We start from the raw sequence: 57,671 nt of genomic DNA, 5'->3' as shown, positions 1-57,671 counted from the left end.
CTGTCATTCGTGAAGTGCATGTCGATGCGATTTTGAATCATTTCGATTACCTCGATGATGGCCCTTTATTCATTCCTGCTAATACCGTCAACACATTTCATGAATCATTTAATTGGGAGTATGGCGACATTTCAGTGGTCTCTATTTTCCCGCACATGCATAAGATCGGGAAATCATTTAAAGTATGGGCGCTCGATGCAAATGCAGACACCACAAGATTTATCAATATTCCCAACTGGAGTTTTCACTGGCAGGGATTTTACAACTATCAAAAGCCGGTGCACATTACCAATAATTCCATTTTGCAGGCAGAAGCCAGTTACGACAATACTGTAAATAATCCGGATAATCCGAGCAACCCACCGCAGGATGTAGAAGCAGGAGAACATACAACAGATGAAATGATGCTTGCCTTTTTCACATGGCTTCCATATGAACCCGGAGATGAAAATATTATTCTCGACAGTTCTCTCGTCAGCAGTGCACCACAGATTGATCCATTACAAACAGAAGTGATCGTGTATCCAAATCCTGTAAGCGATCAATTGCATGTATATGTTGATCTTCCCGAATCGCAGCAACTACAATTTGATTTGTACACTTCGTCAGGTGCATTGGTGAAACAGTGGAAACAATTTGTTTCAGGCAATGATCCGCTTATTGAAAATTCCTTATCAGGAATTGCTCCGGGAATGTATGTGTTAAAACTTACAATGAAAGAGGAAGTGCGGTTTGCAAAAGTGATGAAGCAATAACATTATAAATCAATTAAAATTAAAAGGACGCCTTATAAGAGGCGTCCTTTTAATTTAATTGAATTCACTTTCGGTTTATAATTGAAGGCATCAGTTGAGATACAATTAAAGATGCGAATCCTTTTACATGCTCATCGAATCAGCGTTACATTTCCCTTTCTTGTTTCAGAATTTCCGTCGAGGTAGGTGGCGCTGATCAGGTAAACATAAGTACCCATCTCTTCAGGTACTCCTTTATAGTCCCCTTTCCAGCCTTCAGTAACATCATTTGTGAAAAACAACATTTGTCCCCATCGGTTAAATACTTTACAACTAAAGGTGACGATGTTCGTGTTATACACCAGGAACTGATCATTAAGTCCGTCGCCATTCGGAGTAAAAGCATTCGGAATGCCCAATGTGTTGGGTGCAGAATCTACAAACACGGAGTCTATTGTTTTGCATCCGTTGGAGTCAGTAATTTCTACTACATACCAACCCGAACTAAGCGCTATGGCAGTTGATGAATCCTGCATGGCATCATCGCTCCACGCATAACTGTAAGGCTCTGTTCCTCCATATGGAGTTGCTGTTGCAGTGCCGTCATGCGCCTGGTAAAATGTTTCAGGAGTCGAACTCATTTCCACAGCAATGGCAGGAGGTTCATTAATAGTTACAAAAGTACTGTCAACACAACCGTTTGCATCAGTAATGATCACGGTATAAGTACCCGGTGGAAGACCGGTTGCAGTATCTGTGGTTTGAACAGGAGTTGAATTCCATTGGTATGAATAAGGTGAAAGCCCACTATCGGCTATAGCAAATGCAAAACCATCATCCGCAGTATTGCAAGTGATATCAATACCGATAGCATCAGCCAATACAGGTGGAAAAACATTCACCAAAGTTGTATCCGTTTTATCACAGTTAAAACTAGTGATGGCTGTAACGACATAGACAGCATTGGTGTCCGCCGCAATTACAGTAGTCGGATTAGTAGTGCTTCCGCTTCCACCACTTATCGACCAGTTTACGTTGGTGACAGAACTGGTTGCATTTAAAAATACCAAAGCACCCGGGCAAACAGAGGTATCAGGAGGCGCTGTTATTTCAGGCAACGGATGAACAGTTATCGTCTTGGTTCCATTCGACTCTCCACATTCATTCAATGCAAACACAGAAACTTTTACTACACCTGAAGAATCAAAAACGACGGTAATCTCGCTGTTGGATGTATCAATAATTTCTCCCCACGTAGTTGCCCAGTCATAATAAGTTCCAGAATAAAATGTAACGTGATAATTAATTGTATCGCCTTCACAAACACTTGGAGGTCCGACTATGCCCGTTGCAGGAGTTGTAATTAATGTGACATAAACAGTGTCCGCCCAAGGACCATAACACCCATTATTGTACTCACGAACAGTAAACCAATAGGTTCCCGGCGGAAAATTATTTGGGAAGCCGATTATGATTCCCGCGCCTGGCCAGAAAAATGGCGTACCATTATTTAAATTGGGAGAATGCCACTCGTACTGCGATCCAAAATGATAGGGTGAAAAAAGCAATGTGAGATAATCACCGGCACAGATCAATGTATCATCCGCAGTAAGTATAGGAGGAATGGTATCCTCGTAACCAATCTGCAGATGGACTAATGAACCATAATTCTGACTGCTGGGAATAACATCTGTAGCTACAATTCTCATGTAGTATAATCCGTATCCCGGAGGGCCAAGTATAGGAACCAAACTAAGTAAACCCGGAATAGAAAGGGTAAGTGTAGTGCTTGATGTTGCATTTACAGAACCCAATGTTGCAGTGTTCAATATTGCATAGGTAGATGAACTGAGAATTTGTACCTGGAATTGATTGGTTGGTCCGTAAACGGCTCCCGGCAGCCATGTGTTAATATCAATGTTCAACACAGTATCAACTCCAACATTGTCGGTGATGCAAACCGAAATATCCTCCATATTATTCGTAGTAACGTCGCAGTTATGAATACAGAAGGGTCCCCAAATAGAACCTACTGCAACAGGATTAGTTGATCGTACACGAACGTAATAATTGCAACCGGGCGCTGTGGGAGGAACCAAGCCTGAAACGCTTCCGGGAGGAGAACCCAATGCCGGATCATAAGTATTGGGATCAGGCGAAGAACCCAATAACTGTGGTGCGGCAAAACTTCCACTGGCATCAGATAATTCAGCGATGTAATTATTACTTGCATTAAATACACCTGTCGAATAAAATGGCACATCAATCACACTGTGTGTACAAAGGGTATCAGGTCCATATGTTACGGCTGGCTGCAATGTTGTAATCACATTCGGACAGTCTTGTATCTCGAAGCAGATGCTTGCAGTACCCGTAATTTCCGGAGGCGGTGAAACACGATTGATTCGCACTTCATAACAACCGCCCGGTGGAGCAGTAGACGGAATATAAACGCCAACACCTCCACTGGTTTGGCCAGCAAAAACATTAAATACGCCAAGCACGGACGCACTGGAAAAGTTTCCGGTAGCATTAGACATCTCCACTTCATAGGTGCCATCGCACATTGGTTCTGACAATTCAAAAAAGATAATGAGTACACCTCCCTGACAAACCGGATTCGGACTTACGCTGGTGATGTTAATGGTGACAGGATTATTAACGTCATCGTAAGTTCCTACCGCTTTAATATCATCTACACAAAAAGATACGGATTGAACAGCACCGGAATTATTCACCCATCTGAAAGCAAACCGGATATCAACCTGGTTATTAAAAGCCGGATCAGTTACCACTTCATATTTCCAAAGCGAGGTGTTGTTGTATTGTGGCTGTCCGGTTTGTATCCACGATGATCCTCCATCCAAACTATAGTAAAGCTGCCCATAGTCATTGGCATTTCCTTCACACAAATAAAAAAAGGTAAAGGTTACATCCGTTAAACTAAGCGTACAAAAGCTGGTGCTCATTACTGCCATGCGATCCGATGCAGTTGCCGGATCATAATTACCATTTGCAGCAGTGGCTATATTGTTAGCATCATTGATATGCAAATAGTTACTGAAAGGTGCACCCGTAATCGTCCCGCTGACAGTTTGCGTTTCATCAGGCGTATCCGGATAAAGTCCGTTCCCGTTGAAGGAATTGTTGATGATCCATTGATTAGAACCAGAGTTGCTTCCCAATCCGGACGCACTGTTTAAAGTAAATGCAGCAGCACCGCTATTGAAATCTTCGAAATACAGTGGAATCGTTTGCTGTGCCAAACCATTATTTAACAGCAAAATGAAAACCGGTGCTAATAGAAGTGTAATTTTTTTCAGCATAGGCAGGTTTAAAATTTCAATGCAACAATTCCGGAAACAGATGCTCCATTTTGCCGAGTAAATCTAAACATTTTATTCATTACCACAATCGCAGCAAAAAAACAGAAAGCAGTCAAAAGTCCTTTATCAACAAATAGGTCGGAAATGACAACCGTTTTCCTAAAACAATGCTTTTAAACTATTGTGTATTATTCTTTATCAATCTAAAATCACCGGAACGCAAAACATGAACTCAGAGTTGACTATCCGAAATCTGAATACTCCAGCGCAATTATTTTATTCAACAATAACATTCATTGACTTTATCTGATTCTGGTCCGTTTATTTTTTTCTGCTTAACCACTCTTTGTTACTTTTGTGCGCATGATAAAAAATCAATTATTAAATTTTCTACTGATCAGTGGCATTTGCCTTTATTATCCGTTGCATGCCCAAACAATGGTCAGTCCTGCAGCTAAAATCAGTACATCACTCGCGCCGCAATTGCTGACTGACGAACATTTTCAATTTATAGTCGTCATGGATCAACAGGCCGACGTTAGTGCTGTCAAAGATATTCATGGCAAAGAAGCCAAGGCAAAATTCATCTATGAAAAACTCTCCTCTTTTGCAGGTAGTTCTCAAAATGAATTGCGAAAACAACTGGACCTTAATCAGGTTGATTACCACTCTTACTGGATTGTAAATGCAATACTTGTAAAAGGCGATGCTGAACTGGCATTAAAGCTTGCAACACGAACCGATGTTCAAAAAATACTCGCCAATTCATCTATGTCGGCAGGAAAGCCGGTTGCAGCAAATGCAAATGATACACGCGATGTCATTATTCCATGGGGAATTGACAGCATTCACGCTCCTGCTGTCTGGGCGCTTGGCTACAAGGGCGAAGGGGCCGTAGTTGGTGGAGAGGATACCGGTTATGATTGGGAGCATCCCGCCATCAAAAATCAATACCGCGGTTGGAACGGCACTTCAGTTGATCACAATTATAACTGGCACGATGCTATTCATGCAGTTAATGTAAATAATTACGGCAGCAATCCCTGTGGTATTGATCTATCTGCACCCTGTGATGATTATGGTCATGGTACGCATACTATGGGCACGATGGTGGGTGAAGATGGTGATTTAAAAATTGGTGTCGCGCCAAAAGCAAAGTGGATTGGTGAGCGCAACATGGAACGCGGATGGGGCAACTTGTCCGGCTATCTGGAAAGTTTTGAATGGTTTGTTGCTCCCACGGATCTTGCGAATGAAAATCCTGACCCCACCAAAGCTCCGCATGTAATTAATAATTCATGGTATTGTTCAGTAGAAGAAGGTTGCGACCCGACTAATTTTTCTTTGATGGAAGATGTCGTGAACAATGTGAAAGCTTCCGGAATTGTAGTGGTTGCATCCGCAGGAAATGATGGTCCGTATTGCAACACTATTATGTTTCCACCTGCAGTATTTGAAAGCAGTTTCACAATCGGTGCTGTTGATTTCTTATTTAATGCTGCACCATTCAGCAGCAGAGGCAATACTCAGGTTAATAATATTTTTCTAACAAAACCCAACGTGGCTGCACCCGGTGTGGATGTGCTGTCGTGTATTCCCGGAAATCAGTATGCATTTTTCAGCGGAACAAGTATGGCAGGTCCTCATGTAGCTGGCACGGTTGCGTTGATGATTTCGGCGAATCCTGCACTTGCAGGTGAAGTGGATGAAATAGAAAATATATTACAGGAAACGGCACAACCCGCCACAACATTTGACGGATGTGGGAGTGATCAGTCTACTTCGATTCCAAATAATACTTTTGGATTTGGAATTATTGATGCACTCGCTGCTGTTGAGAAATCACTCCTGGCAACCACAGCATTTTCTTTTGAAGAGCATTCAAACATCAGTGTAATGCAACAAACAACCAACGATATCCTGATACGTCTTACTGGTTTACCTTCCGGTGGCATATTTAAGTTGTATACTTTATGGGGAGAAAAATCTGCTGACCGATTGATACCTGATGGAACAACGATCATTCATCTTTCAGGGTTGCAGGATGGAATCTATGCATACAGTGTTTCAGCGGGGAAAGAGGTTGTGTCAGGCAAAATACTAAAGCATGAATAACAAAAATTGCATTCAGACATAACGTTTACATTCAACCTGGATTTTCCAAAAGCAAATCGTCAACGGCAATCAGCTAATTTTTATCAGATAAAATAATACACATGACTTCAAAAGAAAACAGTCTTAACTGGTTTGAGCTATCAGTTGCAGACATGCCGCGCGCAAAAAAATTCTATGAAACAATCTTTGGAATAGAGATGCAAACGGATAACATGATGGGAATGGAAATGTGCTCATTTCCTAATGAACCGGGCAACGGAAAAGCATCGGGAGCCTTGGTAAAAAGCGACATGCATACACCAAGCGGTGATGGTGCCAAAATTTACCTGAATGGGAATCCTGATCTTGCTGATGCCCTGAGCAAGGTGGAAGCTGCAGGAGGAAAGGTAGTTATGCCTAAAACACAAATTTCGCCCGAAATAGGATACATGGCGTTCTTTGCAGATTCAGAAGGAAATGTGGTAGCACTGCATTCGCAGCAATAACTCCGGTCAAATTGCCACATTTGAACGGATAATAGTTGCCGTTTCCTCTAATTTATCCGCAGCTATTTTCAGCTTGGGTTTGCTGAAATTTAAATCATCAATATGCTGAAGTGGAACAAGATGTATATGCGCATGCGGCACTTCCAATCCGATTACTGCAACGCCAATACGTTTACACGGAACTGATTTTTGCACTGCAACTGCCACCTTTTTTGCAAATAGCATGAGTCCTGATAGCTGATCATCATCAATATCAAAAATATAATCTGTTTCTTTTTTCGGCACTACCAATACGTGGCCTATAACCAATGGAAATACATCTAGAAAAGCGATGTATTCATCATTTTCCGCAACAATGAAAGCTGGTATCTCATGATTGATAATCCGGGTGAAAATGCTGGCCATGGGTTATTAAATTTTCAGAGAGAAATTTCCATGATCTGAAATTTCAATTTGCCGGAAGGCACTTCGATCTCTGTCACCTCTCCCACCGACTTTCCTAAAAACCCCTTTCCGATTGGTGAAGAAACTGAGATTTTACCGGTTTTGAAATCCGCTTCCTTCTCCGAAACCAACATATACAAACTGATTTGCTTTGTCTGCAGGTTTTTCACCTTTACTTTTGAAAGCACCATCACTTTTGAAGTGTCCAACTTTGATGTATCCATGATCCTGGCGTTAGAAAGTGCTTCTTCCAGTTTTGAAATTTTCATCTCCAGCATTCCTTGTGCATCCTTCGCAGCATCATATTCTGCATTTTCCGAAAGGTCTCCCTTTTCGCGAGCCTCCTGAATTTGCTTTGCAATTTCAGCTCGTCCCTTGGTCCGCATATGGATTAACTCCTTTTTAAGTTTTTCCAATCCTTCGGCAGTTAGATAGGTAGTTTCAGCCATTTTCTTCGAGTTGTTGTGATGGTTAAAGAAAAAAGAAACGCTTCCTTTGCCAAGAAGCGTTTCTGTTTTTTTATTAGAAGGGCAAACTTACAAATTCATTCTGATACCGATTGAATGGGTACCATCAAATGGGCTGCTGGTTCTGTAGGAATAATCAATGCCAAGTGTAGCACCATTTTGTTTTAATGGCACTTCAAAGGTAACGCCTCCTGCAAAACCTGTAAGAGCCGTTACTCTATTATCAGGATCTGTAAGGCCACCCTGATAGTTATAACCACCACGAACCATGATCATTTCCTTAAATGCATATTCCAAACCTCCACCGAACTGATCCTGGGTAAATGAATGCGATGTGAAGTTAGCTGCCACAGTAAGTCTGTGATTGGGTTTTCCGGAATCACCAAACTTGAAATCATAGGAACCACCGATATTCAATAAGGATGGTAATTCATATCCTTGTGCCCGTTGTTCGACAGTCATTTCATAATCTCCTTCCGGTGACTGGCCTCTGAAGGAAAGGCCGTCTCCACCATATCTCATAGGAGCTCCAACATTTCTTAAAGCGATACCAAATTTCACTTTTGTTGGGTCCGCCTCAGGACCGGTTACATACTGTATTCCTGCATCAAAGGCAACACCAATGGCATTTACATCTGCGAGTGATTCAGAAATTACACGCACCGCAAATCCACCATAAATACTATTTGAAAACACTTTAGAATAAGCAAGTGCTCCATTAAAAAACTGCGGGCTGAAGGTGCCAAGACCTCCTTCCGGTGAAGCAGTGGTAGTGATCGGAATATCTCCAAAATCAATCGTCATGATACTCAATCCCAATACACCGCCTCCTTTGCCAAGTGTTTGTGCAAAGCCCAGTGCATTGAAAGATATGCCCGTTCCTCCCAGCCAATTGGTATGCGCAAACACCAATTCTGTCTTTCTGGTAAATGCAAGTCCCGCAACATTCATGTTAATGGCTTCAATGCCATGAATACATGCAGTATTGAGTCCGTCCCATCCTGAACTTCTTGCCCACGGATTGATCAGTAATTCTGAGGCACCGGCTTCACCCTGGCGATCTTTATTGCCGGCAAATGCACCAAAAGATACCAGCAGCAAAATCAAAACAAACTTTAGAGATTTAATCATTTCTTCCCGTTTAAAAGTTATTAGTACGAATCAAGGTCAGTTGGGCGCAATACACCAAACCATTTCAGTGTTTTTTCACCTATGCCCGGAGCATTTATATGAATAATGTACACCCCGCTTGCTATTGGAATTTGCGCATCGTTCTTCAGGTCCCAGTCGTATGAAGTTACAGAAGCATCATCGCGATTTATCTGCCGTATTCTTGTTCCATCCAGAGCGAAAATGGTGATTGTACATTTCTGCGGCAGGTTCGTTATTTTAACCCTGTTATCAATCTGGCTCACCTCGTAAGTGGAATATGCATAGTATGGATTCGGAACAATGCTGATCGTATCAAGCGCATTTATCGCCGTTGGCAAATCACCTGTTTTCGCTGCAATATTATTAGTATTGAAAGTGTACCTCGGCATACCATTATTCTGTACATCGTCAGTAAAGTACACTTTATAAGGTTTGCTCACCCTGAATTTAAGAGTGGTAGTTGTAGGAATCAGCCCATCTGCCAAACTCTTGAATTGATACCCGATATTCAATAAAGGCATTGAAACCCAACAAACTTTTTTATACACGTTGCGCTTGTCAAGACTTGTACCTGACTGCAGATATTGCTGGAAAGATTTACAACTGTCATACTTCTCACGCGTAACATAGATGTAATGTTTCCCGCCTACCCAAACTTCATTGAAGGTCGGAGAAGTAATATCAGATGTGGGATTCCAGATCATATCTCTTCCATTCTGGCCAGAAAGCCAGGAATCTTCACCAAAGAAAATATTGAGACGTTCTCCGGTTTCCGGATTGATGGCATATCCCGGGAACCATGACCTGCCCTTATCAGTTGCAATCTCGTTTCCATCCTTATCTTTTGAGGGTGCGTCGCGAATATCGAATTTAGCGGCATCACCCTGACTAAGTTGTTCATCTGTTTCCAATTCCACCACCACACATTGTGACCATTTCGATTTATCGTTTGTGAAAACAATGTCAACACTTACAAGACTATCCAATTGATTCAAGGTGGAGTAGTGTGATGCATCGGTCCAAGCCGGTCCTATAGTTTTTTCATCCGTAGCAACTCCGTAAGCTGTCCATGTGCGATTGATCATCTTTTCATAAAATTCACCATCATCGCGGCCAAGATAATCACCAAACGGACTTGCATCAGGTGCATAAGTTCCGGAACGAATCCAATTACCTACACCATCGCCTTCCTGGTCAGGTAGTCCACCAAGCCAGGTCGCCTGCGGATCTTCATAACTAATAGTGGCTGAAAGTAATCCGTTGTTATTTTCCAGTTGTGTCGCTACCGGACCTCCGGGGTTTCTTGCCGTCCTTACAAATACAGAAAGTCCCCAATCAGAAATTACCTGTTCATTTTCAGCATCAATTGTAAAATCACTCGGCACCACCTCTCCTGTTGAAAGGTTAGTCAATGTCCATTTGGTGGAGGTTCCATTCAGGATTCCGGTTGTTCCTGCTGTATCAACCAACGAAAGCTGAAAATCAGCAGATGGTACAACTTTAGGATTAATAACTTTTACGTTAACAGGTCCGGAGGCTCCTACATAAACCTGATGATATGTTTGATTAGTAGAACTGTTCAAAATTTCAGTAACACTTTCTGAAGTGATATCGGTAACAAAAATGCCATTACCTGTTCCTTCCTGTCGTTTCAGTTCCGGTCCATCGCCATACGATGAATTCAATACCAGCCCACTTCCTTCCGGTGTGGTAATGTGTGGTATAGCAGAGTAAATCTTAATGTTTTTCCGGCCGGCAAGGTAAGGTTGCAACTGTTCTTTGGTTGAAATGTTTACCACATTTCCCTCATCGTCAAAAACAGTATCCGCAACCTGGTAATAATTGTGAGCATACGAAACCATACTGAAATAGTAGGTCTTATGATTAATCAACCGTTTATCCCCGGTAGCAAATGCATCGTTCAGAATTTGAAAAGTATGTTGAATTCCAATGTCTGCTCCATCAACCTTTAATGTAGGAACGTTTGCATTATCAGGATTTCCAACATCAAGGCTTGGATCGTAAACTACATTAACAATCTTGGAAATACCATCCTTCACATCGCATTGAAAGATCAACCTTGATTTTGCCGGATCATCATAATCCTGTGCACTCACATTGCCATCTACCAGTTGATATATCTGGTATCCCTGAAAAGTGAAAAACGTATCAGCTGTTCCAAGTGCTGTAATTCTTGAATCAACTTCCTTGAAAGTCTCTATTGACTTCGTTCCGCTCAGTGCCAGAATTAACTCCTTATCCAGTTCTGTGATGGAGACATCCGGTGCCGGAGGACCATCGGTTAGACGGAAACATGCGTCAAATAATGCCTGTGCTTTTTCATCTGCCTGTTTCAGCAATTTAAAAGAAGGACAAGGGTAAGTACCTATCGGAGGCTGCACCCAAACAATGCCCACGACAATATCATTTTTCGCACCGGGCTCAAGGCGGAACGGTCCGGAAGATTGAATAATCCGCCGATCAGCAGACTGATTATTCTCTGTACATTCTGACCAACCTGTAGCATCAGAAGGATCACCGGGAAATACATACTTGGTAGGAACAGAACCTCCATAAGCATCTCCACCATCTGTAAAAGGTGTTCCATCTTTCCAGGTACCGGAAAGATAACCGTAGTAATCACTTGCATTTTCAGGATTGCCTAACTGAGTGAAGTCATTGTTATAATAAAGAAAAGAAGAAAGTCCCAACTCAATTCCATCTTCATCCAAAGGTCCCTGGAAGTAATCTATTCCCAGGAATGGTGGTTGATCACCGTAATCCAGAACACATTGGGATCCTCCATCAACAGAACTGCTGTTGTAAACAATACCCATCCCTGTTTCCAGGTCACAAGCGATATAATCATCAAATGCACATCCCAAATCGGGATCAATCCACTGACCCATAAACACACTGTCAATCGGTGATGTGGCCTTATTGAGCAAACGATATTTATAGAAAGTCATATCGTTCACTTCATCGTTGGTTTTAAATGCAAATGCGAGTGCCTGCACTTCCATACCAATAGCAGTTGCACCTGTTTCAGAATGGATATTTCCTTTATCATTGTAAACCCACCAGATCATTTGATCTGCATAAGTCACTTTGTCTTTTCCACATATAGGGGCATCATCAATAATTGGATAATCACCACCTGTTGGATCATAATAACCGTTTGCATCAACATCCTGGAAAGGCGCCATATTTCTGTTGCCAACCAGCGCATTGTTCGGATTTCCATAGCCCGGCCAATCAATAAGATTCTGAGGAATAAGATTGAAGGGAATATTGCTACCGTATGTTTCATACATCGAGATCAGGGAATCAATTTCTTCAGCATAACACTGGAAATGCTTGTCCCATGCTTTACATGTTGTGGCATCAATAGAAGCGAGTTCATCCAAAGGACCGGGAAAGAAATCATTTCCCGTCTGACGATAGGTTTGCGCAGCCACTTTCAATTGGCCGGTTTCATCAATTCCGCCAATCCATATTGCCCCTGCAAATAAGGAACTTGCATTTTCCGGAGCACCCTCCAGGCTTTTAGGAACTTCATATTTTGCATCGTTATTCAGATCCCACCACATATCGCCACCATTTTGCAGGCGGGCTCTTATGTTATTGATATTGAGATCGACAGCAGATGATGCGGGCACGCAATCTGCCGCGAGCTTTTGTGAGAATCCCAGTTTGCCGGGATTCAGACCTGCTATTTCGCGGGCTGAAACAACACTGCTAATAAACAGCACTGTCATGGCCAGTATCCATAGTTTTTTCATCGGTATCATGGTTTATATCTTAAGTAACTGCGTTAGAAATTGAATTGAAGCCCTAAGTGAATCCTTCGTGGCTGACTGTAATTATTTGGGTTATTAATTTTCAATCCATACAGGTATTCATAACTTTCCGGATCGAGTTGCGTTTGAAGCGCCTGCTGGCCTGTTGCAGAATCAATATAACCATCATCATCCGGATTGCCGGTGTAGGAGTATACCGAAACAATATTCGCTGTATTCAACAAATTCTGAACGAGCAGGTAAACATTGAAGTAATAAGCCTTGTCATCATTGCCGATTTTGAAGTCTTTATCAATCTTGGCATCCAGTTTTATTGACCAGGGTAATCGTGAACCATTCACACTACCCGTAATTGATGAGCTTGTTTGCACACCAAACACCGCATCAGGTGTAGGTGTTGACTGACGAGTATAAGGTGTTCCTGAACCTGCACGGAAAATAAAGTTAAGGCCTGTATTCGCAAGCAATGCAGTACTGTTTTTCCCAACTACAGGTCCATTGTAACTTCTTCCTTCACCATATCTGTAATCCACTGATGCTGTAAACGCATGTCGTTGATCATAGCTGAATGGAATGAGTGAACGAAGGTTTGGTTGGCCTGACCCAACAAGATTAAGTCCCGAAGTAATATCTGATCCTGTACCATCAGCAAACTGTAAAGTATAATTTGCATCAAGCTTGATATTTTTTATCCTTCTCAATTCGTACGTTACCTGCAATGATTTAACAGTTCCAAAATCCGTATTTCCGAAAGTTCTGTATTCAACCGGATAGGCGAACCCAACCTTTTGAACCTGAATCATATCCTTTAATTCCCGATAGGTACCTGAAATGGTGATTGCTGAAATAGCTCCCAGGGCCTGCTTGAAACCAACCTGATAATCAATAGTTCTTTCAGGTTTCAGCGCAGGGTTAGCCATCACATTGTCGGTATTCAACTGAGAGAGATAATAGTACTGAAAAGCATTGGCAATAAGTGCATTGCCGGAAGGCGTTTGAGCCGTAGCTCCCTGAGGCCTTTGAGATAAAACATCATAATGCGCAAAAAACAATGCCTCATCTGATATAGGGAAAGAAAAAGCGATACGTGGCATTACCGTGAATTGCGGAGTATAATCTTCGAAGGACTCTGAAGTAAGTACTAAATTATCAACGTCGGTACTCACAAGATAAGGGGTAATTCCACCTGTAGTTGAAGCCTTGGCAATAACACCAGGATCATTTATTTGTGTACCATCAGCATTATACCAGGTATCACCATCGCGGTAACCAACAATTTGTGAAGGATTCGCGAGATCATTAACGTACACTGCATAATCGTCGCCAATGGAAGCCGGATGATTTCCGAATTCGGTAACTTCAGCAGCAGAGCGTATCGGATATAGAGAATACTTATCTTTCAGCACTTGCTGATTGGCATCAAACCTGTCAACCCTGATACCGACATTAAAAATAAGATCGCGGAAGTTGAACTTGTCCTGCAGGTATGCTGAAGAATAAATGGGTCTGAAAGCAGGAGAAAGGCGTGCGTAATTTCCATTTTCATCTTTCTGATTAAAGAAATCATCGACACTGGGGTTACTGGTCAGCTTGTTTCCAAGGTAATCATAGCCTGTAGTGTACACGAGGTAATTTCCGTTATTCAACAATTCATCAGGACTGAACATTCCAAGATTAAGCTGACTCGGATCCAATGCATCGATATCAATATAATCAAGACCTGATACATCTAATCCAAGTGCTTCTCTCAATGATTTGTCAAAAAAGGACTGATCATCACCAACAAATAACCTGTTGTAATTAACAGTATCAAGGAAAACGCCGAAGTCATCATAAACAGGCAACGGGTTTTTAGTATCAAGAGTGGCAATATGCTGATTGGTTAACTGACGGGCCAAACCCCACAATCCAAGTGGTGAAACAGAATAATTTCTGTCTACCCGTTGTTCATATTCAAAACCAAATTCTAATGCATGACGGCCATTATCTCCTTTTTTCACATTTACAATATCAACAGAAGCATTCAGCGAAAGCCGTAATTGATCCTGATCTCTGGTACCATAACCACCAATGGGATAACCTGTATTTAGGAACATGGAATAGATCGTAAGGGTACTGGTCGGTAATATTCCATTAAGTAAGCCACCACCATTTAATATATCGGTTAAGCTGTTATAATTGCCATCAGGATTATCACCTACAAGATCATAGTACTGAGAAGTGTAATTACTCAATAAGGGTTGCTGCGTTCCCGGTGTAAAATTCACCAGCGTATCCTCGTAGCCAGCCAGCAATGATCCGTAAAGTCCTGAAACGGAATCTGTGCCTAATGTATAAATGGGCTGACGCAACGTTTCAAATTTTCCCACGTAACCATACGAAAATGCATCAAATCCAAGCGTCTTATCTTCATACTTTCTGGTGAACTTGCTGTAATCAGCCTGAATAGAGTAATACGCATTTTGAAAAATGGAAGCTGACTTATTCTCTCCATAACCACCTGACGCAAAACGTTGGGTAAACCTTACATATCCTCTATAAGTATTATCTTTTATAAAGGTATTTCCTTCCTGTGCGTTAACCAGTGAACGTGTATAGGTAAAACTGTAATAGTCCGAAAGATTGAAGTCGCCGCCAACAGTAAGCGTCACAAGTTTACTCAACTGAAAATCCAGCTTACCTGAAAACCGGTAATTATTATCAGCAACATTCTGTTTATACTTAATCGATTCAATATCATCTGAAGTCAGAAATGAAGAGGAAGGAACAAATCCGCTGGCAGTGGGTGAGGGTGTCAAGGGATTCGCCTGCAGATCAGCAAGCACATCATCCTTAACTTTATACATTCCCACCGCTGAAGGATCGGAATCTTTATTGTGTTCATATTCACCCGTAATGAAAAATCCGATTTTGGTGTTAGATGAATCAGTCCCCTTATTCTTAGTAAATAATGGTCCTGACAAATTAAAATTGAGGAGGTTGTATCCGTAACCATCAAGCAATTCAGAAGTTACTACTTCCACCCCTCCGGAATATGACTGTGAAGGGCCGCGTGTTGTAATGTTGATGATACCACCTGTTGCATCGCCATAACGTGCAGGAATACCACCAGTCAAAACTGTAAGTTGTTCAATAGCACTTGCGGGAAGATTAACGGATCCGCCACTTCTTACTGCAATTCCGTCAATATAATATTTGGTAGAGTAATCACGTGCACCACCAATATTAAGAGCATCTTCATCATCCCGTTGAAATACGCCGGCAGTGAGGGATGCATAATTACGGGTATCACGCGTTGCGATATTGGCAATCTCATCTTTGGTAATGGTACTTCCCGTTGTTGTTTTATCAGGCTCTACCAGTTTTTGTGTTGAAACCACGATATCAGGAAGCGTTTCAACACTTGATTCCATTGGTATATCCTGAAAGGTGATCTTATCAGAATTAACGATCACCCCTGTAAATACTTTCGGACGATAGCCAAGGTAAGACACCTTTATATCATACGTACCCGGATTCACAGGTTTAATCGTATAACGACCATTGTCATCCGTTTCTCCAAAAGCCTTTTGCGATCCGTTTAATTCCAGAACGATGTTGGCAAACGGAATTCCTTCTTTTGTTACCTGATCAAAGACTTTCCCCTGTAGTTCACCCGTTTGAGCAAAAATAGTGGTGCTATAAAGTAAAGTCAATACGACGAACGCGTAGATTTTTTTCATGCCGTAAGATTCAAATTAAAAGTTTGGTTCTCAGTGTCAATTCGACAAATATAGTTTTAAAATCAAAATCCGGAATAAAAGTATAACGAATTCTTAACGAAGTATTCATCATTACTATTTGTGACACATGTTTGACATTAACCAAGAGAGGCAATTTTTTTAAGTAACACATCAGCAATTTTCTTTTTCGCTTCATAACTTTTTCCGGCGATGTGCGGAGTGATAATCACTTTTCCTGTATTGAGTAATTCCCTTAGAACGCGTCGCTCTTCTGTAGTGTGTGTTTCAAACTTTTCGTTGTCATATACATCAAGTGCAGCACCCATCATTTTGCTTTCTTTAATTTGATTCAACAGCGCTTCATGTAACACCAACCTGCCGCGTGATGTGTTGATAAAAAAAATCTTCTTCCTGAATTGTTGCAGAAAATGGCGATCAACAAGCCAAAGCGATTCTTGTGTAAGTGGTATATGCAAGCTGACAATTTCTGCTTCTTCAAAAAGCTGTTCCATACTTGCTTCTTCTGCAAATTTATCTGCATAATTTTTAAGGTACTTATCGTATGCAAGCACTCGCATGCTGAATGGGTGCAACTTTCTTGCAAAAGCTTTTCCTGTATTACCATATCCAATAATCCCTATCGTTCTGCCTTCAAGTTCCTGAACACGGTTTTCTTCGACCAGCCACTTTAATTGTTGCACTTCATCATTCGACCTTATTAAGTTATGATAAAATGCCAAAAGAAACGCCATCGCGTGCTCTCCTACTGAATTCGCGTTTCCCTCAGGTGAATTAATGCAGGTAATATTCAGTGCGCGGGCTGTTTCGATGTCAATATTTTCCATCCCCGAACCTGCTCTTGCCACAAATTTTAAATTTGATGCGGACTCGAGTAACTGCTTATTTACAATAATACGTGTAGCAACAATCAACCCTTCATATTCATGAATCTGCTGTTGTACTTCAGATTCTGAAATGCCAGGAAGGTAAGTGCACAGATAGCCAAGCGAAGTAAGACCTGCCATCAATGATTCATCCGACGATTCTGTAACCAGTATTTTTTTTGTTGACACCACAGCAACAGGCTTTTTAATCATTTACCAATTAAATGATTGTTTATCCACAAGTTTCTTAGAGATGAAAAAAATCACTTTATCGTTGCAATACGGTTAGCTAATACAATCCAGTCTGCTACGGATAGCTGTTCTGCCCGCTTATCAAAAACAGGATCTTTAGTAAATGGAACATGGCTGATCATATGTTGCAAACTGTTCCGCAAGGTTTTTCTTCTTTGTCCGAAACCGGATTTAACAAGTTTTCGGAATTGTTCTTCATTATAAATAGCTGGCGCATGATCCTTTTTAATCAGCCTGATAACGCCTGAAGTTACTTTGGGTGGTGGTGTGAAACAATTTGGTGCAACATCAAAAAGATAACTCACAGAATAAAATGCCTGCATCAGCACACTTAGTATTCCATATTCTTTATTACCGCTGTCAGCAACAATTCTTTTTGCCACTTCCTTCTGAAACATTCCCAACACCTGCTGCACCCTTTCTTTATTTTCGAAGACCCTGAATAATATCTGTGAAGATATATTGTATGGAAAATTTCCAATGATATTTATCTGATTACTTCCGGCTTTTGTCAAATCAAACGTGAGAATATCTTCATTGATAAATTTTGCCTGCCACAATGGAAATTGCTTACTCAGCACCGGTATCATGCGCTGATCAAGTTCAACTCCTAGATAGTTGATATCATTTACAGCATACAGATATTTGGTAAGCACACCTTGCCCCGGGCCTACTTCCAGTACTACCTCTTGTGAACCATGATCTAAAAAGGTATGTACAATGTTCCGGGCTACGTCCTCATCTTTCAGAAAATGCTGACCCAATGATTTTTTAGCGTATACCATTAACCGTTTTCACTTTTAAGTGAGGTAAAGCAACGTCAATTTTGTTTAGTTTTGCCAACTCTTGCATATTTCATTATTAAAATCAACAGATGCAAATTTCCCTGATTAATAAAGTTGGCAGAAATAACCACCTTATTTTTATTGCTGATAAAAACACCGATTGGAAAAAGGTAACCTACCTCGAAGATGACATTGACCTCATAAAAAGCCAACTAAAAAAAGATATTAAGCAGATTATTATACCAACTGCTTCCAATGTTTATATGATAATTGTTGCTGAAGAGAAATCATCTCCGGCTCAAACTGCTGAAGCACTTCGAAAAGCCGGTCATAAATTACTTGGAACAATTAATAAACATAAATTAAGCGAGGTCACAATAGTAACCATTTCTGAAATCCGGAAAGCGGCACTTCCATTTGCGGAGGGAATGTCGATGGGCAACTATCAATTTCTTGAATACAAGAAGGAAGCTGACAAAGAAAAAAATGCGCTTTCAAAGATCAATATATATGACAACAGCATTTCCAAATCTGACACAGAAATGCTGCAGACCATAATTGAAGGAATTTACCTTGTTCGTGACCTTGTTAATATGCCGGTGAATTATCTGAATGCCACCGATCTTGCAAACGCCATTGAAAAAACCGGAAAATCCGCAGGCTTCAAGACGGAAATATTTAATAAGGCAAAAATTGTTGCCTTAAAAATGGGAGGATTGCTGGCGGTAAATCTTGGCAGTGTTGATCCGCCAACTTTTACCATCATGGAATACAAGCCAAAGAATGCTGTCAACAAAAAGCCCATTGTGCTGATTGGAAAAGGAGTTGTTTACGATACCGGCGGATTGAGTTTAAAGCCTACCGGGAATTCGATGGATTATATGAAGTGTGATATGGCTGGCGCTGCCACGATGCTGGGCACCATGTATTGTGCAGCAAAATCAAAATTACCATTGCACATTATCGGATTGATTCCTGCTACAGATAACCGCCCCGGTTTTAATGCATTTGCGCCCGGCGATGTAATCACCATGCACAATGGAATGACAGTGGAAATGCTCAATTCAGACGCTGAAGGCAGAATGATTCTGGGTGATGCACTCAGTTTTGCAAGACAATATAAACCGGAGCTTGTTATAGATGCGGCCACACTTACAGGCGCTGCCCATCGCGCAGTGGGCGACCACGCAATTGTATATATGGGTACAGCTGCGGATGATGTTAAGTTACAAATGGAATCCTCTGGCCTGGAAGTTTATGAAAGACTGATTGAATTTCCTCTCTGGGAAGAATATGGTGAAATGCTCAAGAGTGATATTGCTGATATCAAAAATGTAGGTGGTGCACTGGCAGGTGCCATCACCGCAGGCAAATTTCTTGAAAGATTCACTGATTATCCATGGATACATTTGGATATAGCTGGTGTCGCTTATTTCAACGCGTCAATGGGTTATAAAGGGAAAAACGGTTCTGCATTCGGCTTAAGATTACTCTTTAATTTTCTTCAAAAACGAGCTACACATGAGTGAAGGTAAGCGGTACCTGATTGGCATCAGTCAGGGCGATATGAATGGTATTGGACTTGAAGTAATAATTAAGACTTTCCTCGATGCCAGAATGATGGAACGTTGTACCCCTATTTTATATGGCTCTTCCAAAGCTGTTTCCTTTCACAGAAAGGTTCTTAATCTCGGTCAGTTCAATTTTGCACAATCCCGGACTATTGACAAGATTCAATGGAACACTTTTAATATCATTAATTGCTGGGAAGAAGATCCGCCCATTCAACCGGGGCAAAATAATGAGACAGGTGGTAAATACGCATTGCTTTCCCTGCAGGCTGCGGTTAATGATTTGAAAGCGGGAAGAATTGATGCATTGGTAACCGCTCCGGTAAATAAGAAGAATATTCACAGTGAGGCTTTTCCATTTAATGGACAGACCAGTTACCTGGCAGAACAAGCAGGCGTAACAGATCACCTTATGCTATTGTGCAGCGGTAACTTACGTGTTGGATTGGTGAGTGAACATATACCTGTTTCAGAAGTTTCACAACATATTAAGAAGGATGCAATTGTAAAAAAGCTCGAGATACTCAAGCATTCGCTTGTCACTGATTTTGGAATAGATAAACCGAAAATTGCTGTGCTGGGTTTAAATCCACATGCCGGTGATGAAGGATTAATTGGCAATGAAGAGCTAAGTGAAATAAAACCTGCGATTGCTGAAGCTAAAAGCAAAAATATATTTGCTATGGGACCCTACCCTGCTGACGGATTCTTCGGCTCCGGCAACCACACAAAGTTTGATGCGGTTCTCGCTATGTACCACGATCAGGGATTGGTACCGTTTAAAACCCTTTGTTTTGAGAGCGGTGTAAATTTTACCGCAGGACTTCCTTTTGTAAGAACCTCCCCTGATCATGGAACGGGTTTCGACATAGCTGGAAAAAATATTGCGATGGAAGATTCTTTTCGTGAATCAGTATATCTCGCCCTCGATATACTTCGAAAAAGAGATCTGAATAAAGAGCTTACTTCGAATCCATTAAAAAAAGTGGAACTCAAGAAAGAACTGCATTAAAAATTGCATTGGAATTAAAAATCCAGGGTTTGCAGGCAAGTTCAAATCTGTCCTTCGGTACCAAAAGCCCATTTAAGAAATTGAGGCATTGCCTTAGCCCAGGTTTTCTGATTATGGTGCCCTCCTTTGATTTCCACATAGTCAATATCCTTGAATGGCCGATAGCCTTTATTGGTAAGTTCTACGATTAAATCAATAGTATCATCTATTGAATCAATGATTCCATTATTGTTTCGGTCAGCCCGTTCATCCAGTGTTCCGGCCTCAAACCAGAATTTCAAATCAGGCTTGAATTCCCCTTCAGCAACTTGTGCATGTGCAATTCGATCACGGTCATCAAGGTAACCACCCGAATAGGACTTACTCCTCCACCAGAAAGATCCTGAAAAAGCGCCGATCTTTTTAAAAATATCAGGATGATTCCAACCAATATCAAAAGCCGAAAGCCCTCCTAGTGAATATCCTGCAATAGCATTGTCAGTATGAAGTGGATCTACCTTGAATGAACCTGCAATCAGTGGCAATAATTCTTCAATAAGAAAAGTGGTGTACAGAGCCGCTTTGCTACCTCTTTTCCGGTAATCTGCCTGCGCGGCAATTCCATATTCCTGCATCCTGTCGCCGGCATGAATTCCCAACACTATTATATCCCGTATTTCATTGGCACGGGTTAATCGGGTAAGCGTACTTCTTAATCTGACCGCATCACTGTCCTGCCCATCATTTAAAACCAGAATGGGATACCTTCTTCGTGATGAATAGTAGGATGGAGGAATAAAGACATCTACTACCACCTGTCTTTTTAAAAGCGGAGAATAAATATCAGGCAAGCGTTCTACACGATAGGGAGAGAAGATATTTTTTCCTTTTAGCAGCACAACTTCAATTTCAGCGCAAGTATAAAGATTCTTTTAAGGAAAACGGCGGTTCGATTTCCACATTGGGTTAAACAGACGCATGATATTTATCATACCGGACATGATTAAAAGCCTGAAAAGGTCTCATTGGACTTCATTATTATATTCCACCTCAATTACTTACTTTTGCCGTCCATCTTTTAAAATAAGGAGGAAATAGATGGATCCGCTCAGGCAATATGAGATCGCTTTTGTAGGGTTAAAGGAAGGAATTAACACATTTAACTTCCCGATAGGAGCTGATTTTTTTTCGCTTTTTGAAGATTCGCTTGTAAAGGAAGGGAAGCTAGAGGTGAACCTTGAATTTGATAAGGAGCTTTCGTTTTTCCTGTTAAAATTCATGATTAGTGGTTGGGTAAATCTACCGTGCGACCGGTGCTCAGCATTGCTGAAGTTTCCGATAGATGAAGATTACAACATCGTAGTGAAGTTCGATCATCATTCCGATGCTGAAAAAGACGATTCAATGGCGGATATTGTTTACATCAGCCGGTCGGAATCGCACCTGGATGTTTCGCAGTTGATCTACGAATTTATCAACCTCAGCATCCCATTGAACAGAGTAAATTGCGACAATTTAAAAGATGAAAAACCCTGTAACCAGGACATACTTAAAAGACTCATCCCACAAAAAGTAAAAAAGCACCCTGTTAAGGACCCACGGTGGGATAATTTATCAAAAATTAAATTCAACTAAACATGCCAAATCCGAAACGACGCCATTCGAGTACACGCAGAGACAAACGCAGAACCCACGATAAGGCTGAACTTCCTACCATCAGCGTTGATCCAACTACGGGTGCGCACCATCCACGTCACCGCGCCCACTATTATGAAGGCGAGCTCTTCTACAAAGGAAAAAAGATTCTTTCCAAAGGTGAATAAAGGATTTATCGGTAGTCCGATTCGTCAACTAGTTGTTGCCAGGCAAAGGGTAATAATTGGACAGGTTGACCATTGATAATAAAGCTCAGCTACAGCAGATGAAAATAGGAATAGATGCAATGGGAGGTGATTACGCGCCACTCGAATGTATCAAAGGTGCTTTACGTGCGGGTACAGAACTTGGAAGCAGTGTTGAACTGGTACTTTTTGGTGATGAGCCTGTGCTGAAGGGTATTATTTCACAGGAAGGTGGTTCCTCTGAAATGCTCACCATCGTCCATACGCCGGAAGTAATCGGCATGGCTGAGTCTCCTACAAGGGCGCTGACACAAAAACCAAATTCAAGTATCGCGGTTGGATTTCAGTACCTGAAAGAAGGGAAAATCGACGCATTTGCGAGTGCAGGTAACACCGGAGCGATGTTAGTAGGTGCAATGTATTCTGTAAAAACAATTGAGGGTGTCATTCGCCCTGCTATTTCAACATTACTCCCCCATAGCGATGAGCGATTGGGATTTCTGCTCGATGTGGGTGCGAATGCTGATTGTAAACCTGAAATGCTGCTTCAATTCGGCATCATGGGAGCGCTGTATGCCAAGCATCTTTATAAAGTGGCAGACCCAAAAGTGGCATTGCTCAGTATTGGAGAAGAAGCAGGCAAGGGAAATTTGCTGGTGCAGGCTGCATACCCGCTTTTTCAGGACTGTGATAAGATTAATTTTATAGGCAATGTAGAGGGCCGTGATATATTTGGAGATATCGCCGATGTTATAGTAACAGATGGTTTTACCGGTAATATTGTGTTGAAGTTTGGTGAATCCATTTACGATATGATTAAAAAACAAGGAATCAGGGATGCTTACTGGGACCGGTTTAATTATGAAAATTATGGTGGAAGCGCCATTCTTGGTGCTAACGCTCCCGTTGTAGTAGCGCATGGCATTTCGAATGCTACAGCATTTCATAACATGATTCTATTGACGAAAGAAATGATTGAGAGCCGGATTGTGGAAATTTTTAAAGAGTCTTTCATCAATAATCATCAGGTGGAAGATTGAAAATATGGCTTGCTTATCCGGTATAAGATTGCAACAAATACCTCACTAAAATTTCACATCATGGCAAAAATCACTGCTGCCATTACCGGAGTTCAGGGTTACGTTCCTGATTATGTGCTGAACAATGAAGAACTCTCCAAAATGGTGAATACTACGGATGAGTGGATTACCAGCAGAACAGGAATAAAAGAACGAAGGATTTTGAAGGGAGAAGGTAAAGGTACGTCAGTGATGGCTTCTGCCGCCGTGCAGGGGCTTCTGAAAAAAACCAATACGAATCCTGATAGTATTGAATTGCTGATATGTGCAACCACCACACCCGATATGCAATTTCCCGCTACGGCAAATATTATTTGTGACGTTGTTGGATTAAAACATGCATGGGGATTTGATCTGCAGGCGGCGTGCTCAGGGTTTTTATATGCATTGACTACCGCATCGCGAATGATTGAATCCGGTGCTATTAGACGCGCAATAGTTGTAGGCGCCGACAAGATGTCGTCAATTATTGATTACAGTGATCGTACAACGTGCGTGATATTTGGAGATGGTAGCGGAGCTGTTTTATTGGAACCGAACAACTCTGGGCTGGGCATACTTGATTGCATCATGTATTCCGATGGATCTGGACGTGCGCATCTTCATCAAAAGGCAGGAGGTTCAGCCATGCCCGCTTCCAAAGAAACAGTTGATCAACGTTTACATTACGTTTACCAGGAAGGACAGGCAGTTTACAAATTTGCAGTCTCAAGAATGGCGGATGTCGGTTATGAGATAATGACCAAAAACGGATTGACGCCAGATGATATTTCATGGCTTGTGCCACATCAGGCTAATAAAAGAATTATAGATGCTACTGCTTTAAAAATGGGATTGCCGGAAAGCAAAGTTATGATCAACATTCAGAAATATGGCAATACCACAAATGGTACTATACCACTTTGCCTTTGGGAATGGGAAAAAAAACTTCATAAAGGTGATAATCTCGTACTCGCTGCGTTCGGAGGTGGTTTTACGTGGGGAGCGGTCTATTTGAAATGGGCTTATGATTCCAAATAAGAAGTGATTATTTAACGTCATACTATAAGCAGATGGAAGAAATACGAAATACTAAAGACTAAAGACTGAGGAAACTGAATTGATAATTATACACAGCAAATCACTACTCTACTTAACACTCACTACTACTACTACCCGCTACCCACGAAATGGCCACAACACAAGACATAAAAAAAGGATTAACGATTGAATATAAAAACGATTTGTACACTATTGTTGACTTTCAACACGTGAAACCCGGAAAGGGCGGTGCATTTATCCGTACAAAGTTGAAGAGTGTTACCAGCGGAAAAGTTGTTGATCAAACCTGGAATTCAGGAGAAACCATTAATCCTGTTCGAGTAGAGCGCAAGAAATATCAATTTCTTTATAAAGATGACAGTGGATACAACTTCATGGACCAGAATACTTTTGAGCAAGTAACCTTAGATCAGGAAATGGTTACCGGACATGAATTTATCAAGGAAGGTCAGGAAGTTGAAATTTCTTTTCATTCCGAAACAGACAAACCTCTCTCCTGTGAATTGCCTCCTTTTGTAGTACTGGAAATCACGTATTCAGAACCCGGTGTAAAAGGTGATACCGCCAATAATCCGTTGAAGCGGGCAACCGTTGAAACCGGAGCAGAAATTCATGTTCCTCTTTTTGTTGAAACCGGAACCAAAGTAAAAATAGACACCCGTACAGGAGAATATGTGGAAAGAGTTAAATCCTGAATGAATCCCATTTTTAAAATTAAATCAGGCTTGAATCTCAAGTAAAAAAAGTCCCGCTACTTGTTTGCTAACGGGACTTTTTTTGCGAAATGTCTTTTAACGCAAAATCAATGAGCCGGAAGAATAGTCAAAAATGATATTAAATTGACTTAAAGCATCCGGACCGATTACCGCAGAAGCGATTAGATTCGCATCCACCAATATTTTAGGATTTTTCACTGTACGACCCGCGATTTTTATTTGGTCCGGCACCAGCACATTCTTATTACTACTGCTTCCAAAATACTGGCCGGCAGCCTCGCTGGTTACGGCAATTCCTGAAAGAGCCGGATCAAATACAAAGCTGATCGATGCATTATTAAGCGTAGTGGGAATCACATAAAATCCATGATCATCTTTTGAGAGTGGGAGAACTGATGCAGAACCATTTTTATAAAGGGCTTTCACAGACTCCACAGTTTTCGGCACCTCCTGGTTTGAAGGATCAAGGGCCATATATTTATTATAATAATATAACGAAACTCCATAATTCTCTTTTAATGCATTAATATCACCGAGGTATTTATAGGACTCCATCAATTCCTTTTTAAATTTCACAGTATCTGTAATTGCTCTTTCAATTACCTGTAAATAATAAGGAGCCGCTAAACCCTTTGCAGAATCTGGATTATCCAGATTAGTCATCACACGCGCACGCCAGAAATAGCTGATGGGCCATTGTTTATTTATTTCAGACATCGTGGCGAAAGCGGTATCAGCCATTTGGAATTCCTTGGCAAAGTAAGCTGACTTACCTACGTTAAAATAATCCTGCAGCGTGGCATCCCTCTTTGAGGCTGTTACTTTTTTCTGATAAGCATTTGCCGCATCGAGGTATTTTTTTTCCAGAAAATAAATCGCACCGATATCATTATAGAAGGGAAACTTGGTGCTGTCCAGCTCAATGGCTTGCAGGTAGTTCAATATTGCTAAAGAATCCTGACCGGTTTTTGATAGCAACTTCGCGTAATATTCATAGTCAGACGGAAGCACTTTAGCAGTATCAGCTTTCACAAAAAAAGTTCTTATCTGCTCCAGTCCCTTATCATAATTTCCTGATTCATAGTTTGAATATGCCGAAAGGCGGTACATAACAGGAATATCGATCCTCGATCTCAGCGCATCAAGAATTGCTAATGACCCCTGATAGTCCTTGGTCAGAAACAAATACTGTGCATATCGGAATTGAGTGTAGTCATTCTTATCTGCCAGATCAAGATATTTTGCGTAGTCTTCCTTTGCTTTATCAAACTGACCGGTATAGAAATACAACTCTGCCATTTCCCGGTATGCGGGCGGAAAATTCTGATCTGCCTGTAGTCCTTTCTGAAACGAAGCAAGTGATTGGTTATAGTTTCTTGCCAATCGCCAGATTACGCCTGTTCGTATGTATGCTTTAGCCATCGTAGGATTTAATTCTGCAGCCCTTTCATATGCAGAAACAGCCTCTCCACCCTTGCCCATTCCTTCATGCGCCAAACCTAGTTGCCAATAAACATCTGCAGATTTATTGCTAATGGTAATGGCCTTATTCAGCAGGTTAACAGCTTCCTGATAGTTTGGATGTAATCCGCTCGAATAGGCATCTGCCAGGAGCACGTATTGCAAAATATCCTTTGATGAAGTGAGACTTTGTGCGCGATCAAAATTTTCTTTTGCTTTCAATGTATTATTCTGATCAAGAAAGCTTCGGCCTAATCCGACAAAATTGTAAATACTTTTTGGATCAGCAGCAGCTCCTGCACTATACGCTATCCTCGCAGAATCAAGCTGGCCCAGCCAGTTATGTGCCTGGCCCAGGTAATAATAGTTTCTTGCATCAAGCGGATTTTGGCGAATGAGTTGATTAAATATCCGTTTTGCGGTGCCATAATTTTCATAATCAATTGCTTTGATGCCATCTTCCGTGGTTTGCGCTGAAGTAGTAAAAACATACAACAACAAAACTGCAACCGTTACCCTGATTTTCATTTTACTGATTGATTTTAAACTTAAAAAAAACTAAAATTTATCTTTTAACTCAATGATCCTTACCGCCTTGTCTATCGGAAGCAATCCGGAACGTTGTACAATGCGCTGACCTTCATCAGAAGCAACGTATGTTGCAAACCCTGTGCCCAGCCCTGAATGCTTTTCCTGACTGATGATAAACAGTTCACGAAGAAAAGGATATTGCAGCGAATAAAGGAATCGTTTTTCAGGCAAATAATACGTATCCGGTTTTGCTTTTGCTGAAATTGCGACTACTCTGATTTCTGCCGGAAACTTCCCGATCATGGAGTTATCCATTTTGCTCAGCCAGCCAACACCAACCACCCCAATCGATGATGGATTATTTTCCACATAATTTATCACTTCAGGGTTTGATTTCACTGCAAATGCCTGCTTTGTAAGTGGCTGCCCCTCCATCAATTTATCATTGAGAAACCGAATGGTACTTGATTGCTGATTATCAAAAACAAGAGAAATTTTACTTAATGGTGATTTAGCATTGATTTCCTTCCATGAATTAATCTTTCCGCTCATGATGCCTTGTACCTGTTCGTAGGTAAGTTGTGTGTCCACATTAGAAGGATGGATAATAAATGCGACTGCATCAATGGCAATTTTGGTTTCACGTGGCGGTAATCCCATCTTTTCAAAATACAACTTTTCATCCTCATACAAACGCCGCGCAATGACCATCAGGCGTACGTTTTCGTGACCAAAAAACTCAGTAGTCATCTTTAATTCAGGAAGAAACCTCACATCGATTTTTGTATCCTTATAAATTTGAGAGAAGTTAGTTATCTCGTCCTGCAAAAGAGGTGCGAATGATTCATCCGCAACTATTTCAATATGCCCGGAAGATGGATTATCGGATTGTGATGAGGGTTTTTCATGCTTATTCTTGCAGGCAATTGAACCCGAGATTGCAACTATCAATGTGATTGACAACACGAGGCGCCTGCGAAACCAAATGCCAGCCATCCTCATGAATTCATTTTTTTATAGAGTAAGATGCAACGATAGAGAGAGAAAACAATCAGCACGGCGCCTAAAATATTTCTGGCAGTGCCGGAGAAATCAGGAAAAACATCACTGAATATTAAACTGCCTCCCACCCCCATGTAGAAGATGATCATGAACAGGTGGAAGGCAATTAAAACCGGTTTCAAAAAACCTTGGTGATTTAGAATTATTCTGTACCTAACTTAAAGGTAACCGGCAGCTTGAAATATACCTTAACAGCATTTCCATTTTGTTTTCCCGGCTTCCAGGGCGGCATATTCCTGACAACCCGCTCTGCTTCTTCCGCACAACCGCCGCCGATATCACGGACTACCTGCAAGTCAGAAATCCTTCCGCCTTCGTCCACAACAAATTGCAAGACCACTTTGCCCTCAATTCCATTTTCACGGGCAGCGGCAGGATAACGGAGATTCTTTTGCAAATATTTAATCAGCTCCGTTTGGCCTCCGGGAAATTCAGGCATTTGTTCTACATACATAAATATCTCCGGCTTCTTCTCTTCCACCACCTGTGTTTCCTGCGCGCTGAAATCATAAGTTGCATTGGGATCCACTTCAGTTGCAGTAGAAATTTCTGCCTGCTGCAACTCTTCTACCGGTGGTGGAATATCTTCGTCCTTCACTTCTTCATCCGGCTTAATTACAGGTGGGGTGAATTTAATGGTTTTGGGCGGTGGTGGTGGTAAATCAGGAGGTGGAGGCGGTGGTGTATTCTTATCAATAGGAGGCGGTTCAGAAAGTTCCGTGTATTTAATTTCTTTCCTGGGTTCTACTTTTGCTTCAGGTGTAAGCAAAGTAATCAGGTAAGGTGCTATGAAAGCAACAAGATAAATTCCGGTAGAAATAAGCAACGCCATAATAATGTGTTTGCCGTACCGCTTCCTGAGATCATAGGCGCCGTAACTTTTATTCCTTCCTTCAAAAACAAGATCATTTAGATCCGCGGTTAAGATTTTCTGTGCATCCATGTTTTTAGGTTTTTCATCAGTAAGATGCAAAACGTGTCAGCTTTCCACAAAATTATTTTGGAATCATTTCCAATTCTTCCGGAGTAACATCCACAATTGCAAAAGATTTGATCTCTGCAATTTTCATTTCATCGAGTATGTCCACAAGGTTTGTATACTTTGAATTTTTGGTGGGTTTAATCAAAACATACACACCATTTGTCTTCCAGCCATTCTGCCGTTGCAAACTCAAAACTGAATTATAGCTATCAATCAGCAGTTTTCGAATGCCTTTAAAATTTGTTACTTCCACCACAGGATCCTGGTTTCCGAAGTAATAAAAGATTTTATCGTTTTCGCCAAGCAGCAAGGTCATTGCTTCAGATTCGCGAATCTTGGATTCTTCTTCATGCTTGGTTGTGTCAGCTTTATCCGGCATCACCACCTGCATTGCTTTTGGCTTTTGCATGGTAGTGGTAAGAATAAAAAATGTTACCAGCAAAAAGCCCAGATCCACCATCGGAGTCATATCAATCCTGGTAGAAATTTTCTTAGCTCTAACGCCACCTCTCTTTTTCCCTTTGCCTTTATGGACGTCGCCACTTTCGCCTAATTCAGCCATTTTTTTTTATTTTAACTGTGCTGTGGTTGTTGGCATTGCTTCATCGGATGTGATCAACCCAAAACGCAATACTTTTCTGTTTTGCAAAGTCTTTATAACGTTTTCTACTGCGGAATAATTAGACTGAGCATCTCCTTTAATCAGAATTACCGGATTACTGCCGGCGATTCGTGCGTTAATCAACCAAACTCCTAACTCATTTGACAGGTTCATTGTTGAATCGACAGGTATTCCGGGTTGCTGAACCTTTTTCCTGTCTTCAGCTGATAAGTTGAGATAGCCCTGCATAGATCCCATTGGTATTCCAATACTTGATCCGGTTGCAAAAGCATTTTGCTGATCTACGGTAAATGTTATTCCATAGGTCTCTGCCATTTTCTGAATCAGCGACTTACGGCTATTTTGGTTATCAAGATCAAAAAAGATACGTCCATCATTTGCTACAGTAATTGTTACCACTCCCTTTTCCGGAATAGTAGCAGTAGATGTAGACGTTGGAGTGCTCACCGAAACGGGTTCATCAGGACGAAACTGGGTAGTGAGAATGAAAAAGGTTACCAGCAGAAAAGCCATGTCAACCATCGGCGTCATGTCGATAGAGACACTTGTTTTTGGCATTTTTACTTTTGACATCGTACTTACTTAGTTATTTGTGACGTGATGCAAATGTGTTCGTAATGCTGTAACCTGCTTCATCAATGAGATAGGTAAGTGAATCGATTCTGTTGGAGAAATAATTGTATGCAATAATTGCCAGTGCTGAAGTGATAATACCGGTAGCTGTGTTAACAAGGGCTTCAGAAATACCTACAGAAAGTGCTACGGAATCGGCAGCGCCTGATTGTCCCATTGCTGCGAAGGCCCTGATCATACCTAATACAGTTCCAATCAAACCACCCAATGTTCCAAGTGGTGCAATGGTTGCAATGAAGGGAAGATTTTTCTGAAGCATAGGCAATTCAAGTGAGGTAGCTTCTTCAATTTCCTTTTGAATAGCCAACAATTTTTGCTCTTTACTTAGATCGCGGTCGTTCTCCATTTCACTATACATTTTCAAGCCACTCTTAATCACATTGGCTACTGAACCTTTCTGACGATCGCACTCCTTTACAGCATCAGCAATATTATCATTTGCAAGATTGAATTGCACTTTTCTCACAAAATTTGAAAGATTGCCAGACCCATTTGCTTTTGACAGCGTCAATAATCTTTCAATGGTAAATACAACAACCATCAAAAGCATAGTGAGAATTACAGGCACCAGAAATCCTCCTTTGAACATGATGCCCTGAATGTTTCCGGCCTTAGGCGTTTCACGTTCTGCGTCTACAAAATTGGATGGATTACCTAAAATAAACTGGTAAATAACCACAGCAATGACCAAACATGTAATGATCACCAAAACAGGAAAAAGACCGGAAGAACTACCTTTTTTAATCATTGGAAGAGATTTTTGGGTTAGAAGTTTTAATGAAGTGTTAAAAGTGCGATTGCAAAAATAAACTTTCCTTTTACTGAACCAAACTTAAAATTAATTTTAATTGATTTCTTATCAACGCTTTACGAAACAATGACTTAAGCCATCATGATTTTAATGCATCCTTTTGCGCTATACTGTGATAACGACTGTAAAGGAAGTACACCATCAAACCAATTCCGGTCCAACACAGAAATCCAATCCAAGTATATCTGTCCAGACCAAACATCATAGCTCCGCAGGTTACAATACCCAGTATCGGAACCAGGGGAACAAATGGGGTTTTAAAGCTGCGAGGTAAATCCGGTTGTGTTTTCCGAATCACAAGAATTCCCGCACTCACCAATAAAAAGGCTGACAGCGTACCGATACTTGTAAGATCACCCGTGAGTGAGCCTGGAAGAAATGCTGCAAAAAGTCCGGTGAACAGAAAGAAAATCATGTTAGATTTCCATGGCGTATGGAACTTCGGATGAATATCTGAAAATATTTTTGGAACCAATCCATCGCGTGACATTGAGTAGAAAACCCTTGATTGTCCGAGCAACATAACCAGTATTACAGATGAAAATCCTGCCAGAATTGCGACGGTGATAAAAGTTGCAAGCCAACCATAACCATGCATGTATGTTTGAATAGCATAGGTTACTGAAGCTTCTTTTCCCGCATTGCGGAAATCTTCATAAGATGCTACACCGGTGAGAACGTAAGAAAACAAAATGTATAGAAATGTGCAGATACCTAAAGAAAGCAGGATACCAATCGGCATGTCACGTTTCGGATTTTTTGATTCCTGTGCCGCTGTAGAGACCGCATCAAAACCAATAAAAGCAAAAAAGACAGTGCCTGCTCCCGCCAGAATTCCCATGAAGCCACCAAAATTATGTGAAGCCCCGGCTTTATCGATGTATGTTCCGGCAGGTGGAATAAATGGAATGTGATTTTGCGGGTTGATGAAGGACCATCCGAAGAGAATAAATAATAAAACAATGGCCACCTTAATCACTACGATAAAAGCATTAATTGTTGCAGAGTGCTGGGTGCCCCTGATGAGCAGCATGGAAAGAAGACCAAGTATCAGTATTGCCGGCAGATTGATAATGCCATGCATGGAGCCGTCAAGGCTTACTTCCAAGGGGGAATGGCACCATTCAAATGGTATCGTCATATTGAAATGAGCAAGCAGTTTATTCAGGTATTCCGACCATGCAATGGCTACGGTAGCAGCTCCTAATCCATATTCAAGAATCAATTCCCAACCAATAACCCAGGCAATGAATTCGCCGAGTGTAGCATAAGAATAAGTATATGCACTTCCGGCAATTGGAATGCTGGATGCAAATTCCGCATAGCAAAGTCCAGCGAAAAGACATCCGACTGCGGCAAGTACATAAGAAAGTGTTACAGCAGCGCCGGCGTGTTCAGAGGCAGCAGCGGCGGTTCTCACAAAAAGGCCGGCACCAATGATTGCACCAATTCCAAGCAACACGAGGTGCCACATACCTAATGTACGCTTCAGTTTATTGGAAGATCCATCTGCCTGTTCAAGCAGCTTAGCTATTGATTTTGTAACAAATAATTTATTGGCCATAATCTTTTTGATGCAAGTTTTAGAAGCGTATGTTGGATCATTTATAAAGCCACACCAAAATAAGGAACTACACAATTCCATTCATGTAATCCTGCAAAACTTTAGTGGAAGGGCAAAATAGGAATTATTTCAAGACCAAAAAATTATTCTGCACGACAGACAATTTCACTGCATTCATACTACGTATTGATTTGTTACTACCGCTTCAACATCTGATTCAATTATTAAAAAAAAATTATGGTGCAGTTGTAACGCATTTCCTATTAAATAAAACCTGAAGGTAAAAGAAGGTTACAAAATACCGGTAAGCCAGTCAGGCAGCATTCCGACAAGCAGCGTGAGCACAGCCAATAAAACAAGCAGCAATTGCATGACAAAGCTGATATTGATAGTTTCATCGCTTCCCTTTTTCATGAACGATGCAATAACCGGACGGAAGTAATAGTAAATACTGATGAATGAATTAATGACAGCAATTGCAACCATCCATACCCAACCATCTTTGATGGCTGCAGAGAAAATATAAAATTTTGCAAAGAAGCCTGCGGTTGGTGGAATGCCTGCCAACGAAATCATCGCTATTGCGAAGGTGATGGCAAGCATAGGATTTCTTTTCGATAAACCATTAAAGGCATCGGTATCATCACCAGCATTTTTTTCCTGCAGAACAGCAACCACTGTGAAGGCAACCACCGATGCAAGCGTATACGCAATTGCATAAAATAATACTGCTCCATTGGAAATCTCATTGGTTACCATTAATGCAAGCAGCATGTAGCCGGCATGTGAAATACTGGAATAAGCCAGCATTCGTTTTACACTTTTCTGATACAGCGCTATGATATTTCCCACGAACAGTGTAACGATTGCAACAGCCGCAATTAAAAACTGATAAGAAACTAAAGCCGGAGCAAAGCCCCACTGAAATAACCGAAGGAATGCCGCAAAGGCAGCGACTTTACCAACCGTTGCCATGTAACCGGTTACAATAGTTGGTGAGCCCTGATACACATCCGGCGTCCAGAAATGAAACGGAGCAGCTGCTACTTTGAATAACAAACCAATCATCAGCATGATAATACCTGCTACTACAAAAGGCTCAGGAGCTGACTGATGTAAGCCGAGATAATAGGCAATATCGATTACCATAAATGAACCTGTTGCTCCATACAACATCGCAATTCCAAACAATAAAAATCCGGTCGAGAAAGCACCCATCAGAAAATATTTGAGAGATGCTTCATTGGACAGTAAATCTTTTTTTCTCAACCCGGCCAATATGTATAAACTCAGCGATAATATTTCAATTCCAAGAAACAACATTAGTAAACTGGTAAATGAAACCATAACCACTGCACCGGCCAGTGAAAAAAGAATGATGGCATATACTTCCGCATAATGAGCATCCTTTGCATAATTCAGTTGGTGATAGATAATCGAAAGTATAAATGCAGCCAGCAGACAAACGATGGTGAAAGCTATGGCGAAGTTATCCATCCGCATAGCATCAAAAAAAACGACATTACTGTTCCAGCCGGCTCCAGCCAGATAACAGGAGATTGCCAATGCTGATAACGTTACTGTCAGAATCCATGAGCGGTCTTTGAATGTGCTGCCAATCATGGTAATTATTCCGGCTATAGAAAGTGTTATCAAGACATTCATAAGCCGCTGGTGATTACGTTAGGAGCATTAAAAATCTGAAGCAATTGTTGCACAGCCGGTTCGGTTATGTTTAAAAGAATAGCAGGATAAACACCAATAATCAAGATAAGCGCACAAAGCGGAATCAGAATAAAATTTTCCCACGTAAGTGTATCAACCGCGATTATTTTGTGATCCTTCACCTCTCCTAAAAAAACATGTCGATACAACCTGAACATATAAGCGGCACCCAGTATTAATGTAAGCCCTGCAAATGCGGCCATCCATGCATTGTGCTGATAGATTCCCATCAGCAATAAAAACTCACCGATAAATCCATTGGTCAGTGGCAATCCAACACTTCCCAATAAAACAATCATGAAGATGACACCAAATTTTTTCATTTGACCAGCAACTCCTCCCAACTCATCCATCCAGCGAGTACCGTATCTTCTTTCAATAAGGTCGATCATAAAAAACATGGCGACTACATTCACGCCGTGATTAAACATCTGAATCATTGCGCCCTGCAATCCCGAAATGTTGACAGCAAAAACACCAGCCGCAATCAATCCAACGTGGGCTATTGAAGAATAAGCAAGCAATCGTTTCAAATCCTGTTGCCGCCATGCAATCAACGAAGCGTATACGATGCCAATGATACATAGTATCAAAGCGCCATTACCCCAAGCTGCCACACCTTGCGGAACGATCGGTAATACCAGTCTGATCAAACCATAAATTCCCATTTTCAACATAATGCCGGCAAGTAACATGCTACCCGCTGCAGGAGCAACTGTATAAGTGTCCGGCTGCCAGGTATGAAAGGGAAAGATGGGAATCTTGATAGCAAAAGCGAGAAAAAATGCCCAGAAAATCCATGTTTGTTCGGTTGCGGAAAGGCCGAGGTGATAAAAAGATTGAATATCAAAAGTATGATTGCCGGGTGTTTTAAAGTATAAATAAATGATGGCAATCAGCATAAAAAGACTTCCTGCAAGTGTATAAATGAAAAACTTTAAAGTGATGGGAATGCTTTTTTCTCCACCCCAAATGGCACATATAAAATAGACAGGAATTAATGTGAGTTCATAAAACACATAAAAAAGGAAGGCGTCCTTTGCAATAAAAACACCCATCAGTCCCAGTTGCATTGCAAGCATCAATGCAAAAAAAGCTTTCGGACTTTTTATATCTGTCTGTAAAGTGGCAGCAACAATAAATGGATACAACAGGCCGGTGAGTAATACTAAAATCAATGAAATACCGTCGATGCCAATGTTGAAGTGAATACCTAAGGAAGAAATCCAGGGAACATCAAGTGATAGCTGCGCCAAATTGCCTGATGAAAACTGCACCCAGGCGAAAGCAGAAAGAGCAAAACTCAGCAAAGAACCTATTAATGCGATATTCCTGCTGTTATTTGCCGGCAACAGTAAAGTGAAAATTGTAAAAACCAAAGGAAGAATAAGAAGTGCCGCTGCTATCATCAGAATACATTGAGTTTAGCTAAACCAAAAAGCAGCATTAAGATAATACCGGCCACCATTGCAAAAACATAAAATCCGATATTACCCGTTTGAATTTTTCTAAACTGAGATCCCAGGTAGATGGTGAAATTTCCCATGCCATTTACAGTGCCGTCAATTATATTTTTTTCAATTGTATTTGTAAAAAAGTCTCCGATGATACCAAGTGGTTTAACTACAATACTTTCGTACAATTCATCAACATAAAATTTATGGTAAGAAAGTTTATAGAAAAATGGAAGCTTATCTTCATTGACAACCGCAGCTACTTTCTTAACTGCATATCGCTGATAAGCCATCCACATTACCAAGAGTAAAACAATAATTGAAAAAGCAACCAGCAGCCATTCAATCATTGCCGTATCCGGATGTGCCATGATTCGTGTATTCTGATTGAAAACCGGTGAGAGATATTCATGAATCCAATTGTGTTCAGTGAAGATTTCCGGCATTCCTAAAAACCCTCCAAGTGCTGCAAGCACTGCGAGTATAGTTAATGGAAGGGTAATACTTCGTGGAGATTCGTGGAGGTGTTCCTGTTGATGATGTGTTCCCCTGAATTCACCCCAAAAAACAGTGAAGTACAATCTGAACATATAAGCTGCTGTAAGCACAGAAGTGATGGAAAGAATAATAAACAGCGGTAATGAATTAGAGTAAGAGGCTGTTAAGATCGCATCTTTTGAAAAGAACCCGGCAAACGGAGGAATGCCTGAGATGGCAAGTGTTCCAATCAGAAATGTTGCTGATGTGATGGGTAACGCTTTTTTCAAGCCACCCATGCGGCGGATATTTTGCTCACCACTCATGGCATGAATCACACTACCTGCGCCAAGAAAAAGCAGCGCTTTAAAAAATGCATGCGTCATAACATGAAAAACGGCTGTGTCATAAGCAGATGATCCTAATGCGGCGAACATATAGCCCAACTGGCTGACTGTTGAATAGGCAAGCACTTTTTTGATATCACTTTGTGTCAATGCAATTAATGCAGCCATTAGCGCTGTGATCGTACCGACTACTGCAACAACGGCAAGCGAAACAGGGGCAATCGAATACAGAATGTTTGAACGTGCAACCATATAAATACCTGCGGTAACCATCGTTGCCGCATGAATAAGCGCGCTTACCGGCGTGGGACCGGCCATGGCATCGGGCAACCAGGTAAATAATGGTATCTGTGCACTTTTTCCTATGGCACCAATAAAAAGCAGCAAGGTGATGGCCACTATGAGCGAATCATTTGTTGCATATGCTGAAGCGGCAGGAAAAATTTTATCAAAATCACTTGAACCAAATGCAACAAATAACAGAAAGATGCCGAGAATAAAACCAAGGTCACCAATGCGGTTCATGATAAATGCTTTATTGGCGGCGGCACTATATTCCCGGTTTTTCCACCAGAAGCCAATCAGTAAATAAGAACACAGCCCCACTCCTTCCCAACCTATAAACATCATTACATAATTAGCCCCCATTACCAGCAACAACATGAAGAACAGGAACAGATTGAGATAGGCAAAGAATTTACCGAATCCTTCATCCTCCCTCATGTAGCCAATAGAATATACATGTATCAGAAATCCCACTCCTGTTACAATCATCATCATGATGATAGAAAGCGGATCGATGAGGAAAGCAAATGAAACCAAATAATTGCCGGCACTGATCCAGGAATACAAATCAATGTGCTGATTAACAGGTACCGATAGTGATTGTATGAAAAGGGAACAAACAATTATAAATGAACCCAGTACTGAACCGCATCCAATAATAGCAGCGGTGTTTTTGGGAATTTTACCAAAGCCCAATCCGTTAATCAGGAATCCCAACAATGGAAAAAAAGGAATCAGCCAGACAAACGAACTCATTGAGACAGCAGTTGATAGATTGGATGATGATTAACCTGATCGAATACAATGTATTCCAAGGCGCCCAAAAGTAAGATTCTTTTTGGTTCAGGAAAAGGAAATGGGAATTAAGAATTGAGATTTAGGAATTAGGAATTTTGAATTTTGAATAACTGTACAATGCAGTCAATATGCGATGATCAAATTATAACGATTCCTTTTTGAAATGCAGCTTTAGATTTTAGGTTCTTTTGAAAAGGATTGATTTCTATTATCATAGAATGTTAATCAACACTTTCCTTTTCATCCTCTTTTGACCGGTAGATATAGCGAATTTTAATTTCATCGGATGGCTTTGCAGACTCCTCATCGGTGCTGAACTTCTCCTCCGGACGCAATTCATTCCCGGAATACTCCTGCAACCTTTCTTTTTCATCATCGGTTTCAGACATCCACTCAGGCAACGGATCATTAGCTGGTCCATCACGCAAGTAATGGACAGAAAAATATACTCCTGCAAGAAAACCAAAAAGGTGAGCTTCCCACGAAACATCAGGAATATAGGGAAGCATTCCCCAGATCAGAGATCCATACACAAAGACAACGGCCATCGATAATGCCAGCAGACGCCGGTTACTGCGCAGGATACCGCTGAAAATGAGAAACGCTGCCATTCCATATACCAACCCGCTTGCGCCGATGTGATAAGATTCCCGGCCTAATATCCAAACTCCAAAACCATCAATAAACCAGATCCAGAGAAAAACTTTATAAGCAATACTCCGGTAGAAATAAATGAGTCCAAACCCAAGTACCAATAAAGGAACGCTATTCGACAGCAGGTGTCCGAAACTACCATGAAGAAAGGGAGTGAAAATAATTCCGCCTAATCCACCGAAAGTTCGTGGTAATATACCCAGCCATGAAAAATCGAGGCCGGTGGCATACTCCGTAAAATAGACAAGCCACAAAACACTAACAAAGTAAAGCGGAATCAGCATACTTACAGTAATCCGTTTTTTCTCTTCTTCCTTTTCAGTGATGTTTTCCATTTCTTGAAATATTCGCAACCTGAAAGTTGCTGTAAGATGATTCAAATTCCCGCGTGCCTGATAAAATCAAACCAACTTCCTAAATAAAGCAAATTCAGTAACCTTGTCACTATTGCTTATCTGATTCCCATTAGGTTCCACCTATTTGCTGACAGAATAACCTATCCAATTATTTATCTGAGAAATTAGCTTATCCACTTTATAGTTGAAAATACAACCGTGAATAAAAAAAATGTAATAGCTTTTTACTTATTGGTATTTAATTATATTTTGCAATTAATCCGGTTCACTTTCAACTAAAACCTACGCAACATGAGAGCATTAAAAATCATCGGCATTATCCTCGGAATGGTTGTGATCATTTTGATTGCTTTTGCCTTGTACATTGATTTCAGAGGTATTCCGCATTATAAAGCAGAAGATCCGGGAATCACCGTTCCTCCTGATTCTGCGATGCAGGAAAATGGAAAACGGCTGGCATCTATGTTGTGCCAGGATTGTCATTACAGCGCGGCTACAGACCGATTTACAGGAAGGAATTTGACTGATGCTGCTACTGCTCAATTTGGCACGCTCTATTCACAAAACATCACGCAGGATAAAGATTATGGTATTGGAAACTGGACAGACGGACAAATATTATGGTTACTGAGAACAGGCATTCTGCGAAATGGACGTTATGCTCCACCTTACATGCCCAAATTACCAAACATGAGTGACTACGATATAAAAAGCATCATTGTATTCTTAAGGTCTAATGATCCCTGGGTTGCACCTGCGGCGGTGCCCGATACACAATCGACCCCTTCTTTTCTCACTAAATTTTTATCTGTTATTGCGTTCAAACCTTTGCCATATCCAACATCTCCGATTTCAGGACCAGACACAACTAACGCAGTTGCGTTAGGAAAATATATTGTTACCGGCATGCTTGACTGTTACCCCTGTCATTCAGCAGATTTCAAAACCATGAATGTAGCGGAGCCTGAAAAGAGCAAAGGATTTATGGGTGGCGGAAACATGGTAGGTGTAAATCTAGAGGGACAAAATATGCAGTCAGCTAATCTTACACCTGACCTAGAAACCGGCATTGGCAAATGGACGGAAGAACAGTTTGTAAAATGCATTCGTTACGGTCAAAAACCGGATGGTACTCAATTAAGTTATCCGATGGTTCCGTTGCCACAATTAACCGACAGAGAAGCCAGGTCCATTTTCGCTTACCTGATGCAGTTGCCTCCAATTAAGAATAAAGTGGTTAATCCTGTGAAATGAACGAAAGCAGACGAAACTAAAACAGCGTTACTAAGCTGTTCATCTAATAGCACTTCCGGTTTACTGGCGTAACAATTTTATAAATCCATAAGCATCTGCCGATTGAAGAAAAACATTTCAGTCATTCCAAGTGAATTGCAATGTGGAAATATTTTTCTATCAAAGTACTTTTCTGAAAATGAAATTGCGCCGGATATTCCTATCAACTGATTGTTCCAATGCAGGTATTAATTGTAATTTCCCTTCTCAATTTTAACCATGAAAAAAGTTTTTGCCGCGTTATTGATCGCTTTAGTTTTCCTTTCCTGTGAACATAAAGAAATGTGTGACACACTAATTTTTAATGCAACTATTTATACGCTTGGCAAAGACAGTATGATCGCTGATGCCATGGTTATACTGAATGGAAAAATTAAAGCGATTGGAAAAAAAGATGATCTGGATAAAATATATGATGCCAAAGAAAAAATTGACCTGCAAAAGAAAACTGTGTATCCGGGTTTTATTGATTCACACTGTCATTTTTATTATTATGGAATAACACTTTCAGAAGCCTCACTTAACGGTACCACATCGTGGCAAGCAGTGATTGACACCGTACAAAAATTTGCTGCAGCCAGAAAAAAAGGTTGGATCATTGGTCGAGGTTGGGATCAGAACGACTGGCAGGACAAATCATTTCCAGATAAAAAACAATTGGATGTGCTATTTCCTGATCAGCCTGTTTTTTTACAGCGCGTAGACGGACATGCCTGCATTGTAAATCAAAGCGCGCTCGATCTTGCGCACATAACTGAAAAAACAAAAATCAGTGGTGGCGAAATAATTTTAGCTGGCGGATTGCTGACCGGAATATTACTCGATAATGCAATGGACTCGGTGAGTAAAATGATTCCACCTCATTCGCAGGAAGCTATTGAAGCAGCCCTGTTACAGGCACAATCGAATTGCTTTAAAGTCGGATTAACAACAGTAGATGACGCGGGTCTGGAAAAAAATGTGGTTGACATCATCGACAGCATGCAACGAAAAGGTCAGTTGAAAATCCGGGTGTATGCAATGCTTACAGACAATAATGAAAACAAGAACTATTATTTCAAAGCTGGTCCGTATAAAACCGATCGTTTAAATGTGCGGGCATTTAAATTTTATGCAGACGGCGCATTAGGATCAAGGGGTGCTTTGCTACTAAATCCTTATACCGACAAACCCAACAGCACAGGATTGCAATTGAGTTCTGCGACCTACTTTGAAGAACAGGCGAAATTGTGTTATGATCATGGATTCCAGATGTGTACGCATGCAATTGGTGATTCCGCAAACCGCATGATGCTGCACATTTACGGGAAAACGTTGGGAGGTCCAAATGACAAACGCTGGCGCATTGAACATTGCCAGGTTATAGCACCGGATGATTTTGAATTGTTTCAGCGATATACCATTATTCCTTCCGTGCAACCTACCCATGCAACCAGCGATATGTATTGGGCGATGGATCGCCTGGGAGTATTCCGTATCCGTGGTGCTTATGCTTACAAAGATCTGCTCATACAAAACGGATGGATTGCTGACGGCAGTGATTTTCCGGTAGAAGATATCAACCCGTTGTATGGTTTTTATGCAGCGGTGACACGCAAAGATCAAAAGGGATTTCCTGCGGAAGGATTTGAAATGAAGAATGTACTGTCACGCGATGAAGCCCTGAAAGCCATGACCATCTGGGCTGCTGCTGCTAACTTTGAAGAAGACGAAAAAGGAAGTCTGGAGCCGGGAAAATTTGCAGACTTCGTTGTATTGGAAAAAGATATTTTGAAGATACCGGAAGAAGATCTTTTTTCGGTTAAGGTGTTGGAAACTTATGTTGGAGGTGAGAAGGTGGATTGACAGTTGGATGTGCCAATGAATTGATGTGCCAATGTGCTGAAAATACAACGATAACTCATTTCTATAAAAAAGAGAATGCTGTAAAATTTTTCCTTAAAAAATGCTTTTCATTTTTTTTCCGCACCTTTTTCTTTCTAAGAAAATATTACCCTTTGCAAATTCCTGATTCTGAATTTTATTGAATTTGATGAATTTTGTGGAGTAACACTTACCCAACAGCAAACTGCATCCTAACCTTTCGTTTATATGTACTTATTACAGAAAGTGAGCAACAAATATCAGCCCTCGACAAAATACATATCAATCACCCCTTTATTTTTCGCTTCGATTTTACCACGATGGATGCAGGTGAATTTATCCTTTACTAATTCATAGGTGGTGCCGCTGATATTCACTTTCCCGATTCCGCCGCTGCTTTCCATTCTTGAAGCAGTATTCACTGTATCGCCCCAGATATCGTAAGCAAATTTTTTAATTCCCACGATTCCAGCCACTACCGGTCCGGTGTGAATTCCCAATCGCAATTCAAAATAAGGCTCCCCTTTTTCCATCCGCTCCTGTTTATTCTTTTCGATAAACTGCACCATCTCCAAGCCTGCTGATACCACATCAAACGGATGGCTCTTATTAGGTACAGGTAATCCACCGGCACACATATAAGAATCACCTATTGTCTTTATTTTTTCAATTCCATGATTACTTACAATACGATCAAACTCGCTGTAGCAATAATTAATTTCTGCTACCAGTTCTTCAGGGGTAAGTTTTTCACTTGCCAATGTAAAATTTTTGAAGTCAGTGAATAACACGCTGACTGAATCAAAACTCTTGGTCTTGGCAGTGCCTGTTGCCTTTAGTTCCTCGGCAGTTTCTTCAGGCAGAATATTTAACAATAAACGTTCGCTTCGTTTTCTTTCATTGGAAATTCTGTTCCGTTGCATAAAAAAAACACCAGCAAATAAAAGCACTACCGCAAAACCACCAATGAAACCGTTGCGAACCAAAACCTGTCTTTTAATTTCCTGATCCTGAATTTCTTTATCCTTAGTGAGCAGGTTTATTTGTGATTCCTTCTTTTCAAGATCAAACGTAAACTGCAGTGTTCCCAATTTTTTATCGGTATTAATATTATAGATGGTATCCTTTATTGCCAGCAGAAGATTCTGGTAATGAAATGCATTCGAGTAATCAGAATTTTTTGCATAAGCAAGAGACAAACCTTCATAGGCATCCTTTATCTCTGTAACTGCATTTAAAGGTATACCAACATCCAGTGATTGTTTATATGCATTGATGGCCGAATTGTTATCGCCTTTGGCATAATAAGCCTGCGCAAGTCCAACCAGTGACTGAGTCATATCCAGACGGGTGTCAAGCTTTTTTGATATCTCAAAAGCCTCTTCGTGATTTTTTAATGCTTTAGCATACTCTTTTTGTCTTGTATAAACTCTTCCAATATAGTTTAAAGAATAGGGCAGATCTTCAGTGCCTGCATAAGCTTTTACTGACTGGTTCAAATATAGAAGGGCAATCGAATCTTCGTTCATCTTATAATATAGTTCACCAAGATTAGCTGTTGTTGACCCAATTGAATATTCATCTTTGATGGCAAGGCTTAAATCATAAGATCGCAGAAAATATTCAAGTGCCTTATTGTACGTAGCAGGCTTATTTAGGTAAATCACGCCAATATTGCTAGAGTGATGTCAGAATTCTCAATGTATCTCCAATACCCTCTGACATTTTCAATGATTCTAAATGCAGCTCGAGTGCTTTTGCGTCGTCTCCCTGATTGAAGTAAACAGCCCCTTGGTTACTGAGCATATTAGCGACGCCTTTTTTATCATCTGCTGCATCATACACTTCCAAAGCCAGTTGCCAAGTATTAATTGCTTCCACATACTTTCCCTGCAAATAATACCCGATCCCCATATTTTTTAAAGCCAGTCCCAAGCCAGTTTTGTAATTGATTTCTTCTGCCAGCTTTTTGGAGGCTAAAGCTATAGTGACAGAGCTGTCAGGATTGGCATCAAACAAGCTCTTGCTAAGTGTGTTGAGTAATTTTACTTTATTTGAATCATCTTTTGCCGCATTGATTAACTTAATCAGACTGTCTCTTTCCGCACCATATGCAGCTGAATAAGCAGCAACAAAAAACAAAAGGAAAAACAGATTCAACGTGCCGGCAATTTTTAACATTTTATAACCCACTTGTTTTTTACTAAATTAAATCAATCCATTTTAATTCAACATGTTGCTTCGGGTAGATAAAGAAATCTCTGAAAAGTAATTTTAATTTTCAACAATCATGCAAGTTGTTTTAACCAACTTTCATTTTTTTAAATTGCCTGATATCATTTACTTCAATGTGCATTTTTATTACAGGATTGCTACTGCATTATTTCCGATTCATCAGCTATTTCACATCAGCTTAAAAAAAATCCCCCTGAGAAGGAGGAGTTTTTTTTTAAATCAATTCCAGACCACAGTTAATGCTGATATATTATTTGCCCTTTGTAAACTTCTCCATTGAAAATGACACTTACAAAGTATACAGCTCTTGCAACTCCTTCCTGTAAGTGAATTTCTTTTAATAGCTCACCATCCATTACCGGAACATTTTCGTCAAGTACCACCTGGCCCAATACATTGTAGACCTGCACCACTGCGTCTCCTGCAGACTGATCATAAAGGTTGAGGTGAAGCATGAAGTTTCCATCTGTAGGATTGGGATACATAGTAAGCAATGGCGGTTGTATCTCAGTTAAAGCAGCTTCTCTGCAACTATTAATTACTGAAACAGCAGATGAAAGCCTGAAGCAACCAGTACTAAGATTAGTAACCGTAACGCGGTAGTTACCTTCCACCAATGCAACATAGTCCCTATTGGTTGCCCCAAGAATGTCTGTACCATTTAATCTCCATTGATAGCCAAGCGACACCGACGATGATCCATTTCCGCGCAGTTTCACCTTACCGTTAATACATAGATCCGGATTGTTATCAGGATTCACGACAATGATATTCGCATTCGGAGTGGAAAGACGTGTAACACTAACAATATTAGAAGTACTGGTGCATCCATTACTGCCATTAACAACAACACTATAGTTTTTAGCATTGGGCACCACATAAATACTATTAGTGGCACCTGAGATTTGAGTGGGTCCTTTATACCATTGATAAGTAAGTCCGGCACCCGTATTAGCGGACAGTACAACCGGAATACCCTGACACTCCATAATAGTACCGGCAGGGGTAACATTTGCGCCGGGACTGTTGCTAATTGTAACATTTGCGGTGACCACACTGTCACAACCGATTGAATTTGTATAAGTATGACTATAAGCTCCACTTACACTTACTGATTGACCCCAAGGTAATGTGTAGCTGTCGCATGCCGCTGCATTGTAGGAGCTGGAAACAACATTACCAACAGTTAATGTTCCATTTTCATAATAGACAACATAGTTTGCAGGTTCCTGTTTTTGAATAATACCTGAAGGCACAATCTGATAAATTCCCGGATTAAGATTTCCGTTACCCGCATCTGCGCCAGATTGATCTAGTATTGTAAAGACAGGACCACTCTCTATAACATTAGAGTCTGCATCCTGAATTTGATAAATCGAATTGGTGGTAGTATAAACAGGTTGAACGCCCCCACATCCCGCCAATGCATCATTTGCTTTCACTGTGAGTATTTCAGGTACGATAGTCAGGTTTCCCAAGCCATAGTTAATATCTAAGTTTTCTGATACCAATACGCCGGGAGCAATGAGCCAGGTACCGACCGTAAATCCAGTGATCATGTTAACAGAACTGAAAGCATTTATAGAATCGCTATCTGCTCCATATACATCCAAAGAGTCAACGATGACTATGGTATTTTCATTCGTTTCATCATTGAATGAACTGCTGTTAACACTAGCCTCTCCATTCACCATCGCCTTTCCATTCACCATTGCCTTTTCCATTCACCATCGCTTTTCCGTTCACCATTGCTTTACCATTGTGCAATGTTGTAATGGCAGAATCAACCTGATAATCATAAACAGATTCAAGTGAAACAGGTACATAGTAAGTAGTGTCATAAACAATTCCATTCACCATGGCCTTACCATTCACCATGGCTTTGCCATTCACCATGGCTTTACCACTTGCCATAAAACTTATATTAAGAAAATCTTCCGGAGTAATGGTTTCACCATTCGAAGCTTGACTTGCATCAATCAATACCACCGACTTCGACATGTTTAATTGATGTTCAGCAACCAAGGTATTGAAAAATGAAGATTGCTCGGCGGGTTCAATACCAGATGCGTCATAATCGTAATTAAATTTCATTTGCTGACCATTAATAGCTGATCCGTAAGTGATGGTAGTATCACGCGGCGTAACTGTCAATGGCAGTCTCTCAATCGACAGTACGCCATCTGTAAACTTGTAATTGTAGAATTCAGATAAAGCCAGCGATTGTGGATTTGATAAATCAGTGACAGCCGATGTAGCTCTCCTGTAATACAATCCTATATTGCTCATGCTGTTTGCCGACGATGAATATGTGATGTCAGTTAAGCCTAAATCATCCAGAGAAAGTCCTGTTTCAGCCAAAGGCACCTCATTAATGATAACATTAATGGAATAGTCAGGAATCCGTTCGCCAAATTTTTTGATTGCATCATTCACCGTCACTTTGACATTTTGAGGAGGAAGGCTCTTTAAGTAAACAGGATCACTCGCTCCGCCATCCAAACCGCTGGGTGCCATAGGTGGATTGTAAATTTCAAGCGGAGGATTACCCAGGAACGCCGGAATTTCAGCGATAAGCTGTGTTCCATTTGACACTACAGCCTGAATGGTATCATATTGAAAAATAACCGAAGCGCTATCTGAAAAGTATTCTCCGTTAATAACAATAGATACAGGATCATCGCCCGGAACCTTTGTAGAATCCTGCAGATAATAATTCTGAATAAGCGGAAATGAATTAGAGAATGATTGCAGTGCACGATCAGCCTGAATAAATCCATATCCGGTACTCTCGTCATAACCGGTTACATCCATATCAATGGCTGTAGATTGCAGCAACGATTTCATTTGCTGAAGACTGAACGATTCATCGAAGTAATATTTTTTCTTCGCTTCAATCAGCAAAGCTGCCACAGCAGCGGCATGCGGTGCCGCGGCAGAGGTTCCGAAGAAATTGGGCAGTAGATCAGGAGGATTATCAATATTAAATTCAACACCAAAATCCACAGTGGTATTCACTCCATTAGGTGCAGTAATATCCGGCTTCATTCTGTTTTGATTGTTAACCAAGGTTCCTCCGTGTGATGAAAAAGAAGCAATTGTTGGCGGATCAATTCCATAGGCAGGAGTGTTTTTATAAAGAACGGCTCCCACAGTAATTGAACTATCAATATTTGCTTGGCTGATAATGGTACCCGTTCCCTGATTCCATTCGTCGATGATTCCTTCTCCTCTGAATATAATGTATTTGAATCTCACGTTACCGGAACCTGCTTTACGGGTAACAATGATATTTGCATCAACTGTTGCCTTCACAACAAATGGAAGTACTTCCAATGGATCGCCTCCGATATTATCGCGGTTGAAACCGAATAACCGGTTACCAAACTGATCAACCAGATAAATATCCAGATCATTCAATGCGCCTGTTGTATCGCCAATTGAGTAAAAATCATCGTCCCACTGTAAGGCTATTGTATAAGTGCCGGCAGGCATTGTCAACTGTTGGAAATAATCTCCGCCTCCGAAATCATGCGCTACACCAACATATCCTGCCGGTGCGGTGATCGCACTGAAGTATCCTTCATAAGATTTAATTCCAAAGTTTCCTGCTGATGTAAAGTAGAGTGTTCCTGATTTAGCAACATCTGTTACAGCTTGCGCAACAAGACCATCACTAAAGAAGGGCTCAGTGATATAAGTGATATCATCTACAATCACCTTGCAACCTGAATCGCGCAATTCTTTTATGCCTTCCGCAAAATTACCTGCGCTTATAAATCCTGACCTGAAATAAAGTTCTGCATTGGGTGCCACATCATGAACAATCTGCAGCATCGCGCGACCTTCATCCGTTCCGGCTCCGTAAGGATATTCAGCCAGCAGTTTTACAGGTTTTGTATAATTGGGATTACCGGTACCGGGTAAATCTCCGTTGATCACATCTGTATTGGCAGGTGATCCAAATTTGGTGTTATAGCTATCTGACATCACTCCTATCTTAACACCTTCACCGGAAACCTTCCATGCTTCCTTAGCCTTGTCGCCGGCCATTGCTTTATCACCTTGAGAAGTTGCAAGACCTGTTGTTGTGAACGATGAAGCAATCGGTTTGTAATAGGGTCTTACATAATTTATTTCATCGATCAGGAAGTTGAGCTTATACAAATTCTCTATCGGGAAAAATCCTGTAATGATCAATGTTGAATCACCGTTGTCGATGAAACTGTTCATTCCGTAGGCAGGAGTTTGCAAGAGTGCAAGTAATGCATCGTATTGATCAATAGTTGATATCACTTCTATCAGCACTTCAAAATTGGCATAGTTTATTGTAAAAATATTATTGGTAGAAGTGGTATCATATATAGAATCCGGGAAGCTGTACAACTGCGTTAATTCCGGTCCTATCAGACTACTGATGGTATCATTAACAGGAGGTAAATAGTAAGGGATAATACAATGAGTCAACTGCACATTCAAATCTGCAGATGCAGTGCATCCATTGTTATCGGTCACCACATAATGATAGTTACCTGCTACAAGATTTAAAGTGTCATCACCAGAATAACTATATGGCGGTGTTCCGTTAGTGATGATCAGATTTACATTGCCACTCGTTTGTCCGCTCTCCGTACAAAGAATCAGTGTATCACCTGCTGATGTGGAAACGGACATGTTACATATCAATGGTTCACCAATCTGAAATTCACTGAAAGAAGTAACATCCAAAACACCAATTGAAAATGGTTGAATATCTGTAATCACCGGTAAAATCCAGTCGGGCGCATCATATTTTGCAACAATGAAATTGTTGTAGTCCGCATCCTGATCCACATCATCTCCTTCCCAATAGAAGTACACATCACATTCAGTAAAAGTTAAGCCCTGATTGGTTATTGTCCATATCCTGTTGACGCTTTTGCTTGCATTAATGCCAGATGAGGACACATTTATATGATCTCCTGCATCGGTACTCACTGTTACATACCCTCCGGAGGTGAAGCTTGGATCCAATTTAACAGGTGCGTAATTAACCCTGCCAACAGGATATTCGATCAGCCCGGGTGCATCGATATAACGTTGAAGGTTACCATTTATATAACTGTTAGTGCTTCCATTGGTGATGGATGCACCCTGCCCTATTATTAACTTCTGACTTCCTGTGTTGACAATACCAGTGATTAAGTCCAATGAAGTAGTTATAGTAAGATCGCCATCCAGGAGTATACCGGCAGTATTATCAATGGTAAGATTCTCGATCGTTCCGATTCCGCTTATCTGTTGCTCACCTCCATCACTTTGCATGCTCATGAAACCTGTTATTGATCCATTGTTGAGGAGGTTTCCTGCTTGTTTGTAACCATTCGGAGCATTAAATACTGATGCTGGCTCTATGGTTAATGTACCCGTGTTTTCATTTACATTGTCAGTTACTGAAAGTACTCCGGAAATCACATTCACCGTTCCGTCATTTCTGAACCCACATTCAATAGTAACCTGACCTTCCACATTCAATACAACGCGACCACCTCCGCCTTCACTGGAATAAATATTAACAAATTGATGCGTGCCACTTGCAACCAATATGGAAGCGACATCATTAATATTGAATCTATCCATGTTATTGAAGTAGCACGTATTTCCGTTGAAAGAAATATCACCCCCGTTCCAATTGCAAATCGTTCTGTTGTTAATGATGACTCCATTACCAAAGTTCACGGAATTGCCCACACCCTGTATCGTGAAATCACAACCTGAATTAATATTAAAAGTACCAGGGCCATTCAGAGCAGAGTTTGTATTGCAAAACAACAAGGCACCATCTTCAAACCTGGCTTCTCCATCAACATTCAGCCCGGCATTCTCCAGGTGAAGTGATCCATAGCATTGCATATCTACCAAAGATCCGTCTTCAACAAACATATCAACACCAGACACATCAAGCGATGCTCCCGCTTCAATCACAAGCTGATCAACGAAGATTGTATTGGTTACTGTGATTGTATGGCCGTTCTTAATGATAATGGCATTAGCATCAGAATTCGGTGGCTCGATAGGCGTAACCCAGGCAACTCCGTCATAAGTCATCCAGTTTGATACATCGTTCCAGTCGCCGGATTGAACGGTTCGAAAATCACCTGTTGCTTCATCCAGTGTTCCGTTACAATTTTCATCTATAAGATTGCCGAAGACCTCAGGCAAACCGGGATTGATGGAAGGATCGCTGTCATCGCAGTCAGCATTATCAGCTACATATCCTACTGGTTGCGTGCACGAAAGACTGTCTTCATTCGCATTACCATACGAATCACCATCAGCATCAGCAAACCATTGGGTACCGGGAATCGGCACCTGCACAAAACCACGCAACTTATTGATGCCATGATTGATTAGCTGTGTAGCACTTCCGGTTGTGGTTTCTTCAATAAAGTTTCTTTGATAATCGGCAATAAGGAAAATTCCGTTACCTCTATAAACAGCTCCCATAATTTCAAAATAATTGTAACCTGATTCGGGGATATCAGTTATTTCCAATGTTACCGTGTTAATTTTTTCAAAAACACCATCGGACCAGTGATAAATAAATCCATCGTCTTTATTAAAAGCAATTACTTCACCGTCTGCTCCATTTCCGAGCTGCGTTAAAAGCGTAGTGGTTCCATCATCCGTATTGATTTCAAACAGTGTTGTCGGGTTCACACCACTTTCTCCGGTTACACCATATAATTTTCCCGATGGCGTAAAGGTAAAGCTGGAAAAAAGATAGTCATCAAGGTTTCCAACAAGCGCGCAAACACCTGATTCCATATCTACTGTTACCAGTTTTCTATACGTATTTCCGGAAATAAATACATTAAGTATTGCATAAATAATTCCGTTGACAGGATTTTTATCAATTGCCAATCCGCCTTTTACAGTAAAGCCTGGTAAAGTGAGCGTAAGGGAAGAAAGGTCTTCGAATGTAAGAGGATCGAAATAATAAATCGTTGCCCCGTTGCTATTATTTTGAATACCAACAAAACTTTCACCAATATCATCAATTGTTCCATTGCAATTATCATCCACTCCGTTACAATTTTCAGAAGCTCCGGGATGAACATAAAAGTCAGTATCATCGCAATCGGTGGTATCGGTTACCAAACCGCCGCCTTCTCCGCCACCACCACCAAAGCATGACAGGGTTGAATTATTCAGATCACCATATCCATCATCGTCAGTATCATAATACCAGATGCCTGGAAGACCAAGGTTAGAATTAAAATCATCGCAATCGGAATTGTTTGTTACATAACCGGCCGGCATTGGCGGACAGATATCCACCGCTTCATTTGATCCAAATCCATCGAGATCATTGTCCGGATGATATCCATTAAACAGTTGTGCGGAGAAATACCAATCGCCCTGACAATCACTTACCTCTAAAGCAATTGTATTGGATCCATTTAAATTCAGATACGAAGTGATATCAAAGTTGGTGTACGTAGCAGCACCACAATCATTATCATCACTCACCACCAAGGTACCATTGATATACATTATTGCGTCATCATCTACAGAATAATCAAGGAAGATCTGCTCGGCACCACTGAGTGTAAATGTTTTTCTTAGATAAGTCTTGCTGATGGCCGGAGTATGCAGAGCATCCCATATTCTGGAGGGTGGTGGATTAAACCGTGTCAGGTTGGGTTCGGGCCCGGAGACAGCAGCGTTGTTCCAACCTGAATCATCAAAACCCGGTTGCTCCCATCCGGGATCAGGACCGGGAGATTCGGGAAGCGATTTCCAGGAAGCATCCGTCATCACCAAATTGCAAACATTGCAATTAGCATAAACTTCGGGATTATTGTCATCACAATCTGAAGCATTTAAAACATATCCCGGAGGAGGCGAACAGGGGCCAAAGGCAATTGTTGCATTCCCTTCATCTCCATAAGTATCGCCGTCTTCATCTGCATAGTATAGCATTGCAGAAGAAGGCGTGCAGGTAGTACCTGAAACAACTCCTCCCTGGGCAACCCAGTTCGAAGTAGCACCATTCAGTGTAAAGTTTTGAAGCGCCGCTGTATGGAAGTGTCCACTCGCATCGTTAAGAATTGCTACACCTGAATTATCAGCGTCCGGAGTTCCCTGGTTAAAATTATAAACTGATACCAAACCATCCCGAGGTGAAGTGGCTTCGCAATTCATGCCATCCATAATTTCTTCAGAACATAATACGCGATTCCAGATGCGCAATTCATCGAGTACACCGCCAAATGGATATCCTCCCCAGGCAGCATCACCGATAATCAGATTTCCGGTGCCCTGGTAGCGTGCATCAAGAACATGAGATTGAACTTCCACTCCATCACGATAAATAACTGCAGTTCTCGTAGCCGTATCGAAAGTACAGGTCCAGTAATGGAAATCCAGATCCGTGTAAGGACCAGCAGCTACATTATCATTAAACATATCGAAAGTGAAATAATTATCATCTCTGAATCCAATATGCAAACCATTTGATGTGGTCTCAACGCCCTGGCTGACAGCTATGTCAAAGGTTCCGATAGCATTTCGTTTTGCCCAAAACTGGATAGTGAAGTTGGTGTTATCCAACGCTATTGCAGGAGTAGAAACGATATCATCAATTCCATCAAAGTTCAATGCTGCGGCTGTCGGTACAGCGCAACCATTACCAGGATACAAAAACGCATTGTAATCATTACAATCGCCATGGTCTAAAACAAAACCTGTAGGTTGTGAGCAGGCATAAACAGGATAGCCGGGATCTCCATATCCATCGCCATCCCTTTCACGATAGTAAATTGTTGCAGGTGTTACGGTAACCTGCTGCGTGCAGGTTGAGGTAGTACCGAACTCATCCGTCGCAGTCCATTCTACGTCCGTTGTTCCAATAGGAAAGCAGGCGGGTGCATCATTACTAAAAGTTACTGCTCCGCAACCGCCGGTAGCTGTAGGATAAGGAGGGCCAACAATTAACACTCCGATTGATTTCGCGGGATCGTTGTTGAATTTAAATTCCTGGCAGAAATAATCAAGCGATTGTTCCTTCGTGAGATAATAAATGCCTGGGACCGTAGGTGCAGTAAAGTCGCCTGAAGTATAAGAACCTGTTGTTCCATTTCCTATGTTTGGCTCACATTGCAGTGTTTTAAATGTTGAACCAATACCTATAGACGTTTGAACTATGCAGCCCGGACAATATCCGTTAATAACATCAAAGCTCACAGAAAAATTATAATTCAAAGAAACAGTAGATCCGGGCAACACGATTGCCGAGTTTCCGCCACCATTAATAGAAACATTGGTGTAGGTAGTTACCCTGTCGGTAAAATCAAGAACAACTGGTGATTCAATTTCTTCCGGAAAAAATAAGACACCACATGCGCCGGCAGCTGCATCCTGACAAACTGTAATATCAGGCGCACAGATAATTACTGGCGGATCGCACAAAAGTTCACCCACCTGAAAATTACTTGCTGTTGGTTCATCCCACTCAATTGTAATTGACGTAGCGGTACGCGCGATAACCGGCACTAATTCCCAATCCGGGGCATCATATTTTGCCACCACAAAGTGATCAGGATCAGCTCCGCCATCCAACTCTCCGGAATTCCAATAAAACGTAACCGTATAACCAGTAAAACCGAGACCATTTGATGTTAATGTCCAGGTTCTGTTAACACTCTTGCTTTCATTTATTCCTGAATTAGAGATATCGATATGATCACCTGCGTCTGTTCTTGCGACCATTCCACCTGTGTAAAGAAAATCCGGACTAAAATCAATCGGATTGTAGCTGCCAAAATCACCAATTGGGAATGTTCGGAGACCACTGCTTGAATACACCTGCTCCAGGTTGCCATCAACATAGTGGTCAGCATCTGCATTTATGATTAAAGCACCCTCTGCCATAATTATTTTAGCCGCGCCGGCTGTATGCAGCTTGCCGTTGTTGAATGAAATCTGGTCAGTTATGGTTTGCTGACCTGCTACAATAATTCCACCGGGAGCAGAGGTAGAAGGAAGAAAGGTAGCAATGCTTCCTGTTCCGTATATAGTCTGCGTGGCACTTGCGCCCATTACAAATAAAAATGTATTGATCGATCCATCGTTCGTTAATGCGAGTCCACTATAAAAGACATTTGCGCTTCCATCTACTACAGCCCCGTCGTTTACATCCAATTCGCCATTCGAAAAACTGATGTCTCCATCTATCGTTAAATCAGAACCAACACCATCATCGACCGTTAATGTTAATGCAATCACTTGCAGTGTTGCACCATTCATAATGATTGTTTGATCAATGGTTAAGTTCGAACTGCTGGTAACGTCCGTTCCGTCAACAATTGTGATAGTTCCATCATTATTATCTGGCGTATGCGCGGGGTCACCCCAAATGCCATCGCTAAATTCTTCCCAGGTGGACAGATCTTCCCAGTTACCCGATTGTATAGTACGGAAATCCCCTTCACTTTGAGCACTTGCCTTTTCAGGAGAAAAAAGTATAAATAGTCCGAAGAAAAAAAGTATCGGAACCAATAACTTTTTCCGGAAATCTGAAAACAAAACAGCAGGCGAATGCTCAAAAATGTGAGCCGTCGTATTGAAGAATTGAACACATTTTGATTGGTAGAAAAAATTCATGGGGTTTGGCTTTTGGGTGTTTTAATGACGCAAGAAAACGATTTTCCGGTTATTTGGTTCCTGCCGGAAGAACTCTGGAAGCGGGTTGCAAATATTAGCTGACCAACATAGGGATTTTAGTTAATTCAACCTAATTTTTTATGAACGAATTATGTTCATTGTCTGATTAAAAAAACAGAACATTTCATCCATGTTCAGTGCAAAGACCATTTAACTTATCAGGCCAGACAATTCCAATAGGTTATGAACTAAAGTTTGCAGAAAAACCGCTTCACTTTTCTATTTTGAAAAATGGACACCTCCTTAATAATCATGTCTGAAAAAAATTCCGCGTTTATTGTTGATGTAACTGTTGCAGTTATATCAATTCCTGCTATATGATATTATCCTGTGCAATTTCAGAATGGATATCCGATTGCCAGATTAAAGACCAGTTTGTCTTTCACGAAATTAGTTTCACCATTCGTCAGGTTACCGATCACCCAACGTTCACCGGGAGGATTGGAGGGATCCCTCAACGGTGTAGCTACATCAAGCCTTAAAACAAAATAAGTAAAATCAAACCGGAAACCGACTCCTGTTCCCAACGCGATCTCACTCAGAAAACGGTTGAATTCGAAGTTTGCGCCAGGTTTATTGGGATCCGTTTTGCGCAACCAGATGTTACCTGCATCCAGAAAAACTGCTCCATTCAAGCGACCGAAAATATTGAAACGATATTCCGTATTTGCCTCCAGCTTGATGTCTCCTGCCCTGTCGTAGAAACTGGAAGTGTCTTTATAAGCACCGGGGCCAAGTGAACGAACACTCCATGCACGCATACTACCGGTTCCTCCCAGGTAAAATTGTTTGATATACGGTATAACATCAGAATTCCAGTAATTGATTGCAATGCCGGCAGCTCCGCGTAATACAAGCGAACGGTTTTGCGTAAACTGAAAATAATGGCGCAGATCACCTTCTGCACGCACGAAATTCGCATACGTGGTACCAAACAATACGTAGCTTCCGCTGGTGTCAACATTGTTGCCTTTAAAAGCAGTATTCAACAAATACAAAGAAGTACCGGCAACTTCGCCTGAGAAACGGAAGAAGGTAAATTCACGCCGTATATTTTGTCCCTGATTCGAATAAATATAAGTATAGTTGAGGCCTGCGATCAGTTGGTCTTCGAATGATTGACGGAGAAACGGATCATCATCCAATCTTTGCTGAAACTCATCGCTTAGAATAGTGGAGTTGATATAACTGACAGAAAAAGGATTGAAAACATGGCGCTTCAAAGCATTCTCTTTCCACTCATAACCAAAGGTGAAAGAATAATTGTTGAGTATGTAAATTTTTGTCTGCTGATAATAGTTGGCTTGCAGGGAAATTTTTGTACGCGGATTAAAGTAGCGTGAAAAATTTCCGGTGTTAAATGGCACTACGAAACGCCGCATATAAAAATTCAATTGGCCAGATACATTAAAAATGAGGCTGTCCTTGTTAAAAACCGGAATCTGTGTTCCAGCATTTAAACTCACATCAAACGTGTTAGCGCTCCTGAACACATTTTTATCCTTGTAAGTAAGTTTTATTGCAGCACCAACATTGTATTCAATATTGCTTGCCTCCACTTCAGTAGTTACAGCATGCTTTCTTGCCGGAGTGAGATATATCATGCAATCAAGCAAGTGATTGGCTTTTTCTTCAAACCGGATGCTGATGAATTTAAAAACACCAAGATCTGACAAACGGCTGAGCGTATAATCATAATCCTTCCTGGAATACGGCATGTCTTTTAAAATAAAAATTGCCTTTGCCACGGCATCCATGCGAATGGTATTCCCCGGATCAATAAAGATTAATGATTGGAAAGCAGTTGTATCGTGATAACCGCTCAGCAGATCCTGTTCCGGATAAAAATCAGGACGAACATAAATGTTGCTGATGTAATGCACCTTCATGTCTTCATCAATTGTATTTCCTTTGATCTTTACGTACACATTAGCGGTATTTCTCGTATTGGAAGTGTCTGCTTCAAAATAAATATTGTCGCGCGAGAAGTGATAGTAACCATGATTCTGTATTTCCCGAAATAACCGGACTTGTTCATTACCGATTACATCAGCGTCGAAGGCATTACCCTGTTGCAAAAGTGTTGCAGGTTTGATCGCGTTAATAATACTGATGAGGTGTGAAGTATCCACCGGAAAAAAAACACTGTCGATCGTATATAACGGGCCAGGCGAAACATAAAAATGCGGTGTCGCCTGTTTTTTTCTGATCCTGTAATCATATTTTATTGACGACAATAAATAACCTTTACTCACCATGTAGTCGTGCATTATATTTTCAGAAAACGGCAAAGTTGTCGTATCAAAAAGTACCGGCGGTTCACCGATATTATTGATGATCCAATGGTACAGCCCTGAGGTATCTGTTGTGTAATAACGGTTATAAATGGTAAGATTAAGTTTTACA

At 41.0% G+C, this 57,671-nt stretch carries 38 protein-coding genes (2 of these 38 running past the window's edge); 12 read left to right on the top strand and 26 right to left on the bottom strand.

The window, feature by feature from the left end:
* Nucleotides 1-755, top strand: partial view of a T9SS type A sorting domain-containing protein gene (locus tag IPO83_15700; protein ID MBK9732699.1) — the 3' end only. 808 nt of this gene lie to the left of the window's left edge; only the last 755 of its 1,563 coding nucleotides appear in the window; its start codon lies off the left edge, out of view; the stop codon is at nucleotides 753-755.
* Nucleotides 756-886: 131 nt separating this feature from the next.
* Here IPO83_15700 and IPO83_15695 read toward each other — a convergent pair whose 3' ends face one another.
* Entirely contained in the window at nucleotides 887-4,060 is a 3,174-nt protein-coding gene (locus IPO83_15695; GenBank protein MBK9732698.1) for a gliding motility-associated C-terminal domain-containing protein, read from the bottom strand.
* A gap of 363 nt (nucleotides 4,061-4,423) precedes the next feature.
* Here IPO83_15695 and IPO83_15690 point away from each other — a divergent pair, with 363 nt between their 5' ends.
* Nucleotides 4,424-6,175, top strand: a complete 1,752-nt coding sequence (locus IPO83_15690) for a S8 family serine peptidase (GenBank protein ID MBK9732697.1) — start codon at nucleotides 4,424-4,426, stop codon at nucleotides 6,173-6,175.
* 101 nt (nucleotides 6,176-6,276) lie between these two features.
* The gene (locus tag IPO83_15685; GenBank protein ID MBK9732696.1) at nucleotides 6,277-6,660 is read left to right on the top strand and encodes a VOC family protein; all 384 of its coding nucleotides are present in this window, start codon (nucleotides 6,277-6,279) and stop codon (nucleotides 6,658-6,660) included.
* Nucleotides 6,661-6,666: 6 nt separating this feature from the next.
* On the opposite strand, the gene IPO83_15680 is transcribed toward IPO83_15685, so the two are convergent.
* The 7 genes from IPO83_15680 to rsmA form a co-directional block, all read right to left on the bottom strand.
* Entirely contained in the window at nucleotides 6,667-7,065 is a 399-nt protein-coding gene (locus tag IPO83_15680) for an HIT family protein (GenBank protein ID MBK9732695.1), read from the bottom strand.
* Nucleotides 7,066-7,079: 14 nt separating this feature from the next.
* Nucleotides 7,080-7,553, bottom strand: a complete 474-nt coding sequence (greA, locus tag IPO83_15675; protein MBK9732694.1) for a transcription elongation factor GreA — start codon at nucleotides 7,551-7,553, stop codon at nucleotides 7,080-7,082.
* A gap of 87 nt (nucleotides 7,554-7,640) precedes the next feature.
* Nucleotides 7,641-8,702 (bottom strand): PorV/PorQ family protein, encoded by a 1,062-nt coding sequence (locus tag IPO83_15670; protein MBK9732693.1) that lies wholly within the window; start codon nucleotides 8,700-8,702, stop codon nucleotides 7,641-7,643.
* A gap of 20 nt (nucleotides 8,703-8,722) precedes the next feature.
* Nucleotides 8,723-12,505, bottom strand: a complete 3,783-nt coding sequence (locus IPO83_15665) for a hypothetical protein (GenBank protein MBK9732692.1) — start codon at nucleotides 12,503-12,505, stop codon at nucleotides 8,723-8,725.
* Between the two features lie 32 nt (nucleotides 12,506-12,537).
* Nucleotides 12,538-16,245: a TonB-dependent receptor gene (locus IPO83_15660; GenBank protein ID MBK9732691.1), complete on the bottom strand. Its 3,708-nt coding sequence runs from the start codon at nucleotides 16,243-16,245 to the stop codon at nucleotides 12,538-12,540.
* A 137-nt stretch (nucleotides 16,246-16,382) separates the two neighbouring features.
* Entirely contained in the window at nucleotides 16,383-17,342 is a 960-nt protein-coding gene (locus tag IPO83_15655; GenBank protein MBK9732690.1) for a phosphoglycerate dehydrogenase, read from the bottom strand.
* Nucleotides 17,343-17,392: 50 nt separating this feature from the next.
* Nucleotides 17,393-18,166: a ribosomal RNA small subunit methyltransferase A gene (rsmA, locus tag IPO83_15650; GenBank protein MBK9732689.1), complete on the bottom strand. Its 774-nt coding sequence runs from the start codon at nucleotides 18,164-18,166 to the stop codon at nucleotides 17,393-17,395.
* A gap of 263 nt (nucleotides 18,167-18,429) precedes the next feature.
* On the opposite strand from rsmA, the gene IPO83_15645 reads away from it, so the two are divergent.
* Entirely contained in the window at nucleotides 18,430-19,695 is a 1,266-nt protein-coding gene (locus IPO83_15645) for a leucyl aminopeptidase family protein (protein ID MBK9732688.1), read from the top strand.
* On the top strand, nucleotides 19,688-20,749 hold the full coding sequence (gene pdxA / locus IPO83_15640) for a 4-hydroxythreonine-4-phosphate dehydrogenase PdxA (GenBank protein MBK9732687.1): 1,062 nt from the start codon (nucleotides 19,688-19,690) through the stop codon (nucleotides 20,747-20,749). The genes IPO83_15645 and pdxA overlap by 8 nt, the downstream gene beginning before the upstream one ends.
* 41 nt (nucleotides 20,750-20,790) lie before the next feature.
* On the opposite strand, the gene IPO83_15635 is transcribed toward pdxA, so the two are convergent.
* On the bottom strand, nucleotides 20,791-21,579 hold the full coding sequence (locus IPO83_15635; protein ID MBK9732686.1) for an esterase family protein: 789 nt from the start codon (nucleotides 21,577-21,579) through the stop codon (nucleotides 20,791-20,793).
* A gap of 247 nt (nucleotides 21,580-21,826) precedes the next feature.
* Between IPO83_15635 and IPO83_15630 the strand changes: the two genes are divergently transcribed.
* From IPO83_15630 to efp, 5 genes are all read left to right on the top strand, one after another.
* Nucleotides 21,827-22,363, top strand: a complete 537-nt coding sequence (locus IPO83_15630; protein MBK9732685.1) for a DUF177 domain-containing protein — start codon at nucleotides 21,827-21,829, stop codon at nucleotides 22,361-22,363.
* 2 nt (nucleotides 22,364-22,365) lie between these two features.
* Nucleotides 22,366-22,551, top strand: a complete 186-nt coding sequence (rpmF, locus tag IPO83_15625) for a 50S ribosomal protein L32 (protein MBK9732684.1) — start codon at nucleotides 22,366-22,368, stop codon at nucleotides 22,549-22,551.
* A 98-nt stretch (nucleotides 22,552-22,649) separates the two neighbouring features.
* The gene (plsX, locus tag IPO83_15620; GenBank protein MBK9732683.1) at nucleotides 22,650-23,609 is read left to right on the top strand and encodes a phosphate acyltransferase PlsX; all 960 of its coding nucleotides are present in this window, start codon (nucleotides 22,650-22,652) and stop codon (nucleotides 23,607-23,609) included.
* Between the two features lie 60 nt (nucleotides 23,610-23,669).
* On the top strand, nucleotides 23,670-24,668 hold the full coding sequence (locus IPO83_15615; protein MBK9732682.1) for a ketoacyl-ACP synthase III: 999 nt from the start codon (nucleotides 23,670-23,672) through the stop codon (nucleotides 24,666-24,668).
* 149 nt (nucleotides 24,669-24,817) lie between these two features.
* Nucleotides 24,818-25,384 (top strand): elongation factor P, encoded by a 567-nt coding sequence (gene efp / locus IPO83_15610; protein MBK9732681.1) that lies wholly within the window; start codon nucleotides 24,818-24,820, stop codon nucleotides 25,382-25,384.
* Between the two features lie 96 nt (nucleotides 25,385-25,480).
* On the opposite strand, the gene IPO83_15605 is transcribed toward efp, so the two are convergent.
* From IPO83_15605 to IPO83_15550, 12 genes are all read right to left on the bottom strand, one after another.
* Nucleotides 25,481-27,394 (bottom strand): tetratricopeptide repeat protein, encoded by a 1,914-nt coding sequence (locus IPO83_15605; protein ID MBK9732680.1) that lies wholly within the window; start codon nucleotides 27,392-27,394, stop codon nucleotides 25,481-25,483.
* Between the two features lie 30 nt (nucleotides 27,395-27,424).
* Nucleotides 27,425-28,393: a substrate-binding domain-containing protein gene (locus IPO83_15600; protein ID MBK9732679.1), complete on the bottom strand. Its 969-nt coding sequence runs from the start codon at nucleotides 28,391-28,393 to the stop codon at nucleotides 27,425-27,427.
* Between the two features lie 2 nt (nucleotides 28,394-28,395).
* Nucleotides 28,396-28,581 (bottom strand): hypothetical protein, encoded by a 186-nt coding sequence (locus IPO83_15595; protein MBK9732678.1) that lies wholly within the window; start codon nucleotides 28,579-28,581, stop codon nucleotides 28,396-28,398.
* Between the two features lie 20 nt (nucleotides 28,582-28,601).
* A complete protein-coding gene (locus IPO83_15590) occupies nucleotides 28,602-29,402 on the bottom strand; it encodes an energy transducer TonB (GenBank protein MBK9732677.1) in 801 nt (266 codons plus the stop codon).
* Between the two features lie 52 nt (nucleotides 29,403-29,454).
* Nucleotides 29,455-30,003, bottom strand: a complete 549-nt coding sequence (locus IPO83_15585; protein ID MBK9732676.1) for a biopolymer transporter ExbD — start codon at nucleotides 30,001-30,003, stop codon at nucleotides 29,455-29,457.
* Nucleotides 30,004-30,009: 6 nt separating this feature from the next.
* Nucleotides 30,010-30,636 carry a biopolymer transporter ExbD gene (locus IPO83_15580; GenBank protein MBK9732675.1) on the bottom strand — a complete coding sequence of 209 codons (627 nt, stop codon included), beginning with the start codon at nucleotides 30,634-30,636 and terminating at the stop codon, nucleotides 30,010-30,012.
* 13 nt (nucleotides 30,637-30,649) lie between these two features.
* Nucleotides 30,650-31,444, bottom strand: a complete 795-nt coding sequence (locus tag IPO83_15575; GenBank protein MBK9732674.1) for a MotA/TolQ/ExbB proton channel family protein — start codon at nucleotides 31,442-31,444, stop codon at nucleotides 30,650-30,652.
* Nucleotides 31,445-31,586: 142 nt separating this feature from the next.
* Nucleotides 31,587-33,071, bottom strand: coding sequence for an amino acid permease (locus IPO83_15570; GenBank protein ID MBK9732673.1), 1,485 nt, complete (start codon nucleotides 33,069-33,071; stop codon nucleotides 31,587-31,589).
* Between the two features lie 291 nt (nucleotides 33,072-33,362).
* A complete protein-coding gene (locus tag IPO83_15565) occupies nucleotides 33,363-34,736 on the bottom strand; it encodes an NADH-quinone oxidoreductase subunit N (protein ID MBK9732672.1) in 1,374 nt (457 codons plus the stop codon).
* Nucleotides 34,733-36,205 (bottom strand): NADH-quinone oxidoreductase subunit M, encoded by a 1,473-nt coding sequence (locus IPO83_15560; protein MBK9732671.1) that lies wholly within the window; start codon nucleotides 36,203-36,205, stop codon nucleotides 34,733-34,735. The genes IPO83_15565 and IPO83_15560 overlap by 4 nt, the downstream gene beginning before the upstream one ends.
* The gene (nuoL, locus tag IPO83_15555) at nucleotides 36,205-38,115 is read right to left on the bottom strand and encodes an NADH-quinone oxidoreductase subunit L (GenBank protein ID MBK9732670.1); all 1,911 of its coding nucleotides are present in this window, start codon (nucleotides 38,113-38,115) and stop codon (nucleotides 36,205-36,207) included. Before nuoL ends, IPO83_15560 begins: the two co-directional genes overlap by 1 nt.
* 263 nt (nucleotides 38,116-38,378) lie before the next feature.
* The gene (locus IPO83_15550) at nucleotides 38,379-39,146 is read right to left on the bottom strand and encodes a rhomboid family intramembrane serine protease (GenBank protein ID MBK9732669.1); all 768 of its coding nucleotides are present in this window, start codon (nucleotides 39,144-39,146) and stop codon (nucleotides 38,379-38,381) included.
* Between the two features lie 312 nt (nucleotides 39,147-39,458).
* Here IPO83_15550 and IPO83_15545 point away from each other — a divergent pair, with 312 nt between their 5' ends.
* On the top strand, nucleotides 39,459-40,421 hold the full coding sequence (locus tag IPO83_15545; protein ID MBK9732668.1) for a cytochrome c: 963 nt from the start codon (nucleotides 39,459-39,461) through the stop codon (nucleotides 40,419-40,421).
* A 258-nt stretch (nucleotides 40,422-40,679) separates the two neighbouring features.
* Nucleotides 40,680-42,305 (top strand): amidohydrolase, encoded by a 1,626-nt coding sequence (locus IPO83_15540; protein ID MBK9732667.1) that lies wholly within the window; start codon nucleotides 40,680-40,682, stop codon nucleotides 42,303-42,305.
* A 278-nt stretch (nucleotides 42,306-42,583) separates the two neighbouring features.
* Here the strand turns inward: IPO83_15540 and IPO83_15535 are convergent, their stop codons facing one another.
* The 5 genes from IPO83_15535 to IPO83_15515 all read right to left on the bottom strand — a co-directional run.
* Entirely contained in the window at nucleotides 42,584-43,663 is a 1,080-nt protein-coding gene (locus tag IPO83_15535) for a hypothetical protein (protein MBK9732666.1), read from the bottom strand.
* Nucleotides 43,664-44,000: 337 nt separating this feature from the next.
* Nucleotides 44,001-44,504, bottom strand: a complete 504-nt coding sequence (locus tag IPO83_15530; GenBank protein MBK9732665.1) for a tetratricopeptide repeat protein — start codon at nucleotides 44,502-44,504, stop codon at nucleotides 44,001-44,003.
* Nucleotides 44,505-44,794: 290 nt separating this feature from the next.
* On the bottom strand, nucleotides 44,795-46,282 hold the full coding sequence (locus IPO83_15525; protein MBK9732664.1) for a T9SS type A sorting domain-containing protein: 1,488 nt from the start codon (nucleotides 46,280-46,282) through the stop codon (nucleotides 44,795-44,797).
* Nucleotides 46,233-55,205 carry a S8 family serine peptidase gene (locus tag IPO83_15520; GenBank protein ID MBK9732663.1) on the bottom strand — a complete coding sequence of 2,991 codons (8,973 nt, stop codon included), beginning with the start codon at nucleotides 55,203-55,205 and terminating at the stop codon, nucleotides 46,233-46,235. The genes IPO83_15525 and IPO83_15520 overlap by 50 nt, the downstream gene beginning before the upstream one ends.
* 398 nt (nucleotides 55,206-55,603) lie before the next feature.
* Nucleotides 55,604-57,671, bottom strand: the 3' portion of a protein-coding gene (locus IPO83_15515; protein ID MBK9732662.1) for a BamA/TamA family outer membrane protein. 197 nt of this gene lie beyond the right edge of the window; only the last 2,068 of its 2,265 coding nucleotides appear in the window; its start codon lies beyond the right edge, outside the window; its stop codon occupies nucleotides 55,604-55,606.

The sequence above is a fragment of the Chitinophagaceae bacterium genome (genome assembly GCA_016717285.1).
GTDB lineage: Bacteria > Bacteroidota > Bacteroidia > Chitinophagales > UBA10324 > JACCZZ01.
Note: the sequence above shows the minus strand (reverse complement) of the source record. Positions and strands in the feature narration are given on the sequence as shown.

Bases quoted from the DNA above. Each gene is read 5' to 3' on its own strand.
- IPO83_15695 (MBK9732698.1), bottom strand. From the start codon at position 4,060: ATGCTGAAAAAAATTACACTTCTATTAGCACCGGTTTTCATTTTGCTG.
- IPO83_15690 (MBK9732697.1), top strand. From the start codon at position 4,424: ATGATAAAAAATCAATTATTAAATTTTCTACTGATCAGTGGCATTTGC.
- IPO83_15685 (MBK9732696.1), top strand. From the start codon at position 6,277: ATGACTTCAAAAGAAAACAGTCTTAACTGGTTTGAGCTATCAGTTGCA.
- IPO83_15680 (MBK9732695.1), bottom strand. From the start codon at position 7,065: ATGGCCAGCATTTTCACCCGGATTATCAATCATGAGATACCAGCTTTC.
- greA (MBK9732694.1), bottom strand. From the start codon at position 7,553: ATGGCTGAAACTACCTATCTAACTGCCGAAGGATTGGAAAAACTTAAA.
- IPO83_15670 (MBK9732693.1), bottom strand. From the start codon at position 8,702: ATGATTAAATCTCTAAAGTTTGTTTTGATTTTGCTGCTGGTATCTTTT.
- IPO83_15665 (MBK9732692.1), bottom strand. From the start codon at position 12,505: ATGAAAAAACTATGGATACTGGCCATGACAGTGCTGTTTATTAGCAGT.
- IPO83_15660 (MBK9732691.1), bottom strand. From the start codon at position 16,245: ATGAAAAAAATCTACGCGTTCGTCGTATTGACTTTACTTTATAGCACC.
- IPO83_15655 (MBK9732690.1), bottom strand. From the start codon at position 17,342: ATGATTAAAAAGCCTGTTGCTGTGGTGTCAACAAAAAAAATACTGGTT.
- rsmA (MBK9732689.1), bottom strand. From the start codon at position 18,166: ATGGTATACGCTAAAAAATCATTGGGTCAGCATTTTCTGAAAGATGAG.
- IPO83_15645 (MBK9732688.1), top strand. From the start codon at position 18,430: ATGATAATTGTTGCTGAAGAGAAATCATCTCCGGCTCAAACTGCTGAA.
- pdxA (MBK9732687.1), top strand. From the start codon at position 19,688: ATGAGTGAAGGTAAGCGGTACCTGATTGGCATCAGTCAGGGCGATATG.
- IPO83_15630 (MBK9732685.1), top strand. From the start codon at position 21,827: ATGGATCCGCTCAGGCAATATGAGATCGCTTTTGTAGGGTTAAAGGAA.
- rpmF (MBK9732684.1), top strand. From the start codon at position 22,366: ATGCCAAATCCGAAACGACGCCATTCGAGTACACGCAGAGACAAACGC.
- plsX (MBK9732683.1), top strand. From the start codon at position 22,650: ATGAAAATAGGAATAGATGCAATGGGAGGTGATTACGCGCCACTCGAA.
- IPO83_15615 (MBK9732682.1), top strand. From the start codon at position 23,670: ATGGCAAAAATCACTGCTGCCATTACCGGAGTTCAGGGTTACGTTCCT.
- efp (MBK9732681.1), top strand. From the start codon at position 24,818: ATGGCCACAACACAAGACATAAAAAAAGGATTAACGATTGAATATAAA.
- IPO83_15605 (MBK9732680.1), bottom strand. From the start codon at position 27,394: ATGAAAATCAGGGTAACGGTTGCAGTTTTGTTGTTGTATGTTTTTACT.
- IPO83_15600 (MBK9732679.1), bottom strand. From the start codon at position 28,393: ATGGCTGGCATTTGGTTTCGCAGGCGCCTCGTGTTGTCAATCACATTG.
- IPO83_15590 (MBK9732677.1), bottom strand. From the start codon at position 29,402: ATGGATGCACAGAAAATCTTAACCGCGGATCTAAATGATCTTGTTTTT.
- IPO83_15585 (MBK9732676.1), bottom strand. From the start codon at position 30,003: ATGGCTGAATTAGGCGAAAGTGGCGACGTCCATAAAGGCAAAGGGAAA.
- IPO83_15580 (MBK9732675.1), bottom strand. From the start codon at position 30,636: ATGTCAAAAGTAAAAATGCCAAAAACAAGTGTCTCTATCGACATGACG.
- IPO83_15575 (MBK9732674.1), bottom strand. From the start codon at position 31,444: ATGATTAAAAAAGGTAGTTCTTCCGGTCTTTTTCCTGTTTTGGTGATC.
- IPO83_15570 (MBK9732673.1), bottom strand. From the start codon at position 33,071: ATGGCCAATAAATTATTTGTTACAAAATCAATAGCTAAGCTGCTTGAA.
- IPO83_15565 (MBK9732672.1), bottom strand. From the start codon at position 34,736: ATGAATGTCTTGATAACACTTTCTATAGCCGGAATAATTACCATGATT.
- IPO83_15560 (MBK9732671.1), bottom strand. From the start codon at position 36,205: ATGATAGCAGCGGCACTTCTTATTCTTCCTTTGGTTTTTACAATTTTC.
- nuoL (MBK9732670.1), bottom strand. From the start codon at position 38,115: ATGAGTTCGTTTGTCTGGCTGATTCCTTTTTTTCCATTGTTGGGATTC.
- IPO83_15550 (MBK9732669.1), bottom strand. From the start codon at position 39,146: ATGGAAAACATCACTGAAAAGGAAGAAGAGAAAAAACGGATTACTGTA.
- IPO83_15545 (MBK9732668.1), top strand. From the start codon at position 39,459: ATGAGAGCATTAAAAATCATCGGCATTATCCTCGGAATGGTTGTGATC.
- IPO83_15540 (MBK9732667.1), top strand. From the start codon at position 40,680: ATGAAAAAAGTTTTTGCCGCGTTATTGATCGCTTTAGTTTTCCTTTCC.
- IPO83_15535 (MBK9732666.1), bottom strand. From the start codon at position 43,663: ATGACTCAGTCACTGGTTGGACTTGCGCAGGCTTATTATGCCAAAGGC.
- IPO83_15530 (MBK9732665.1), bottom strand. From the start codon at position 44,504: ATGTTAAAAATTGCCGGCACGTTGAATCTGTTTTTCCTTTTGTTTTTT.
- IPO83_15525 (MBK9732664.1), bottom strand. From the start codon at position 46,282: ATGGAAAAGGCAATGGTGAATGGAAAGGCGATGGTGAATGGAGAGGCT.
- IPO83_15520 (MBK9732663.1), bottom strand. From the start codon at position 55,205: ATGAATTTTTTCTACCAATCAAAATGTGTTCAATTCTTCAATACGACG.